This window comes from Campylobacter concisus, assembly GCF_902460665.1.
GTDB classification, from domain to species: domain Bacteria; phylum Campylobacterota; class Campylobacteria; order Campylobacterales; family Campylobacteraceae; genus Campylobacter_A; species Campylobacter_A concisus_AL.
This window is the reverse complement of record NZ_CABPUR010000002.1, coordinates 1-57671: the sequence shown is the minus strand read 5'-3', so window position 1 is coordinate 57671 and position 57671 is coordinate 1. Positions and strand designations below refer to the sequence as shown.

Annotated in this window: 58 protein-coding genes, 2 tRNA genes and 2 rRNA genes (1 of these 62 running past the window's edge); 27 read left to right on the top strand and 35 right to left on the bottom strand. The window is 38.2% G+C overall.

The features are described from left to right. From F3G66_RS03650 to F3G66_RS03610, 9 genes are all read right to left on the bottom strand, one after another. Positions 1-72 (bottom strand): 23S ribosomal RNA (locus tag F3G66_RS03650); it reaches 2832 nt to the left of the window's first position. 327 nt (positions 73-399) lie between these two features. Beyond that, positions 400-475: transfer RNA gene (locus tag F3G66_RS03645), tRNA-Ala, on the bottom strand. Positions 476-487: 12 nt separating this feature from the next. Then, positions 488-564, bottom strand: a tRNA-Ile gene (locus F3G66_RS03640). A 94-nt stretch (positions 565-658) separates the two neighbouring features. Next, positions 659-2169 (bottom strand): 16S ribosomal RNA (locus F3G66_RS03635). Together the 16S and 23S rRNA genes with 2 tRNA genes alongside form the textbook arrangement of a ribosomal RNA operon. Positions 2170-2433: 264 nt before the next feature. Continuing rightward, positions 2434-3774, bottom strand: coding sequence for a DUF945 family protein (locus F3G66_RS03630; RefSeq protein WP_149707182.1), 1341 nt, complete (start codon positions 3772-3774; stop codon positions 2434-2436). Next, complete coding sequence (locus tag F3G66_RS03625) at positions 3771-4337, bottom strand: DedA family protein (RefSeq protein ID WP_149707181.1); 567 nt, start codon at positions 4335-4337, stop codon at positions 3771-3773. The genes F3G66_RS03630 and F3G66_RS03625 overlap by 4 nt, the downstream gene beginning before the upstream one ends. Beyond that, positions 4337-4933, bottom strand: coding sequence for a lipid-binding SYLF domain-containing protein (locus F3G66_RS03620; protein WP_149707180.1), 597 nt, complete (start codon positions 4931-4933; stop codon positions 4337-4339). The genes F3G66_RS03625 and F3G66_RS03620 overlap by 1 nt, the downstream gene beginning before the upstream one ends. 9 nt (positions 4934-4942) lie before the next feature. Then, a complete protein-coding gene (rny, locus tag F3G66_RS03615) occupies positions 4943-6496 on the bottom strand; it encodes a ribonuclease Y (protein WP_072594345.1) in 1554 nt (517 codons plus the stop codon). Next, positions 6417-7061 (bottom strand): 5-formyltetrahydrofolate cyclo-ligase, encoded by a 645-nt coding sequence (locus tag F3G66_RS03610; RefSeq protein ID WP_149707179.1) that lies wholly within the window; start codon positions 7059-7061, stop codon positions 6417-6419. Before F3G66_RS03610 ends, rny begins: the two co-directional genes overlap by 80 nt. A 49-nt stretch (positions 7062-7110) precedes the next feature. On the opposite strand from F3G66_RS03610, the gene F3G66_RS03605 reads away from it, so the two are divergent. The 4 genes from F3G66_RS03605 to radA are packed head-to-tail and all read left to right on the top strand — an operon-like array spanning position 7111 to position 10279. After that, positions 7111-7743, top strand: coding sequence for a TlpA family protein disulfide reductase (locus tag F3G66_RS03605; protein WP_149707178.1), 633 nt, complete (start codon positions 7111-7113; stop codon positions 7741-7743). Beyond that, positions 7743-8609, top strand: a complete 867-nt coding sequence (ftsY, locus tag F3G66_RS03600) for a signal recognition particle-docking protein FtsY (RefSeq protein WP_149707177.1) — start codon at positions 7743-7745, stop codon at positions 8607-8609. The genes F3G66_RS03605 and ftsY overlap by 1 nt, the downstream gene beginning before the upstream one ends. Further along, positions 8602-8964: a VanZ family protein gene (locus F3G66_RS03595; RefSeq protein WP_149707176.1), complete on the top strand. Its 363-nt coding sequence runs from the start codon at positions 8602-8604 to the stop codon at positions 8962-8964. The genes ftsY and F3G66_RS03595 overlap by 8 nt, the downstream gene beginning before the upstream one ends. Then, on the top strand, positions 8939-10279 hold the full coding sequence (gene radA / locus F3G66_RS03590; RefSeq protein WP_103641323.1) for a DNA repair protein RadA: 1341 nt from the start codon (positions 8939-8941) through the stop codon (positions 10277-10279). Before F3G66_RS03595 ends, radA begins: the two co-directional genes overlap by 26 nt. Positions 10280-10424: 145 nt before the next feature. Here the strand turns inward: radA and F3G66_RS09595 are convergent, their stop codons facing one another. The 3 genes from F3G66_RS09595 to fliL all read right to left on the bottom strand — a co-directional run bounded on the left by F3G66_RS09595 (position 10425) and on the right by fliL (position 12274). Continuing rightward, positions 10425-11252 carry a polyribonucleotide nucleotidyltransferase gene (locus F3G66_RS09595; protein ID WP_149707175.1) on the bottom strand — a complete coding sequence of 276 codons (828 nt, stop codon included), beginning with the start codon at positions 11250-11252 and terminating at the stop codon, positions 10425-10427. 144 nt (positions 11253-11396) lie between these two features. After that, positions 11397-11741, bottom strand: a complete 345-nt coding sequence (acpS, locus tag F3G66_RS03580; protein ID WP_149707174.1) for a holo-ACP synthase — start codon at positions 11739-11741, stop codon at positions 11397-11399. Beyond that, a complete protein-coding gene (gene fliL, locus F3G66_RS03575) occupies positions 11738-12274 on the bottom strand; it encodes a flagellar basal body-associated protein FliL (RefSeq protein ID WP_149707173.1) in 537 nt (178 codons plus the stop codon). The genes acpS and fliL overlap by 4 nt, the downstream gene beginning before the upstream one ends. 58 nt (positions 12275-12332) lie before the next feature. Here fliL and ybaK point away from each other — a divergent pair, with 58 nt between their 5' ends. Continuing rightward, on the top strand, positions 12333-12815 hold the full coding sequence (gene ybaK / locus F3G66_RS03570; protein WP_149707172.1) for a Cys-tRNA(Pro) deacylase: 483 nt from the start codon (positions 12333-12335) through the stop codon (positions 12813-12815). Here ybaK and F3G66_RS03565 read toward each other — a convergent pair. Both F3G66_RS03565 and F3G66_RS03560 read right to left on the bottom strand, forming a co-directional pair. Then, a complete protein-coding gene (locus F3G66_RS03565) occupies positions 12804-13790 on the bottom strand; it encodes an SAM-dependent methyltransferase (RefSeq protein WP_149707171.1) in 987 nt (328 codons plus the stop codon). The two genes, ybaK and F3G66_RS03565, sit on opposite strands and share 12 nt — an antisense overlap. Further along, positions 13787-14395 carry a trimeric intracellular cation channel family protein gene (locus F3G66_RS03560; RefSeq protein ID WP_149707170.1) on the bottom strand — a complete coding sequence of 203 codons (609 nt, stop codon included), beginning with the start codon at positions 14393-14395 and terminating at the stop codon, positions 13787-13789. Before F3G66_RS03560 ends, F3G66_RS03565 begins: the two co-directional genes overlap by 4 nt. Positions 14396-14512: 117 nt before the next feature. On the opposite strand from F3G66_RS03560, the gene F3G66_RS03555 reads away from it, so the two are divergent. Then, positions 14513-15175: a lipid-binding SYLF domain-containing protein gene (locus F3G66_RS03555; RefSeq protein ID WP_149707169.1), complete on the top strand. Its 663-nt coding sequence runs from the start codon at positions 14513-14515 to the stop codon at positions 15173-15175. Positions 15176-15266: 91 nt separating this feature from the next. Here the strand turns inward: F3G66_RS03555 and F3G66_RS03550 are convergent, their stop codons facing one another. Next, positions 15267-15476: a hypothetical protein gene (locus F3G66_RS03550; RefSeq protein ID WP_002942234.1), complete on the bottom strand. Its 210-nt coding sequence runs from the start codon at positions 15474-15476 to the stop codon at positions 15267-15269. A gap of 150 nt (positions 15477-15626) precedes the next feature. On the opposite strand from F3G66_RS03550, the gene F3G66_RS03545 reads away from it, so the two are divergent. The 10 genes from F3G66_RS03545 to modD all read left to right on the top strand — a co-directional run bounded on the left by F3G66_RS03545 (position 15627) and on the right by modD (position 22773). Further along, a complete protein-coding gene (locus F3G66_RS03545) occupies positions 15627-16073 on the top strand; it encodes a Fur family transcriptional regulator (protein ID WP_054196789.1) in 447 nt (148 codons plus the stop codon). 101 nt (positions 16074-16174) lie between these two features. Further along, positions 16175-16498, top strand: a complete 324-nt coding sequence (locus F3G66_RS03540; RefSeq protein ID WP_021091233.1) for an HMA2 domain-containing protein — start codon at positions 16175-16177, stop codon at positions 16496-16498. After that, complete coding sequence (locus tag F3G66_RS03535; RefSeq protein WP_149707168.1) at positions 16491-17141, top strand: ferritin-like domain-containing protein; 651 nt, start codon at positions 16491-16493, stop codon at positions 17139-17141. Before F3G66_RS03540 ends, F3G66_RS03535 begins: the two co-directional genes overlap by 8 nt. A 31-nt stretch (positions 17142-17172) precedes the next feature. Continuing rightward, positions 17173-17484 (top strand): hypothetical protein, encoded by a 312-nt coding sequence (locus tag F3G66_RS03530; protein WP_051288446.1) that lies wholly within the window; start codon positions 17173-17175, stop codon positions 17482-17484. Between the two features lie 9 nt (positions 17485-17493). Beyond that, the gene (locus tag F3G66_RS03525) at positions 17494-17808 is read left to right on the top strand and encodes a hypothetical protein (protein ID WP_021091246.1); all 315 of its coding nucleotides are present in this window, start codon (positions 17494-17496) and stop codon (positions 17806-17808) included. Further along, positions 17808-18131: an oxidoreductase gene (locus F3G66_RS03520; protein ID WP_085658618.1), complete on the top strand. Its 324-nt coding sequence runs from the start codon at positions 17808-17810 to the stop codon at positions 18129-18131. The genes F3G66_RS03525 and F3G66_RS03520 overlap by 1 nt, the downstream gene beginning before the upstream one ends. Then, a complete protein-coding gene (locus F3G66_RS03515; protein ID WP_085658619.1) occupies positions 18115-20190 on the top strand; it encodes a heavy metal translocating P-type ATPase in 2076 nt (691 codons plus the stop codon). The genes F3G66_RS03520 and F3G66_RS03515 overlap by 17 nt, the downstream gene beginning before the upstream one ends. 14 nt (positions 20191-20204) lie before the next feature. Then, the gene (locus F3G66_RS03510) at positions 20205-21668 is read left to right on the top strand and encodes an alanine/glycine:cation symporter family protein (protein ID WP_223154211.1); all 1464 of its coding nucleotides are present in this window, start codon (positions 20205-20207) and stop codon (positions 21666-21668) included. A 12-nt stretch (positions 21669-21680) separates the two neighbouring features. After that, positions 21681-21938: a helicase gene (locus F3G66_RS03505; RefSeq protein ID WP_103625175.1), complete on the top strand. Its 258-nt coding sequence runs from the start codon at positions 21681-21683 to the stop codon at positions 21936-21938. Between the two features lies 1 nt (position 21939). After that, positions 21940-22773 (top strand): ModD protein, encoded by an 834-nt coding sequence (gene modD / locus F3G66_RS03500; protein WP_149707166.1) that lies wholly within the window; start codon positions 21940-21942, stop codon positions 22771-22773. Positions 22774-23125: 352 nt separating this feature from the next. Here modD and F3G66_RS03495 read toward each other — a convergent pair whose 3' ends face one another. The 5 genes from F3G66_RS03495 to abc-f all read right to left on the bottom strand — a co-directional run bounded on the left by F3G66_RS03495 (position 23126) and on the right by abc-f (position 30591). Further along, a complete protein-coding gene (locus F3G66_RS03495; RefSeq protein ID WP_149707165.1) occupies positions 23126-25066 on the bottom strand; it encodes a BCCT family transporter in 1941 nt (646 codons plus the stop codon). Positions 25067-25192: 126 nt separating this feature from the next. After that, positions 25193-26638 (bottom strand): DKNYY domain-containing protein, encoded by a 1446-nt coding sequence (locus F3G66_RS03490; RefSeq protein ID WP_149707164.1) that lies wholly within the window; start codon positions 26636-26638, stop codon positions 25193-25195. Beyond that, on the bottom strand, positions 26638-28149 hold the full coding sequence (locus F3G66_RS03485; protein ID WP_149707163.1) for a DKNYY domain-containing protein: 1512 nt from the start codon (positions 28147-28149) through the stop codon (positions 26638-26640). The genes F3G66_RS03490 and F3G66_RS03485 overlap by 1 nt, the downstream gene beginning before the upstream one ends. 74 nt (positions 28150-28223) lie before the next feature. After that, positions 28224-28658 carry a hypothetical protein gene (locus F3G66_RS03480; RefSeq protein WP_149707162.1) on the bottom strand — a complete coding sequence of 145 codons (435 nt, stop codon included), beginning with the start codon at positions 28656-28658 and terminating at the stop codon, positions 28224-28226. A 1-nt stretch (position 28659) separates the two neighbouring features. Continuing rightward, positions 28660-30591 carry a ribosomal protection-like ABC-F family protein gene (gene abc-f, locus F3G66_RS03475; RefSeq protein ID WP_149707161.1) on the bottom strand — a complete coding sequence of 644 codons (1932 nt, stop codon included), beginning with the start codon at positions 30589-30591 and terminating at the stop codon, positions 28660-28662. Positions 30592-30693: 102 nt separating this feature from the next. Between abc-f and F3G66_RS03470 the strand changes: the two genes are divergently transcribed. The 3 genes from F3G66_RS03470 to F3G66_RS03460 all read left to right on the top strand — a co-directional run bounded on the left by F3G66_RS03470 (position 30694) and on the right by F3G66_RS03460 (position 33207). Then, a complete protein-coding gene (locus tag F3G66_RS03470) occupies positions 30694-32013 on the top strand; it encodes an MATE family efflux transporter (RefSeq protein ID WP_149707160.1) in 1320 nt (439 codons plus the stop codon). Continuing rightward, positions 31989-32651: a M48 family metallopeptidase gene (locus tag F3G66_RS03465; protein ID WP_188115824.1), complete on the top strand. Its 663-nt coding sequence runs from the start codon at positions 31989-31991 to the stop codon at positions 32649-32651. The genes F3G66_RS03470 and F3G66_RS03465 overlap by 25 nt, the downstream gene beginning before the upstream one ends. Positions 32652-32721: 70 nt before the next feature. Next, positions 32722-33207, top strand: coding sequence for a tetratricopeptide repeat protein (locus tag F3G66_RS03460; RefSeq protein ID WP_149707159.1), 486 nt, complete (start codon positions 32722-32724; stop codon positions 33205-33207). A gap of 168 nt (positions 33208-33375) precedes the next feature. Here F3G66_RS03460 and F3G66_RS03455 read toward each other — a convergent pair whose 3' ends face one another. Next, entirely contained in the window at positions 33376-35442 is a 2067-nt protein-coding gene (locus F3G66_RS03455; RefSeq protein WP_107812341.1) for a TRAP transporter permease, read from the bottom strand. A gap of 86 nt (positions 35443-35528) precedes the next feature. Then, positions 35529-36470: a TAXI family TRAP transporter solute-binding subunit gene (locus F3G66_RS03450; protein ID WP_072594373.1), complete on the bottom strand. Its 942-nt coding sequence runs from the start codon at positions 36468-36470 to the stop codon at positions 35529-35531. Positions 36471-36791: 321 nt separating this feature from the next. Here F3G66_RS03450 and F3G66_RS03445 point away from each other — a divergent pair, with 321 nt between their 5' ends. Genes F3G66_RS03445 through F3G66_RS03430 form a run of 4 tightly spaced genes read left to right on the top strand, consistent with a single transcriptional unit; the run spans position 36792 to position 40004 of the window. Beyond that, positions 36792-37664, top strand: coding sequence for a phosphate ABC transporter substrate-binding protein (locus F3G66_RS03445; RefSeq protein ID WP_054196805.1), 873 nt, complete (start codon positions 36792-36794; stop codon positions 37662-37664). Positions 37665-37668: 4 nt separating this feature from the next. Continuing rightward, the gene (gene pstC / locus F3G66_RS03440) at positions 37669-38526 is read left to right on the top strand and encodes a phosphate ABC transporter permease subunit PstC (RefSeq protein ID WP_149707158.1); all 858 of its coding nucleotides are present in this window, start codon (positions 37669-37671) and stop codon (positions 38524-38526) included. Next, entirely contained in the window at positions 38513-39370 is an 858-nt protein-coding gene (locus tag F3G66_RS03435) for a PstA family ABC transporter permease (protein ID WP_149707157.1), read from the top strand. The genes pstC and F3G66_RS03435 overlap by 14 nt, the downstream gene beginning before the upstream one ends. Beyond that, on the top strand, positions 39339-40004 hold the full coding sequence (locus tag F3G66_RS03430; RefSeq protein ID WP_149707156.1) for a phosphate ABC transporter ATP-binding protein: 666 nt from the start codon (positions 39339-39341) through the stop codon (positions 40002-40004). Before F3G66_RS03435 ends, F3G66_RS03430 begins: the two co-directional genes overlap by 32 nt. Positions 40005-40030: 26 nt before the next feature. Here the strand turns inward: F3G66_RS03430 and F3G66_RS03425 are convergent, their stop codons facing one another. From F3G66_RS03425 to F3G66_RS03410, 4 genes are read right to left on the bottom strand one after another with little or no spacing between them, the layout of a single operon-like run. Further along, a complete protein-coding gene (locus F3G66_RS03425; RefSeq protein WP_149707155.1) occupies positions 40031-40903 on the bottom strand; it encodes a carbon-nitrogen hydrolase in 873 nt (290 codons plus the stop codon). After that, positions 40872-41831: a cation diffusion facilitator family transporter gene (locus tag F3G66_RS03420; RefSeq protein ID WP_149707154.1), complete on the bottom strand. Its 960-nt coding sequence runs from the start codon at positions 41829-41831 to the stop codon at positions 40872-40874. The genes F3G66_RS03425 and F3G66_RS03420 overlap by 32 nt, the downstream gene beginning before the upstream one ends. Positions 41832-41833: 2 nt before the next feature. Beyond that, positions 41834-42802 (bottom strand): agmatine deiminase family protein, encoded by a 969-nt coding sequence (locus F3G66_RS03415; protein WP_149707153.1) that lies wholly within the window; start codon positions 42800-42802, stop codon positions 41834-41836. Beyond that, positions 42799-43044: a CBU_0592 family membrane protein gene (locus tag F3G66_RS03410; RefSeq protein WP_087579327.1), complete on the bottom strand. Its 246-nt coding sequence runs from the start codon at positions 43042-43044 to the stop codon at positions 42799-42801. Before F3G66_RS03410 ends, F3G66_RS03415 begins: the two co-directional genes overlap by 4 nt. Positions 43045-43154: 110 nt before the next feature. Between F3G66_RS03410 and F3G66_RS03405 the strand changes: the two genes are divergently transcribed. The 4 genes from F3G66_RS03405 (at position 43155) to F3G66_RS03390 (ending at position 46156) form a co-directional block, all read left to right on the top strand. Continuing rightward, positions 43155-43808, top strand: coding sequence for an amino acid ABC transporter permease (locus F3G66_RS03405; protein ID WP_087586623.1), 654 nt, complete (start codon positions 43155-43157; stop codon positions 43806-43808). Further along, entirely contained in the window at positions 43795-44463 is a 669-nt protein-coding gene (locus F3G66_RS03400; protein ID WP_103600410.1) for an amino acid ABC transporter permease, read from the top strand. The genes F3G66_RS03405 and F3G66_RS03400 overlap by 14 nt, the downstream gene beginning before the upstream one ends. 1 nt (position 44464) lies before the next feature. Continuing rightward, entirely contained in the window at positions 44465-45202 is a 738-nt protein-coding gene (locus F3G66_RS03395; RefSeq protein ID WP_149707152.1) for an amino acid ABC transporter ATP-binding protein, read from the top strand. Positions 45203-45295: 93 nt separating this feature from the next. Continuing rightward, complete coding sequence (locus tag F3G66_RS03390; protein WP_149707151.1) at positions 45296-46156, top strand: cysteine ABC transporter substrate-binding protein; 861 nt, start codon at positions 45296-45298, stop codon at positions 46154-46156. Between the two features lie 15 nt (positions 46157-46171). Here F3G66_RS03390 and F3G66_RS03385 read toward each other — a convergent pair whose 3' ends face one another. From F3G66_RS03385 to F3G66_RS03345, 9 genes are all read right to left on the bottom strand, one after another. Beyond that, positions 46172-47401, bottom strand: coding sequence for a Wzz/FepE/Etk N-terminal domain-containing protein (locus F3G66_RS03385; RefSeq protein WP_149707150.1), 1230 nt, complete (start codon positions 47399-47401; stop codon positions 46172-46174). Between the two features lie 20 nt (positions 47402-47421). After that, on the bottom strand, positions 47422-48390 hold the full coding sequence (locus F3G66_RS03380) for a sugar transferase (protein ID WP_223154210.1): 969 nt from the start codon (positions 48388-48390) through the stop codon (positions 47422-47424). Positions 48391-48718: 328 nt separating this feature from the next. Continuing rightward, positions 48719-50083 (bottom strand): mannose-1-phosphate guanylyltransferase/mannose-6-phosphate isomerase, encoded by a 1365-nt coding sequence (locus tag F3G66_RS03375; protein ID WP_149707148.1) that lies wholly within the window; start codon positions 50081-50083, stop codon positions 48719-48721. Next, complete coding sequence (locus tag F3G66_RS03370; protein WP_149707147.1) at positions 50076-51200, bottom strand: glycosyltransferase family 4 protein; 1125 nt, start codon at positions 51198-51200, stop codon at positions 50076-50078. The genes F3G66_RS03375 and F3G66_RS03370 overlap by 8 nt, the downstream gene beginning before the upstream one ends. Further along, positions 51200-52282 (bottom strand): glycosyltransferase family 4 protein, encoded by a 1083-nt coding sequence (locus F3G66_RS03365; RefSeq protein ID WP_223154209.1) that lies wholly within the window; start codon positions 52280-52282, stop codon positions 51200-51202. The genes F3G66_RS03370 and F3G66_RS03365 overlap by 1 nt, the downstream gene beginning before the upstream one ends. Beyond that, the gene (locus tag F3G66_RS03360) at positions 52263-53477 is read right to left on the bottom strand and encodes an O-antigen ligase family protein (protein ID WP_149707146.1); all 1215 of its coding nucleotides are present in this window, start codon (positions 53475-53477) and stop codon (positions 52263-52265) included. Before F3G66_RS03360 ends, F3G66_RS03365 begins: the two co-directional genes overlap by 20 nt. Beyond that, on the bottom strand, positions 53429-54571 hold the full coding sequence (locus tag F3G66_RS03355; protein ID WP_149707145.1) for a GumK N-terminal domain-containing glycosyltransferase: 1143 nt from the start codon (positions 54569-54571) through the stop codon (positions 53429-53431). Before F3G66_RS03355 ends, F3G66_RS03360 begins: the two co-directional genes overlap by 49 nt. 547 nt (positions 54572-55118) lie before the next feature. After that, the gene (locus tag F3G66_RS09590; RefSeq protein WP_223154208.1) at positions 55119-55595 is read right to left on the bottom strand and encodes an acyltransferase family protein; all 477 of its coding nucleotides are present in this window, start codon (positions 55593-55595) and stop codon (positions 55119-55121) included. Continuing rightward, positions 55595-57454 (bottom strand): alginate lyase family protein, encoded by a 1860-nt coding sequence (locus tag F3G66_RS03345; RefSeq protein ID WP_223154207.1) that lies wholly within the window; start codon positions 57452-57454, stop codon positions 55595-55597. The genes F3G66_RS09590 and F3G66_RS03345 overlap by 1 nt, the downstream gene beginning before the upstream one ends. Positions 57455-57671 lie beyond the last annotated feature (217 nt).

Below are 57671 nucleotides of genomic sequence, written 5' to 3'. Positions count from 1 at the left end.
ATCGCAGCCTGGCACGTCTTTCATCGCCTCTACTAGCCAAGGCATCCACCACTTGCTCTTTGTAGCTTACCTTTTCTATATTAGATTATTCTAATTCGCATCACTTCCTTGTTAAAGATAACTTTATGTTACTATATTTAAATTCTAGCTCTCAAGACGGAAAGCATTGACTACTATTTAGATAAGTTTTAAATCCTAAATAGATTGTGATGTCAAACTTTTGCATTAAATGCAAAGAGAATAGAAATTTAAATCTTTAACAAGTCCTGTAAAATTGTTTTTAAAACTTGCTTGTGACTATTAACAATATTAATTAAAAGAACATTTAGACAAAAGTCTAATTAGAAAGTTTAAATTTTTAAGCTCTCTAATTAGACTTAATATAGTTAAACTATTTTATGGTGGAGAATAGCGGGATCGAACCGCTGACCTCCTGCGTGCAAAGCAGGCGCTCTCCCAGCTGAGCTAATTCCCCAATTAAATTCTCTGGTGGGCCTAACAAGACTTGAACTTGTGACCTCACCCTTATCAGGGGTGCACTCTAACCAGCTGAGCTATAGGCCCCTATAGGTCTATCAATCTTTCAAAACTAAACAAGGATGATTGAGAATATCTTTCTTATAGATATCTTGTGAGAGAATATCTATATGTACTCTAGAAAGGAGGTGATCCAACCGCAGGTTCTCCTACGGTTACCTTGTTACGACTTCACCCCAGTCGCTGATTCCACTGTGGACGGTAACTAATTTAGTATTCCGGCTTCGAGTGAAATCAACTCCCATGGTGTGACGGGCGGTGAGTACAAGACCCGGGAACGTATTCACCGTAGCATGGCTGATCTACGATTACTAGCGATTCCGGCTTCATGGAGTCGAGTTGCAGACTCCAATCCGAACTGGGACATATTTTATAGATTTGCTCCATCTCGCGATATTGCTTCTCATTGTATATGCCATTGTAGCACGTGTGTCGCCCCGGACATAAGGGCCATGATGACTTGACGTCGTCCACACCTTCCTCCTCCTTACGAAGGCAGTCTCATTAGAGTGCTCAGCCGAACTGTTAGCAACTAATGACGTGGGTTGCGCTCGTTGCGGGACTTAACCCAACATCTCACGACACGAGCTGACGACAGCCGTGCAGCACCTGTCTTAACATTTCTGCAAGCAGACACTCTTCTATCTCTAGATGATTTGTTAGATATCAAGTCCGGGTAAGGTTCTTCGCGTATCTTCGAATTAAACCACATGCTCCACCGCTTGTGCGGGTCCCCGTCTATTCCTTTGAGTTTTAATCTTGCGACCGTACTCCCCAGGCGGTATACTTAATCCGTTAGGTGCATTACTGCCAAGACTAGCTTAGCAACAACTAGTATACATCGTTTAGGGCGTGGACTACCAGGGTATCTAATCCTGTTTGCTCCCCACGCTTTCACGCATTAGCGTCAGTTGAGTTCCAGCAGATCGCCTTCGCAATGGGTATTCCTGGTGATCTCTACGGATTTTACCCCTACACCACCAATTCCATCTGCCTCTCCCTCACTCTAGATTACCAGTTTCCCAAGCAGTTCTATGGTTAAGCCATAGGATTTCACAAGAGACTTGATAATCCGCCTACGCGTCCTTTACGCCCAGTGATTCCGAGTAACGCTTGCACCCTCCGTATTACCGCGGCTGCTGGCACGGAGTTAGCCGGTGCTTATTCGTTAGGTACCGTCATTGTTCTTCCCTAACAAAAGGAGTTTACGCTCCGAAAAGTGTCATCCTCCACGCGGCGTTGCTGCTTCAGGGTTTCCCCCATTGAGCAATATTCCCTACTGCTGCCTCCCGTAGGAGTCTGGACCGTGTCTCAGTTCCAGTGTGACTGATCATCCTCTCAGACCAGTTATGCGTCATAGCCTTGGTGAGCCATTACCTCACCAACTAGCTGATACAATATAGCCTCATCCTACACCGAAAAACTTTCCCTATCCAACTTATGTAAGACAGGAGTATAGAGTATTAGCAGCCGTTTCCAACTGTTGTCCTCTAGTGTAGGGCAGATTAGCTATACATTACTCACCCGTGCGCCACTAACTCATAAGAGCAAGCTCTTACTTGTCCGTTCGACTTGCATGTATTAGGCACGCCGCCAGCGTTCACTCTGAGCCAGGATCAAACTCTCCATATTAATTACCTAGCAAAATTTATTTGATAGGATTTTATTATGAAGTTTTTAATCAAAAAAACTTTTAGTTTTATTTATTAGTTTGTCTAATCTATTATAAATTATAAAATAATAGACTGGCTCAATCGATCACTTGTTTAGATTTCAAAGATTGACTAATAGTTTAACAATTGTAAGTTAAAAGAACTTTCTGCTCTGCGTTTTGCAAAACAGAAAGTGAAGTATATAGAAGTGATGCTTAAATACAGATAAAAATCAGGCTAATTTTTAAAAACCCATAAAGAAATTTTGAAGTCCAACTTTTCCATTAAATATAATATCTTTTTTGTTTGGATCATATTTAAATTCACTTATTACTTTTTTGTCTTCTTCTTTAAAATATCCAGCAGATATCAAAGTAGGCTCAACAAAAGCTACTTCTGGTACTAATGTATCAAAAAAATTCGTCAGACTTTCATCGACACTTATTTTTCCACCAAGAGATAATTTATCAAAAATTTCTGACTGATTTGTTCCCTTTTTAAAGCCATTTACTGCTGCATCCAAATTTAGCTTTAAAGCCTTATCTCCTTTTTTAAAGCTTAATGTATCTATTTTTATACTTGGATTCTTTTCTAAGATTTGATCTATTATCTCATCAAAATTTAATCCAGCTAAAACATTATAATTTTCTTCATTATTTAAATTATTAAGCTTGTCTAATACATTATTTAATGCAGGCACATTGATATTTGCGATTTTGCTATCAAAGACAAAATCTGTATATTTTACTTTATCAACTGCTACTATACCTATTTTTATAACATCGTCTGATCTTCCAAGATCATTTGAGATTTCAAATTTTGAGTCATACTTAAAGTCATCTATCAAAATATTACTTACATCATTAGATGCGAAAGACACCCTTTTAAATTTAACTTTTGCTAGATAAGGTACAAGCTGACTCTCTAAAATTTTTGAAATCTTAACTGGCTCTTTATAACTTGAGTCAACATAAAATCCTTCGATATTTAGATCAATTTTGTTGTATTCACTAACATCTTTCAAAGCGATCTTGTCCGCTTCAACCTTTAAGCTGTTTATACTATCTTTTGAATCAAGCGTCATACCAATCTTTATATCTTTTGTGTTAACGGCAGTTTTTTGCTTATCGTTAAATTCAATATTGCTAAATTTGATATCTACATCTTTATCGCCAGTTAAACTAACTTTTGTTTTAGTTGTTGCAATAACATTTGAACCCATGAATGTTGCGATAATGTTTTTAATCATATCGTTTTGAATAGAAATTTTTGAGTCTATTTCAAAGCCATCTATAAAAGCAAGCGCTGTATGAGAAATTTCATTTTCTACTTTAAAAACCAAATCCTCATTTACATTTTTACCAAATATATTTTCCAAAAGATCTTTTGAAACACTAAAATCAAATGATCCTTTTGAGCCAAAAAAACCTTTTTTGTAATTGTTATTAGAAATTTTAAAGCCCTTAATATTGTTTAGATCATTCACTATCCTTTGATAGTTTTTCTCCACCTCATTTGAAGCAAAATAAACCGCTCCAATGGCCACCATGATAACTACGATTAAAGCAGATATAACCTTTTTCATGCTTTTCTCCTTTTTGTAATATGTTGTAAAAAGAACCAAATTCCAAGCAACAAACAAACCATAGCAAGAGGCATAATATATCCATGCTCACCAAGATAGTCACTTGCACCTACAAAATAATCACCCGCTTTAAAGCTGGCAAATCCGATAATGACCGCCCAAAGTACTGACGAGATCAAATTTATAATGCTAAATTTATAAAATGAATACTTCGTAAGTCCAAGCGCGATAGGGACCAAAGTTTTAACTCCGTAGATAAATTTTTTGATAAATATTATCTTATCGCCATGTTTTTTGGCCAAAATTCCTGTATAAGCAAGCTTTCTTTTATGATTTTTGATATAAGGCATAAGTGAATTTTTATTAAATCTTGCGACATAAAAAATTAGCGTGTCGCCGATTGTATTTGCCACAGCAGCGACAATTATACTAAGAGTGATATCCATCTTGCCAGCAAAACTTAAAATTCCAGCGGCAATTAATGCAACCATACCGCCACCCAAACTATAAAAAAACAATACAATATAGCCATATGTTGATACTGAGTTTATGATATCTTGCATTAATCTCCTAAAAGTTTAGATGCAGAGGCTATTAGCTGTTCATAGGCATAGCCACTTTGCTTTAAAATTTCTTCTCTTGCACTAATGACTGCTCCGCCAAAGCTAGCTCCCGCAAAAAAACCATCATTTGCAGCGTAAGCATAAATATCACTTGAAAATTTAAAATCGCTTACTTTACTGTAATTGCGTCCAATATCGCCAAAAGCTACTGATAGCTTTGTATCAAGCGTAATCTTGGCATCTTTAATATCGTGGATAATGCTATCTTTAAATATAAAAAGCACAAGCGAGCTATCCTCATAACCAAGCTGTATACCGATGCTGCCGCCACTTATGCTAACTGGCAAAATTTCACTTGGCGAGTTAATATTACCGACAACCATGATGCCATCTCCGCCCATGCCACCAACGACAAAACCGACCTTTTTAACACTTGGAAAGATGATCGTTGCTTTTGACTGCTCGATTAGCTCTTTTATAGGAGCGTTTCTAGCGCCTCTCATAGTTGTTATAAACGAGTTTGCCGAGTCTAGCACGAGCTCCTCACTGGCAAAGCCAAGTGATAAAAATAATAAAATTGGAAAAAGAAATTTCATATTTTGCCGTTATTTTGCAAAATCAACAGCACGAGTCTCTCTGATGACGCTTACTTTTATCTCACCAGGATACTGCACCTTGCTCTCGATCTCTTGAGCTATCTCTTTTGCTACAAGCACTGCCTCGTCGTCGTTTATGAGTTTAGCATTTGCGATGACACGAATTTCACGGCCTGCATTTATCGCATAAGCTTGTTTGATGCCATCTTTACTTTTTGCGATATTTTCGATCTCTTCGACACGCTTTAGGAAGCTCTCAAGCACCTCACGCCTTGCACCTGGACGAGCCGCACTTAGTGCGTCAGCTGCGCAAACAGCCGCACTTTCTATACTTGTTGCCTCTTCGTGGCCGTGGTGAGCGTAGATAGCGTTGATAACTACTGGATGCTCTTTGTAGCGTTTGCAAATTTCAGCTCCAAGATCAACGTGGCTACCCTCATACTCGTGAGTTAGCGCCTTACCGATATCGTGAAGTATGCCAGCTCTTTTTGCAAGTTTCTCATCTCCGCCACACTCAGCTGCGATGATACCAGCAAGGTGAGCCACTTCAAGGCTGTGCGCAAGGGCATTTTGTCCGTAGCTTGCTCTAAATTTAAGCTTACCTATCAGTTTTACAATCTCTGGATGAATTTTATTTAAACCAAGATCCATGACGATGTTTTCGCCCTCTTCTTGTATACTTTGCTCAAATTCTTCAGTCACTTTTTTGTGAAGGTCTTCTATCCTTGCTGGCTGAATTCTTCCATCCTCTACCAAAAGCTCAATCACTCTTGTTGCGATCGCACGTCTGTAAAGATTGAAGCTACTTAGTATGATTGCATGTGGTGTGTCATCGATGATAATATCAACGCCAAGCACCATTTCAAGGGTCTTGATGTTACGTCCTTCTTTACCAATGATCCTACCTTTTAGCTCATCGTTTTTAATATTTACGACATTTATCAGACGCTCAGCCGCAAATTCTCCAGCAAATCTTGACGTAGCCTGCGCCAAGATGTAATTAACCCTCTTTTTAGCCTCTCTTTTTGCTTCTTCTTCGTATTTTCTAACGATATGAGCGATATCCGCACGAGACTTCTCCTCGACCTTTTTAAGCACAACCTCTTTTGCTTCTTCTTCTGTTAAGCCAGCAGCGTGCTCAAGCACTCTTATTGCTTCTTCTACTTTATTTTGGTAAGTCGCTTTTAAATTTAAACCCTCTTCGTAAGTTATCTTTGCATCTTGCTTATCTTTTTCAAAAAGCTCTTTACTTTCGTTTAAAAGCTCTTGTTCATTTAGCAAAATTTTCTCTTTTTTGGCTAGTTCATCAAATTTACTTGCATACTCTTTTTGAAGCTTTGTAGTCTTATCGTCGTATCTTTTTTTAGCCTCAAATTCAGCCTCTTGTACTGAAATTTTAGAATTTTTGAGTGTTAGTTCAGCTTCGTATTCTATTGCTTTTGCCTTTGCTTTTGCTTGTTCTAAGAAGATGTTGTAGTTTGCATCATTTATCTTTTTGGCGTATAGATACCCTGCTCCAACGCCTGCCACACCGGCTCCTAAGCCTATTAAAACCTCTATCATTTATTCCTCTTTTTATATAATTTTTATTTGGGGTTATATAAAAGTCTGCTACCGCGTCTTGTGCATTTGAAAGCACATCTTTGGTGTAAAAGTCTTTTATCTCGAGAAAAACTATCCGTTTTGGCTTAATAGGCAAAGAGTCAAAAAATCTATCATAAAATCCTTTTCCATGCCCTATCCTAGCCATAGCTCCATCAACCCCAATCGCTGGAACTACTGCCATATCAAGTCTAACATTATCCATTTTTTTGCCAGATGGCTGTCTGACGTTAAATTTATAAGTTATAAATGGCAGTCGCAATCTTACCACCTTTAAGCTAAGACCTACCATAAAAGGGGCAAAAATTTCACATTTATGTGATAAATTTCGCCTTATTTTAAGCACATCGACTTCATAGTTAAGTGGCAAATAAAACAGTACTTTCTTAGAATTTGTAAAATTTATCAAATTTAAAAGCGTTTTCGTAGCTTTATAGTGCGAGCATTTGGCCTTAAATTTAGTAAGTTTTATCAAATTTGCTCTTGCATTTTTTCTAAATTCATTTTTTTCTAAATTAACGCTCATTTTATGCTCTTTCTTGTATAATCCTGAAATCTTATTCAAAAGGAAATTTATGACATTAAAACGAGCAATTATAACATCACTTTGCATTTTTGCATTTTTTGGATGCGGCGACGAGAACAAGCAAAAAAACGAGCAAAATACAAGCGAACAAACGCAGGGCAAAATTTTAGATAAAAATGCCAGCAAAGATGAAAATTTAAGCAAAGACTCACTCACTCCAAAAATGAGTGAAAGTGCCCAAGAAAACGAGATAAAAGAGATAAATCTAAAGCTACTAAATGGCACAACTATGCAGATTACAAAAAGAAGTAATGGCTTTGATGTAAAAGATGGTAAAAAAGCAACTCTTTACGTATTTTTCGCCACTTGGTGCCCTCCGTGCAAGGCTGAGATCCCACACTTAAACAACCTAAGCGAGAAATTTAAAAACGAACTAGATATCGTTGGTGTGCTACTTGAAGACAAAAGTGAAGATGAAGTAAAAGATTTTGCTCAAAAATATAAAATAAAATACGAAGTAGCGGTTGGCGAGGGGAATTTTTTATTTGAAAAAGCGATGGGCGGCATAAAAGGTTTGCCTGCGTCAGCACTTTTTAAAGCAAATGGTGACTACGTTCAAGGCTACATCGGTCTTGTACCTGAAGAGATGCTTGAAAATGACATAAATAGGGCAACAAAATAATGCTTGATTTTCTAAAAAAAGGCTTTGAGAAGACTTTTGGAGCGATAAGCTCAGCGAAGAAGTCAAAAAAGATAGACAAAGAGAGCTTAGAAGAAATTTTACTTGAAGCTGACGTATCCTATGAGATCGTGGAAGAAATTTTATACTACTTACCGCCACAAGATGAAGTAAGTAGAGCCGATCTAAGGCGCGTTATGAGCAGCTATTTTATCTACGAAAACGAACGTGTGATCGAGCCTGATAAGCCATTTGTCGATCTCATCCTTGGCGTAAATGGCGCTGGCAAGACGACAACCATTGCAAAGCTTGCAAATTTATATAAAAACAACGGCAAAAGCGTTATTTTAGGCGCTTGCGATACATTTAGAGCTGGAGCGATCGAGCAGCTCCACCAGTGGTCAATTAGACTAAATATGCCAATAGTCGCAACACAGCAAGGGCATGATCCTTCGGCTGTTGCTTACGATACGATTAGCTCAGCCCTTGCAAAAGATATCGACCGAGTCATCCTTGACACAGCCGGCAGACTTCAAAACCAGACAAATTTAGCAAACGAGCTAGAAAAGATTGTTCGTATTAGCAAAAAAGCTTATGAAAAAGCGCCACACCGTAAAATTTTGATTCTTGATGGTACGCAAGGTAACGCCGGAGTTGCGCAAGCAAAGGCATTTAACGATATCGTCTCGCTTGATGGTGTCATCATAACAAAGCTTGATGGCACCGCAAAGGGTGGAGCACTATTTGGCGTGGCAAGAGAGCTTGAACTACCTATATTTTATATAGGCGTTGGCGAGAGCATGGATGATATCATCAAATTTAACCCAGACGAATTTTTAGACGAGCTGATGGACGCTATTTTTGAGTAGAGTAAAAATTCTAAGCCGTTTTTGTTTTTTTTTCGCTCTTTTGGCGATCGATTTTCTTGCATTTGCTCCAAAATCTCTTACTATCATCGAAAATTTGTGGGACAAAGCAAACCATTTTTTAGCTTTTTGCGTCCTATACATCCTGCTCTATCTTGGCTATGAGTTTAAAATTTTTAAAAATTTAGCCCTACTTTTAGCCTTCGGAGTGCAAATAGAGCTCGTTCAAGCATTTTTACCAAATAGGAGCTTTAGCTTGCTTGAAGTCGTGGCTGACATGATCGGAGCGGCTTTTGGAGTGATAGTAGTTGAAATTTTAAAAAGGATATATTATGGCAAAAGCAAAGCCAGTTTTTGAGTGTCAAGCCTGCGGTAATCAACAGGCAAAGTGGCTGGGCAAATGCCCACAATGTGGGGCTTGGGATAGCTTTGTCGAGCTTAGCCAGCAAGAGATAAAGATAAGTAAAGAGATAGCAAAAAGCGCTAGCGCACCTAGCAAAGCCATAAGCATAGACGAAGTTAAAATTCAAAATTTCACGAGATTTAGCACCAAAGATAGCGAGCTAGATCTTGTTCTTGGTGGCGGCGTTGTCGAAGGCTCACTCGTTTTAATAGGTGGCAGCCCGGGAATTGGCAAATCAACCCTGCTTCTAAAAATCGGCTCAAATTTAGCAAAAGACGGCAAAAAAACGCTCTATGTAAGCGGCGAAGAGAGCCAAAGCCAGATAAAAATGAGAGCTGATAGGCTAAATGCGGTGGATAAAAATTTATACCTGCTAACTGAAATTTGCCTAGAAGATATCCTGCTAGAGGTGCAAAAGAGCGACTATAAAGTGCTAGTAATCGACTCTATTCAAACGCTTTATAGCCAAAATATAACCTCCGCCCCAGGCTCGATCACGCAGGTTCGTGAGATCACATTTGAGCTAATGAGACTTGCAAAAAACCAAAATATCTGCGTCTTCATTATCGGACACATCACCAAAGAGGGCTCGATCGCAGGGCCAAGAGTGCTTGAACACATGGTCGATGTGGTGCTTTATTTTGAGGGTGACGCGAGCAGAGAGCTGAGAATTTTGCGTGGGTTTAAAAACCGCTTTGGCTCGACGAGTGAGGTTGGTATATTTGAGATGAGCCAGCACGGACTGGTGAGTGCAAATGAGGTATCGAGTAAATTTTTCACACGTGGCGGAGCGATGAGTGGCAGTGCGATCACCATCATAATGGAGGGCTCAAGGGCGCTTAGCATCGAAATTCAGGCACTTGTTTGCGAAAGCGCCTATCCAAAGCGAAGCTCGACTGGCTTTGAGAGAAACCGCCTAGATATGCTGCTAGCACTTCTTGAGCGAAAGCTAGAAATTCCACTTGGGCACTACGACGTCTTTATAAATGTTTCAGGTGGCGTTAAGATAAACGAAACTGCGGCCGATCTAGCCGTCATCGCAGCGATAATCAGCAGCTTCAAAAATCGCCCTATCAGCAAGGATAGTGTTTTTATAGGTGAGCTAAGCTTAAACGGCGAGATAAGAGAAATTTTCAACCTCGATCAACGCTTAAAAGAGGCAAAAACGCAGAAATTTAAAAATGCGATCATCCCAAACAAACCACTTGACACGCAAGGGCTAAAATGCTTTTACGCAAAAGATATCACACAAGTGCTTGAGTGGATGTAAATTTATCTTGCCAGCAACTTAATATCAATACTTTGCTGGCTAAGCCATGTTTTTTGAAATTTATCTTTTACACAAATCTGTGAGCATCTATGCTTTTTCTTTGAAATTTAAATTATAAAAATTCCATTCTTTGCTTATAAAATACCTATGCCTTCTTATCCACTTTAAGCTTTGCCACTTTTTCTAAAATTTCAAACATGCTCTTGCCACTATCAAATTCACTCTTTATAAATTTATAAAGCTCTTTAAATCTCTCATCGGCTTCAAGCTTATAGGTGTGAGATTTTTTAGTAACTTGTATAGGTGTAAATTTCTTCTCTTTGGCGTTGTCTTCTTTTTCAAGATTATCTATATTCTGAACACCTTTTTCGTTTAGCTCTTTTAATATATTAACAGCATTTTTAGCATCTTCGCCAGATAGAGTTAGATCAAATCGCTCTTTTAATACATATTTAGCCCACTCCTCTTTAAACTCATCGATGCTCATATCGCTATCAAGCAGATCAATAGTCCTTGAGTTTTGCACAAATAGCAAATCGCTATTGCCGCGATATTCATTTAAAAATTCATTTACAGTGTATGGGGTATCTCTTAAAATTTTTGGCTTATCATTGTCTGGTTTTGCTTGCTGACCTTGTATATACTCTACAAACAAGCCCTTGCTTTCATTTATGAAATTTTTAAGATCTGATAGCTGCTCGCTTGTAAAGTTAGGATCATAACCTCTAAGCTTTCCTATGATAGTGACTTTTGCTTCATCGCCTTTTGTAAAGCCAGATAGTGGATATATGTGTCTATCGTAAGCCGCAGCTTGAGATTTTCTATCAAGCCCTGCGTATTTAGGAAAGCTCATACCATATCCCATATCGTTATTAAGTATCTCGTTTATATCGTTAAATTTAAAGCCCATCTCTCTTGCTATGTTCTCTCTTGAGAGGTAGTTAGTAGTTGGGAGGTTATTAGAAATTTGCATTTTACTATCCTTAGTTTCTTTAGCTCCATTAAATCTTGATTAAAGATATCGTCTTTTCTTTAAAAAATTTTATAAAAATACGTTTTTTAAATTTATCAGAAGTAGTTAAAAGATATTAAAAAGCTTTGTAAAAATGCATAAATTTTAGACAATCATCACTGCAGCTACGGCAAATCCGCCGTCGTGAGTTATGCTAATGCTTGCTTCTTTGATATTAAAATTTGTATAAATTCTTGGACTAAATTTTATATTTGGTGCGTTTCTTGCGTCTTTGCTGAGCATAATGTCTAAAAAGCCACACTCTTTGCTGATACCCACACCAAGAGCTTTGCTGGCTGCTTCTTTGGCCGCCCAAAATCCAGCCAAAGTCGCATCATTTTTTGCCAGCGTGATCTCGTCATCACTAAGAAATTTTTTTAAAAAAAGCTCGCCATAACGAGCTTTAAGTCTAGAAATTCTATCTATCTTAACGATATCAATGCCTATCATTGCACCACAAAATCAGTAAAAAATATGTTTTTGATGTAGCCATCATTTAGCACTTCATTTAGCTTGCCTACGATCTCGTCTTTTAGCCTATCTTTGCCCTTTGTGGTGCTTACTTCTTCGTAAGTTTTTGACGAAAGTGTCCTGATGATAATGTCTCTTAAAAGTGCTTTTTTCTTATCGAGCTCAGGAGTTAGCAACTCATCGCTTTGTTCCATATCGATCTTGGTTTTAAGAAATCTTGAGCCATTTTCGCTAAGTAAATTTACAATGAACTGATCAAGCGGATATATCGGTCCCATATTTGAATAGTCGTTGCTACTGTGCTTTGCTTTATTTTGAGCTGGCATGGACTGCGTTTGAGTCTGAGCTGGTGCTTGCATCATGTTTGCCTCTTTTGGCTCGTCAGAACTAAGCATCAAAAACGCGACTAGCCCTCCAATAACTAGCAGCAAAACAAATATCGCAATGATAATTATCATTAATGCACCATTGCCACCTTTTTTTGCCTTTTTCTCTTCAACTTCTTCAGCCATCTTTCCTCCTTTAAGTTTTGGCTATAATTATACAAAAAATTCGCAAAAATGAGAAAAAATGATACATAAGACAAATGCTGCCAGAGCTTTAGATAAGCTAAAAATTAATTATGAAATTTTAGAGTATGAAGTTGATTTAAACGATCTTTCAGCCCTCCACGTAGCAGCTAGCACCAAGCAAGATATAAAGCAAATTTATAAAACTATCGTTTGTGAGTGTGAGCCTAAAAATTTCGTTGTTGCTTGCGTACAAGGAGATCTAGAGCTTGACCTAAAGGCGCTTGCTCACGCATGCGGAGCAAAACGCTGCGAGCTTATAAATTTAAAGGATCTAGAAAAAATAACTGGCTATATTAGAGGTGGCTGCTCGCCACTTGCTATGAAAAAGCATTTTGACACATTTATCGACGAGCGAGCAAAAGAGCAAGAGTACGTGCTAGTAAGCGCTGGAGTAAGAGGCAAGCAGATAAAGATAGCTCCAAACGACCTTTTAAAGGCTTGCGAAGCGGGTTACGCTGATATCGCCAGGCTAGCTCTTTAAAAACTCTATAAATTTAAACTTCTCACCTAAAAACTCGGGCGAGAGTAGAAATTTCGCCTGTTTAGCTGCATTTTCATAGGCTTGCTTGCTACCTTTTTCAAGCACTAAAGATAAAATTTCATCCACACCAAGATCGCAAACTAAAGCTTCGTTTTGTTTTTTAAATTTAAGCATCTTAAAGCCAGCCTCACTAAAAACCTCTTTTACTTGCTTAAAGCAAAGGCTATATGTTAGATCCGATCTTTTAAAATATGGCTCAAGGTCTGAAATTTCAAATAAAGAAAAAACTTGATGATCTTTAAAAACTCTTAGGCTAAACTCATTTTTTGGCTCAAATTCACCATAGTCAAAGCTTAAAAATCTAACCTTTTTTGCTGCACTTGCAAGTTGGAGCGCAAATTTAGCGTAGCTAGTTGATATCTCGCCCTTTTTTATGTCAAATTTCTTTGCAAGAGCTATCAAATTTTGATCTGCCTTTTGCCAGTGAAATTTTAGTTCATCATCCACAAAAAGCATATTTTGTCCGTCTATTACTTCACAGCTAAATGCGTCAAGTAGCTCATTTGATATGACAAAAATTTCATCAAACGAGCACTCGCCTAAATTTTCATAGTGTTTTATTTTGATATCATTACCAAAGCGTTTTGCAAAAGTCTCAAGCTGTTTTTTACGCAAAATTTCATGAGGTTCGATAATTATAAACTCTAAATTTGGCAAAATTTCTGGGTTAAGCGTAAAAATCCCTTGCGCAAAATCAGCCAGCATATCGCCAGAGTTTGCGCCAATCTCCACGACCTTACAAGAGCTAGAAATTTCGCCATTTTTAAGCAGCTTTATAAAGTAGTTTGCAAGGCAAGCACCAAAAAGATAGCCAACGCTTACATTTGTATAAAAATCGCCCTTTTTGCCGATATCTACGCCAAATTTATAGTAGTTTTCATTGACCCAGATATCAAAAAACTCGCTAAATTTCATAGATCAGGTAGCTTCCAGCCTCTATAAAATGCAAACATCCTAACTGTAATGCCAGCAGCAAGCAAGAGCATAGTAAAAAATATATTGGTAAGACCTAGATGATATAGCACAAAGTAAGCAAGCCCCACGCCAAGGCTTATCGTGCCGTAAAGTCCGGTGCGTAAAAACCATGGAATTTCATTTAGCAAGATATCTCTTAAGATACCGCCGCCAACTCCGTTAAAAAAGGCGATCATCATGACGCCAAAGATATTGTAGTTGTACTCAATGGCAACCATCGCACCAACAATAGAAAAGCAGATAACATCGATCGCATCGGCGAAGATGAATACAAATTTTCGCTCCAATCCTTCTCTTTTTATGTGTAAATTTGCCACTCTTGAAACAATCAAAATAAAAATGACAACGCTTACTGGCATGTAGTGAGTGAATGAATAAACTGCCCTACCAACAAGCATATCACGCATGATACCGCCACCAAGTGCAGTCAAAAATGCAGACAAAAAGACTCCAAGCCAGTCGCACTCCTTTTTTACTGCAAATAAAAACCCGCTAAGTGCAGCTGATGCGATACCGACGTATTCGACAAAAATTATTAAACTCATATTTTTCCCTTAAAAGGTCGCATTTTATAATGAACTCTCATAAAAAATCATTAATAATATTTTTACCATTAGTTTATTTTAGGCTATAATAACGAAAAATTTAAGGAAGGAATTTTAATGAAAAGACTATTGATCATATTTCTTGCTGGTTTATTTTTCACGCCATACTTAAATGCTGATGTGATCCAAAATCAAAAGCTAAAAAATGCAATAAATATTTTAAACACTTTTGGTGCAAGAAATTTAAAGCCAAACACTAAATTTGAAGGCATAAAAGCGATCGCCATAATCCCTGATGTAACAAAAGCAGGCGCTATCGTTACTGGCTCAACAGGTAAAGGCGTATTTATCGCTAAAAACGATGATGGTGAATGGTCAAGTCCATTTTTTGTAAATTACACATCTGGAAGCATAGGCTTACAGCTTGGTTACAGCTCAGCTGATATGATCATTTTATTTAAAAATTCAGAAGCTTATGCAAATTTATTTAATGCAAAAGATACGATCAGCCTAAAAGCAGAAGCAACTGGTGGCGTTGGTAATGAGGTAGCGATCACAAGTGATTTACCTGAAATTTCAGCATTTGCTGAGGAGCGCGGCAAAACAAGTGGTGCTTTTGTAGGCGTTAGTCTAGATGTGGCAAGGCTAAAAATAAATAGACAAGACACAAATGATTACTATGAGCGAATGTATGATTTTGAAAATATCTACAACAATAGCCCAAAAGCTAGTAAGTACACTCTGAAATTTAAAGAAATAATCTCAAAATACTTCTTATAGCTCAAATTTCTTGGCTCATTAAGTGGGTCAAGAGCTCTTTTTATTTTTACTTTTTTGATTAATTTTATAGAAGTTATGGCTTAGCTTTTTGCTAAACCATAAATAGTGAAACAAAGCGTTTTTTAGGGATTGGAGAAAATTGAGTCATATACTCAAACGCTTCTTCGTAATCGCCATCTGTATATTGTGCAACTTGTTCGATAAGCTCGTAAAGCTCCTCATCGTCCATAGAATCAAAACTGCCTCTATTTTCTAAAACCTCTAACAAAACGGCGTCTAATTCAAGCTCGTCGTAAGTCATTTTATTCCTTAATTTTGATTTAAAAAATGCGACACTATACCAAAACAATCTTATAAAATACTTTACTTGAAATTCGTAAGAAATTTTATGCTTTTTTTATAAGTAAAGTTGTAAAATCCTTATATTCATTATCATTTTAGTTAGGTTTTTGTGGATAATTTTGAACTATTTTATAAGCATTTTAAAGAGTTTTTAGAAGCCTTTGGGCAAAAAAGCTCAGAGCTAAAAGAACAAATTTTGCATGTACTTTTTATTAGCAACTCTCATCTAAGCGCTCAAGAAATTTCTTCAGAAATTTACAAAATACACAAGAATGAAATTTCAATGACATCAATTTATTCTTTTTTAAATTTTCTCGAAATGCATCATCTTGCAAACTGCTTTGAAGAAAATGGAGTAAAGAAATTTGAGCTAAATTTAAAATCCTCGCACGATCATTTGATATGTGAAATTTGTGAAAAGATAGTTGATTTTGAAGATGAGATGATAGAGCAAAGGCAAGAGCAAATTTGCAAAGAAAAAAATTTTAGCGAGCAGTCGCATACGATGATACTTTATGGCATTTGCAGTGATTGCCAAGAGAAAAATGGAAATTAAATTTTATCATTTCATTTTACTTTTTGATAATGAAAAACAAAAAAATTTCAGATTTATTTAAGCTGTGAAATAGATAATACACAATTAAAAAAAGGATGAAAATGGATATAAAAACACAAACTTTAGCACAAGTTGCAAGCTATTTTTCAATGATAGCTCATACAAACGGTAGACTAAGAGTAAGAGTTAGTCCAAAGATAAAAGAGCTAAGTAGTAGCGTAAATTTAGCTAGCCTAGATGATGTGATAGCTCAGATAAATGGTATAAAAAATGTAAAATTTAACAAGCTAATCGGCTCTGTAACGATCGAATACGATCATGAAATTTTTCCAAAAAATCTTTGGGAGGATCTTTTAAAAGGGCAAAATTTGGAAGAGATTTCAACTAGAGTAAATGAAGTTGCAAAAGAAGTGAAATATGCTTAATGAACTTTTAAATGCATCATATACCAGCGAAAAAAACGCACTTAGCTTATATGAAAATTTAGCTTCATTTGGTGATGTCTTTAACGAGATCGCAAATATCAGAAAAAATGCGATCATCTTGATAGAAAAATTTGCGAGCACACATGATTATGAGCTTGCTTGCGAAAATGAAGCTATATTTTTGCCGGCAAAAAATAAAGAAGATGCGCTGATACAAGCTTTAAACTATGAGTTAGAGCTAAATAAAATGTATGAAAAATTTTGTGAAAGCTCAGATGACGAGGAGCTAAAAGATCTATTTTTTAGACTTTGGGCTACTTCAAATAACGAATATATCGCCTCTTTAAAGCAACGCTTAAAAGAAATTTATAGTGGCTGTGAAATAAAAAATGAGCTAAATTTAAATGAAATTTCACAAAATTTTGAGCAAAATGGCATAACAAATATTTTAGAAAACTATCAAAATGACTTTAATGAGATAACTAAAAGCTTGCAAAATATCGCAAGTGGCAAGGCTGATAAAAGCGAGTTAGCAAAGATAACCAACAATCCAAATTTCTCATTTTTTAGCGGACTTGCGCTTGGGGCATTAGGCATTTCAGTAGTTAGTAAAAATTTTAATAAGGATGAAGAAAATGAATAATTTACAAAATCAAACAAAGAAAGGATTTAAAATGGCATTACCATTTTTAGCAGGTTTAGCAGTAGGCGGTTTAGCAATAGCTGCTTGGAATAAAAGAGATAAGATCAAAGAGTACGCCCAAGATGGCTTTGATAAAGGCAAAGAGGCCGCAAAAGATCTTTACAAAAAAGGTAAAAGTGTTGCAAAAGATGCAAAAGACTTTATAGTAAAAGAAGAGAAAAAAGCAAAACGTGGTGCTAAAAAAGTAGAAAAAGAGGCTGAAAAAGTGGTAAAGAAAACAAGAAAACCACGCGCTAAAAAGCCAGCCGCTCCAAAAGCTATCACACCAAACGATATAGCATAAGGATAGAGAATGCAAGAAAATAGTCTTTTTACACTTTCAAGCACAAGGCTTCCATTTGATCACTTCATCAGCGGAGCTTTAATCGCTGGCATGGGTGCAGCTGCACTTGGCTTTAGTGACTATCTAAATAATAGAGCAACTAAAAAAGATGTCGCTAAAAAGATAGCGAAATACGCTGTAACAGGTGGTTTTGTAGGTGCTGTTGGCATTCATGCTTCAAATTTAATAGCACAAAAAAAATATCTAAATGCAGCAGCTTTTACAGCAGCTGGTATCGGCGGTCTTTTGATAGCAGAAAAACTAATAAAATTGGAGAGTAAATAATGAATAACCCTTACATCAACGAAGAAAACGTAGCAAGTGAAACTGCAGCTAACAATGTAGCAGCTACTCAGCCAAGCGCAATCGATAATGCAATAAACAATGCAGCTCAAAATTTACCATTTGTACCTGAAAATTTTAATGCTGCTGGCTTTGTAAAAGGTCTAGTTTTAGGCGGTATCGCAGCTTATGTACTGACTAATCCAAAAGCGCAAGAGTGCGTATTTAAAGCGATTATCAAAGGTGGCGAGCTTATAAATGCTGGCATAGAAGAACTAAAAGAGCGTTTTGAAGATGTCAAAGCAGAACTTGACTCACAAAAATAAGATCACTCTAGCTCACAAGAGTAAAAATAGAGCGAGGTTTATTTGCGAGAGCCTAAACGCTAGAAGCGACGTCAGCGCTATCGAGGCTGCAATCTCAGAGCGAACTGATGCACTAAGTGTTCGTGTAAATAAATACGCAAAAAGCATTATCGTTGAATACGATAAAAACTACGATAAAATTTTAAACTTTATCAAGAGCTATGAATTTCCAACAAAGGCAAAAGATCCAAATTTGCCAAGCAAGGCAAATATCTATAAGGCTGCTGCTGCACTTGGCATAACGCCATTTATGAGTAACAAAACTCTAAAATCAGCCGTGACTCTTTACGCCACAGCTCCAAATCTAATAGAAGGTGCAAAAGAGCTAAGGCATGAGGGTATCACTTCAAAAGTGCTTGAGGCAACTGCCATTGGTACTAGCCTAGCAATGGGCGATCATTTAGCAGCAAATAGCACAAATTTGATGATAAATATCGGCGAATATATGGAAGAAAGTGCTAGCCACAGAAGTGATGATCTCATCAAAGAGCTAGCAAAACCAAATATTGAAGAAGTCTGGGTCGAGAGAAATTTAAATGGTGAAAAGACGCTTGAAAAGGTAAAAACCGAAAATTTAAAAAAGGGCGATATCGTAGTAGTCGGAGCTGGTGAGACGATAGGCGTTGACGGTTATATCGTTGAAGGTAACGCCGATGTAAATCAAGTCTCAATGACCGGAGAGGCTGAACCTATACCAAAAGCTAGAGGCGACCGTGTTATAAGCGGCACTGTTGTCGATGAAGGTAGGATAAAAATTTGGGCTGAAAATGTAGGTAGCGACACAGCGACAGCTAGGATCAAAGAGTACATACAAACTTCGCTCAATGAAAAATCAGCCATTGGTGTAAAAGCGTTAAAACTAGCTGATAAACTTGTGCCTGTTACGCTCTCGCTTGCTGGACTTTCATACATTATAAATAAAAATATGAATAGTGTTGCTAGCGTACTTCAAGCGGACTACTCTTGCGCATTAAAGCTTGCTACACCAGTTGCTTTTAAATCAAGCATCTCAAAAGCAGGCAGAAATGGCATTCTTGTAAAAGGCGCAAAGGCGATTGAGGCTTTAAGCTCAGTTGATACTTTTGTATTTGACAAGACCGGCACTCTGACACACGGACGCCTAAGCGTAGTTGAAATTTACTCATTTAAAGAAGGCTTTTCTCAAAATGATATATTAAATTTAACTGCAAGTGCCGAGGAGCACTACTTTCATCCAGTGGCCGAAGCAATAGTTGAAGCTGCAAACAAGCGTGGTTTTCACCATATTCATCACGATGAAGTTGAATTTATCGTAGCTCACGGCGTAAAAACTGCGATGCACGGCAAAGAGGTGGTTATAGGCAGTAGACACTTTTTAGAAGATGACGAGATGATAAGCTTTAAGGCTCATGAAGCTTTAATAAGCAAAGCATTAAATAGCGGCTTAACCTTACTCTACGTAGGATATGATAAAGAGCTAGTCGGCGTCATCGCTATGAAAGATGATATGAGAGAAAACGCAAAAGATATGGTTAAAAAGCTAAGAAGCCTTGGCGTAAAAGAGGTCGTCATGCTAAGCGGCGACATCAAAAGCAAGGCTGAAGAAGTAGCACGCGAGCTTGGACTTGATAGAGTCTATGCAGAGTGCTTACCAACAGATAAAGCAGCTATCATCGAAGAGCTAAAGAGTGAGGGCAAAAAAGTAGCCTTTGTGGGAGATGGCATAAATGATGCTCCAAGCCTAACTAAGGCAAATGTGGGTATAAGTATGCACAAAGGTGCTGATATAGCTAAAGCGACGGCTGATATAAGTCTTTTAAAAGACGACATCATGAGCGTAGCTCTTGTAAAAGAGCTAGCAAATAAAACAATGGATTTAATTAGCTCAAATTTCCGCTCAACCGTTGGTGTAAACACAGCTATACTCAGTGCTGCAACACTTGGTATGTTAAATCCAATAGCAACTGCCATGCTTCATAATGGCACAACGATTTGGCTTTTATTAAATTCAATGAAGGGCGTAAAATTCAAATCAAAATAAATTTGAAAGGGTAGATGGTGCTTGATAGTTTCTTAAATTTTTTAAACGGCAAAATGGACGTAGCCAACGACTTTTTATATGGATATTTTTTAGTCATTATTCTTGTGGCTACGGGAATTTATTTTAGTTATTTGACTCGTTTTGTGCAGTTTAGGATGTTTTTTGAGGCTTGCAGAGTCTTAGTAGAAAAAAAGGACAAGTATAATAAGCACCATTTAACGCCATTTCAAGCACTTATGATCTCGACTGCTTCGCGCGTTGGTATAGGCAATATCGCTGGAATTTCAGCTGCCATCGTCGCGGGCGGTCCGGGTGCTCTTTTTTGGATGTGTTTGATGGCTTTTTTAGGATCAGCTTCAGCTTTTATAGAGAGTACGTTAGCGCAAATTTATAAGACAAAAGACGTTTTTGGATTTAAAGGCGGTCCAGCTTATTACATCAAAAATGGCCTTGGCATAAAGTGGCTAGCTTCACTTTTTGCGGTGATTCTCATCATCACCTACGCGTACGGCTTTAACGGCCTTCAAAGCTACACCATGACATCGGCCTTTGAAATTTACTACGACAAAGCTGGTAGCAACGTTAGCTTTGCACAAAGCGGCCTACCTGTTGGCATCGGCCTTATTCTTACGGCATTTGCGGCGGTAATGTTTTTTAGCAAAAGCCACATCATCGGCAAAGTAAGCTCATACATCGTGCCTTTCATGGCACTTGCCTACATCTCGCTAGCACTTATCGCTATTGTTTTAAATTTCAAAGAAATTCCTGATGTTGTTAAGATGATTTTAGAAAATGCCTTTGATTTTAAAGCGATATTTGGCGGATTTGCCGGCAGCGTGATCGTAATAGGCATCAAAAGAGGCCTTTTCTCAAACGAAGCTGGCATGGGCTCAGCTCCAAACGCAGCAGCCGCAGCACATACTAGCCACCCAGTAAAACAAGGCCTAGTTCAAGCAATGGCAGTCTTTATAGACATGACTATATGTATCGCTTCTGGTATGATCGTGCTATTTTCACAGGCATATCTTACGAAGCAAACTGGCTCAAGTGGCGAGGTGCTAACAGCACTTCCTCTCGTTCAAGCTGCAATGAAAGAGTATTTTGGTGAATTTGGAGTTCATTTTACCACTCTTGCAGTCGTACTTTTTGCCATCACTTCGCTTATTGGCAACTACTACTACGCTCAGGCAAATATGAAATTTTTAACCAAAAACCACAAGCTTACGTTGCTATTTAAGATAACGGCTGTCGTTATGATATTTATTGGTGCTCAAATGAATTTAAAGCTCGCTTGGAATATCGCTGATATCACAATGGCTGCGATGGCAACTATTAACATCATCGCTATATTCTTACTTTCAAAAGTAGTGATAATAGCAGTCAAAGACTACGAAGCTCAAAGAAAAGCTGGGATAAATCCAGAATTTGACCCAGAAAGTCTTGGCATCAAAAATACAAGTTGCTGGAATAAAAACTAAATGGAGAAGAATTTGAAAAACGATACAAAAATAAGTGGCAAACTACTTGACATAAATACTCACAGAAAGGTAGCAAAGGTCGGTATGGGCGTTACTTTAGCGACAGTTTGCTTAACGGCACTTTGCATGAATGGCAGAGGTATGAAAAAATTACACACAGTTTCAGGCATTGCATTTACTTGCTTTGCTCTTTATCATGCTGGGCTTTATGACAATGGAATCTTTAAAAAAATGATAATAAAAGCAAAAAATGAGGCAAAAAAGGCATAAAATGATACTTAGCGACGCAGAAATTCTAAGCTATATAAACGAAGATATACCTTACTTTGATCTTACTACGTCGCTTCAAAATATCGATAAAAAAGCCTCACTTGAAATTTATTCACGCGATGAAATTTGTGTTAGCTGCGTTGATGTGGCCGCAAGTGTTGCAAGGCTACTTGGGTGTGAGAGTGAAATTTTTCTGCAAAATTCTCAAATTTGCAAGGCTGGCGATGTGATCATAAAAATTTATGGCAGCTACGAAGATGTGCATAAAGCTTGGAAGCTAGCTCAAGTCGCACTAGAATATGCTAGCGCCATCGCAACTTATACAAACAAAATGGTAAATGCCACAAAGTGCGTCAATAAAAAATGTGAAATTTTAGCAACCAGAAAGAGCTTTCCATTTGCTAAGAAATTTTGCGTAAAAGCAGTACTTGAAGGTGGCGGTGGCATCCATAGGCTTGGGCTTAGCGATAGTATTTTATTTTTTAAAAACCACATGAAAGCCTACGGTAGCTTTGATAAATTTTTATCGCATTTGCCAGAGTTTAAAGCAAAAATGGCTGAGCGAAAAGTATGCGTTGAAGCTGAAAATTTAGACGAAGTAAGCAAGCTTTTAAAAGCAAAGTGCGACGTTGTGCAATGCGATAAATTTAGTCCAGAGCTCATCGAAAATGTACTCTCTTTAAGAGATGAGATTTCACCAAATACCATTATCCTAGCAGCTGGTGGTATAAATTTATCAAATGCAAAAGATTACGCAAATGCTGATGCGATAGTAACGTCAGCGATGTATTCAAAAGGCGTTGCTGATATCAGCACCAGACTTGAGATTTTGTAAATTTTTACAACGACGATACAGCAAAACATCTATCAAAGTTTAAATTTTATAGAAAATGCATTTTGGCTCTGGAATTTGAACGATACGCAATAAAAAATAGCATTTTTTTATTTCAAATTTATCTCATAGCTACAAGCAAAAATACAAACTAATAAAGTTAAATTTTCTAATTTGTTTTCTCTAAAAAATAAGGACACTTATGTCTTGCTTCACACCACGTGTATAAAACTCAATTAAATTTTAAAATTTATAAGCAAATCACGATTTTAAATTCAGTAACAAACGATAACGAGTGAGTAAAATTTAGAATTTGCCTAGAAATTTTCAAATTCCAGGCAAATTTCAGTCAAGTCTACCTTCTAACGACATGCAAGAACTGCATATGTTTGCGGTATTGCTCGATGACGTCGTTTATCAGCGTGGCCTCGCTCCAGCCAAGCACGTCGTAGTCTTGACCGCCCTCTTTTAGATATACCTCGGCTCTGTAATAAAGATCGTCGCCCTCAAGCTCTCTAGTGTAGTCCGGGCTCTGGCTTTTGGTGAGATATATGCCGTATCTAAAGTCCATCTCGTCGCCAAGCCCGACATTTAAATTTACAAAATTTTCAGCTTTTGTTACATTTGCCTCAAGGCCGTTTTTGGCAAATTCATCTTTTAGCTCGTTAAAAGCTTTTAGCACGACTTCGTTTAAAAATTTCTTGCCATCTTTCTTGCCTGGAAGCGTGATGATCGCACTTAGGCGCTCTTGCCATGGCTTTGAAAGATCGCTAAGAGGCATGTTGCTAAAGTTATTTGTCTCTTTTTTGGTTAGATCCACACGTAGCGCCTTAAATAGCCCGTAAATAGCGCCAAGTAGCACGATCGCAAATGGCAGTGCTGTGGTGATAGTAAGCGCTTGAAGCGAGGCAAGTCCGCCAGCTAGCATCAAAAATGCCGCTACGATGCCCACTGCAACGCCCCAAAAGACCTTTTGCCAAACTGGCGTATCGTCTTTGCCGTTTGAACAAAGCATGTTCATAACGATCGCTGCAGAGTCAGCAGAAGTTACGAAAAATATGACGATCATAAAGACTGCGATCACGCTTAGCACGCCTGAGAAGCTAAATTTCTCTAAAAACATAAATAGCGCTGAGGCTGAGTCAGAATTTACCGTGGTTGCTAGCTGGCTAAAGCCATTTTGCACGAGCGAGATCGCTGAGTTACCAAAGAAGCTCATCCAAGCAAAAGTAAAGCCAGTTGGCACTAAAAGCACGCCTATGACAAATTCTCTTATCGTTCTGCCTTTTGAAATTTTAGCGATAAAAAGCCCCACAAACGGCGACCAAGAGAGCCACCAAGACCAGTATAGCAGCGTCCAGCCGCCAAGCCAGCTATCATTTTGCTTCTCGTAGGCGTAGAGGTTAAATGTGTTTGAAATGAGCGTAGAGACGTAGTCGCCGCTGTTTTGCACAAATGACTTTAAAAGCTGCGTCGTATCGCCCAAAAATAGTATCAAAAACATAAAACATATAGCTAGCGCGATGTTTGCGTTTGATAAGATTTTGATGCCCTTATCCACGCCACTTGCCGCTGAGATGGTTGCAGCTAGGCAAAGCACTATTAAAAGCGTGATGTGCATGGTGGGCAGCCCAAAAACGTGCGTAAGACCCGCATTTACCTGAAGTACGCCATATCCCAGCGAGGTCGCCACGCCAAAAAGCGTCGCCACAACGGCAAATGTATCGATAGCATTGCCGATCTTGCCGTAAATTTTATCGCCGATGATCGGATAAAACGCCGATCTAAGCGTGAGTGGCAAGCCGTGTCTATACGAGAAAAAAGCAAGTATTAGCGCCACGATAGCATAGACCGACCATGCGCCCATGCCCCAGTGAAAGAATGTGATATTCATCGCAAGCTTTGCTGCAGCGACGCTTTGCGGGTCACCAACTGGTGGGTTTAGATAGTGCATAAGCGGCTCAGCCACACCAAAAAATACTAGACCTATGCCCATGCCAGCGGCAAAAAGCATAGAAAACCACGAGATATTTTTGTGCTCTGGCTTTACGTGATCGGCTCCTAGCTTGATCTCGCCAAGCTTGCTAAAGCCAAGGATGATGACGCTAAGAAGTATGACGGCTACGGCTAGGATGTAAAACCAGCCAAATTTTGCCGAGATATAATCTTGCATACCCTTAAAAAATTCATTTGAGAAATTTGGAAATATCGCTGCAAATGCTGTTATTAAAACTATAACAACAAGCGATGGGATAAATACTGAATTGTTAAATTTTGATCTTTGAAATTTGATCATTTTTCCTCCTTTTTGTAATGTCAGCTTCTTTTCAAACTAACAAAAAAGAGTAAATAGGTCAAATTTTATCTTTAAATTTTTTATGAAATTTTAAGCTTCAGCCACCAAAAATAGCCACTTTGAAATTTATCTCAAGTCTCTTTCATCTCTCTTTGGTTTTGCAAGAGTTGTTAGCACTATGACGAAAAAAGCGATGCCAAATGTGATATACAAGATAATCTTTGGCGAGTCAAACTCTATCCTCGACCTTGCGACCTCTTCGCCGCTTGCCTCCACTAGCTCGCCGCGTTTTATCATATCGCTGATATCTTTTGCGCTAAGCTCTTTAGACAGCCTTGTTAAAATTTCTATGACGCTAAGATCTGCCACCTCATAAACGCTATGTCTAATGCCATAAAATGGCTTTATACTGCTAAAAAAATAGACCTTATCGCCGTTTGCATAGACCGCGCCATACTCTCCATCTTTTACCAGTCCTATCTCACGCCAAGATGAGCTTGGGGCAAATTTATATAAAGAGACGGTTTGCGCCACCAAGTGTCTGCCGTGCTTTGAGCGCTGCCACTCTTCGCCTTGTTGTAAAAAATATGCTGAGCTATCATCTACAAAAACGTCAGCATATAGCCTTTTTAGCTCGCCTTTTAGCTGGTAGTCTGAAATTTTAGCCTGCTCATTTTTACTGCCATCCCAAAAGTAAATTCCATCTTTGCTGGCAAAAAGAGGCCAAAACGAATGCACATTATCCACGCTATAAATGGCGCTATAAGGCATATTTTGAGCGCTAAATTTATGCTCATTTGCAAACACCGCCCCACTTTTTGGCTCAAAAAGATATTCTATGTCGTGTTTTGGGTCATAGCATATCCGGCGCGTCTCATCTGAGTAGCTTGCATCAAGCCTATAAAAGCCCATAAACAAGCTTTTGCTATCTGTGTAATATCCGCTAGCAGCACCATTTTCTGTCGTGATGTATCTTAGCTCGCTAGGATCTGCGTCAAGCTTTTCGCCCTTGTAGTAAAGCGTAGCTCCGTCTCTTGCAAAGCCAGCGTCAAAGATAGGCTCTAAATTTGTGCTTTCAACTCGCTTTGTCCTGTAAAAATAAGAGCTTTCATCGTAGCTTTTTATAAAGGCGTGAGCGACACTTTTCATAATGGCACTAAATTCGCTAAATCCTGGCTCTTTCTCGCTTCTAGTAGCGCAATAATAGCTTATCTTGCCATCACTTATATAGCCATTACCAAGCACTTTGGCACTTTTTGGATCAAGTCCTGGCAAAATTTCTCTAGCGCAATAGACATGATTTTTATCAGCCGCCACGTTTGAGTAGTCGTATGCGTGTTTTAGCTTTAAGACCCTAAAACTAGCCTCATCGACGCCTTTTAGTTCGTACTTGCCACTGCCTGAAATTTGAACGTAAATTTTACCATCTGGCGAGCGGTAAAACTCGCTATTATCAATGTTTGCAAAGCTTCTTTGATACTCGCCCTCATGCCATAGATAAAGCATCGCCAAAACAAAAAATAGCGTCAAGATGACTAAAAAATAAACAAACCTAATAGTAATTTTTCTCATTATCTATAATCATCCGCCCTTTTTTTAAGCCCACTTTTTTGCTTTTTGTTTTTAAAAATAGCGCCAACCACCGAGACTATAAATGCAATGGCTAAAAATATCCAGTAAGCATATTTTTGCGAGTAATCATCAAAGTCGCTTATCGCATCGATCACCACCTCGCCCTCAGCTGGCACCATAGCGCCTTGATCTACCATTTTTACTATCTCATCTAGTTTTAAATTCTCAACATTTGGGCCATAAGGACGAGTGAGAATTTCAACCACGCCAAGGTCGTTTATATCATAAACGCTGCTGTTAAAATGCCAGCCGTAGCCGACGTTATCAAAATAATAGGTCTTATCGCCGTTTGCATAGACCGCTCCGTAGCCATCATTTCTTACAAGGCCTATCTTTCGCCACTGCTCTTTTGTATCAAGCCTTACGATGCAAGTGTGGCGTGAGCTTAGGCTGTGGTCATTTTTTGTGTTGTGCCAAATTTCATAGGTTTTTAAAAAATATGTCTTGCCATCACTTATCATCACGTCGCCATATAGCGGCGTTATCTCGCCTTTAAACGGATCATCGCCGTCCCTTACAAACTCGCCATCGTCTATGCTGTTATACCACTGCCACTTTCGCTCCCAGTGATAGATACCGCCTTTACCGCGAAAAAGAGCGTGATAGGCGTGCTCATCTTTTAGGTCAAAAAGCGGCTCGTATGGGGCAAATTTGGGGTCAAATTCATGGTTGTTTGCATAGACCATGCCAGAATTTGGCTCATAAAGATAGTGAATGCGCCATATCTCGCCGATATCACGCATTTGCGGGCTAAATTTGATCCCTAGTTTTGTGCTGTCATAATAGACATTTTCCCCATCAGTCGTAAAATGCACGCTCTTTCTGCCAGATACCTGCTCGATATAACGCATTTTGCTGGCATTTGCGCCATCTAGCTCTTTGCCCTCATGATAGACCTTTACTCCGTCACTTGCGTAGCCAAAGCCCAAGATCGCTGCTAAATTTACGTTATCAACCTCTCTAAATTTATAGATATGAGTTTGCACTTTTGGGGTTTTAAACATTTTATGTGAGAGGATGTCCCAAAACTCTTTAAGTGCGGATATTTCGAAGTTTGTCTCGCTTACGCTATCGCAAAAATATGTTACATTGCCATCGCCAAAGTAGCCATTACCAAGCACTCTAACGCCATTTGAATCAAGCCCGCTCATCACGAGGTTACCGCAATATACCGCCTCATCGCTAGCGCCAACGTTTCTGTTGTCGTATTTGCCAGTGTCGATGTATCTAAATTTGCTGGCCCTCACGCCTATTAGCTCAAATTTACCGCCGCTTGGTACCATGGCATAGACCTTGTCATCTTTGACGTAAAAAAAGCTATTATTTAACTCTTTACTATCGCCAATGTCGTCATCTAAAACAGAAACTAACCCAAAGATAAAAAAGTAGGTAGCAAAAAATATCACAACAATGGCGATCACTACAGAGATTAGCGGATGTTTTTTTAACATTTTAGCTCCGTTTCAAACAAATTTAGCGACCTCATCATGCCGCAAACCTTTCATGTATTTAAATTTCAAAACACCTATCCAAATATAAAATATCTAAAAATCAAAAACTGATAATATACTACTCTAACTACTGTATTTAATAGCCAAACAACATATAATGCCAAAATAGCTCCAATAATACTAAATTTCTTCAAAACCCCATAATAAATCACCATCAACAAAAAAAGAGAAAAGCAAAAAAACATAATCATATAAAATAAATTTTTCAACCTTTCATATAAGTCCGAATTTTCTCTATTTGTCGCGATTAGCCTAATGCTATCTATCTTATTTAAAAACCCAACTCTTTTATATTTTATCTGGACTAGATCGCCTACTTCATATTTTTCTATCTCTGGTGAAAACACCCCACTAAATCTCTCTTTACCTATCAAAAGGCTCATGCTTGTGGCTAAATTTTGTCTAACAACTCTCGTATTTAGCGCGCTTATCCTACCGATCTTTTTCAAGCTACTCTAGCTCCTCAGCGATCTCTAAAACTTCAAAATACTCATTTTCTAGGCTTTCAAGCTGGGCTTTTGCCTTTTCAAGCTCTTCATAAAGCTTAGTAAGGCCTACTTCTTGATAAATTTTTGGATCGCTTAAACCTTCATTTAGCTCAGAAATTTTTGCTTCAAGGGCCGAAATTTTATCTGGATATGTATTTAAAATTTGCGTTTGTTTGTAGCTTAGCTTTATGCCGGTTTTGCTCTTTTGTTTAGCTTCGTTTTGTTTATTTGCAAGCTCTTTTTCAAATTTATCAAGCTCTTTTAGCTCATCTTCAAGCTCCAAATAGACGCTATACTCTTCATGCAAGACATTTATCTTTGTGCCCTCAAATGCCCAAAGCTTGTTTGCCATCTTATCGACAAAATATCTATCGTGACTTACTAGTAAGATCGCACCCTCAAAGCTTTGCAAGTAGTCTTCTAAGATATTGATAGTTGCGATATCAAGGTCATTTGTCGGCTCGTCAAGTACCAGCACATCGTAAGTTTTAGTAAAAAGTAGTGCAAGTGCGACGCGGTTTTTCTCGCCGCCACTTAAAACGCCTATCTTTTTATCTAAAAATTCCTTTGGGAAGAGAAAATTTTTAAGATAACCATATACGTGCATATTTCGACCACGAACTAACACGTGATCACCGCCATTTGGGCAAAATGTCTCTATTAGACTCTTATCATCATCAAGGACATTTCTAGCTTGATCAAAGTAGCCAATACTTACCTCGCCTCTTTTTATCTCACCACTACTTGGCTTTTCAAGTCCTAGCAAAATTTTAAGTAGCGTGCTTTTGCCGCTACCATTTCGCCCCACTATGGCAATCCTCTCGCCCTGCAAGACCCTTGCGTCAAATTTTTCAAAAAGCACCTTGCCGTCTATACTTTTGCTTAAATTTTTAAACTCAAAGAGCATTTTTTTGCGGTTTTGGCTCTGCGTTTGGTTGAAATTTTTACTCGCACGCTCTAGCTCAAGTCTCACACGCCTTATCACACCTGGATTTTTCTTAGCCTCTTCACGCATAGCGAGCACCCGCTCTTTTCTGCCCTCGTTTCGCTTTAGCCTAGCTTTTACGCCTCTTCTTAGCCACTCCTCTTCAGCCTTTAGCTGTTTTAGCAGCGTCTCATGCGACTTTGCAAGGCTTGCTAAAATTTCCTCTTTTTTGGTTAGATAGTTTGCATATCCGCCTTCGAAATTTTTTAAGCCCGCATCCTCGACCTCAACGCAACTGGTTGCCAGCGCATCGATAAAATATCTATCGTGGCTTATGAAAACTATACTTTGATTTGAGCTCTTTAGCATATCTTCAAGAAATTTGACCATGTAAACATCAAGGTGGTTTGTCGGCTCATCAAGTAGCAGCACATCTGGCTTTTTAAGGATGAGCGCACCCAGTGCCACGCGTCTGATCTCGCCGCCACTTAGCGAGCAAATGGGTCTATTTTCATACTCTTTTAGCTTAAATTCTTGCAAAATTCGCTCGATCTTATGCTCGATATTCCAGCCATCTTTTGCCTCTATAAACTTTAAAAGTCTCTCTTGCTCTTTTAAAATTTCTTTGTTTTCAGGATCATTTGCTAACAAAATGCCACTTTTTTCGTACTCGCTTATCGCGTCAAATATCTCTTTTAGCTCGTTATTTAGTGCCTGCCTTACGGTAAAAGTTGCGTTAAAATTTGGAGTTTGTGCCAGCATATCGACGCTTATTAAACTCTGCACTATGCGTCTGCCACTATCAGCTGCCATCTCGCCAGAGATGATCTTCATAAGCGTGCTTTTACCGCTGCCATTTTTACCGATGATCGCTATTTTTTCATTTTCATTTACACTAAAATTTACAGCGTTTAAAATCTCATTTGCGCCAAATTTTTTACTTACGTCTATCAGGTCGATTAATGCCATTTTTCTCTCAAATTTTAAATTTCTCGCGATTATATCAAAAGGGAGCTAAAACCTAATTTTGGCTATAATCGCCAAAATTTTAAAATAATTAAGGAAAATTTAATGAACTTATCTATGAGAAAACTCGTAGTTCCGATATTTTTGGATATGTTTTTACACTTCATTACGCTCATCATCAACACCTACATGGTGACAAAAGTGAGTGTGCATCTAGTTGGTGCCATGGGTGCTGGCAATCAAGTGATGGATCTTTTTATGACCATTTTTAACTTTCTAAGCATTGGCTGTTCAGTCGTCGTCGCCCAAGCACTGGGAGCTAAAAAGAACGATCTTGCATCAAACGTCATACACGCAAGTATCACGTCAAATACACTCTTTGGTATCTTCTCAGCTATCATTATCTACGTCTTTGGCTACAACATCTTAAATTTACTAAACGTGCCAAAAGAGCTTATAAATGATAGCTTCTCATATCTTCACATCCTTGGCTTTGCCCTACTTTTTGACGGCATCGGTATGGTACTAGCTGCAGTACTTCGTGTTTATAACCTAGCAACTGCTGTAATGCTAACCTCGGTTTTAATGAACGTAATTACGATTTTAGGCAATGCTATCTCCCTTTTTGGCTGGTTTAATCTGCCAAATTTAGGCTTACAAGGAGTCGCTCTCTCGACACTTGTTGGCAGACTGGTAGGCATTTTTGTGCTAGCTTATATGCTAAGTCAAAAGGCGAAAGTTAAAATTTACTTTAAAAAGCTACTTGTCGTGCCATTTGAAATTTTAAAGAAAATCCTCTCAATCGGCCTTCCAAGCGCAGGCGAAAATTTACTCTGGATGGCGCAATACATGGTCGCTTTTGGCTTTGTGGCAAGCATGGGCGAGGCTAGTCTTAGCGTGCAGACCATTTACTTTCAGATCACGCTTCTTATTTTGCTTTGTGGAGCGAGTATCAGCGTGGCAAACGAGGTCATTGTAGGACATTTAGTTGGAGCAAGCGAGTTTAACGAGGCTTATACAAGGACATTTAGGGCGCTAAGACTTGGAGTTTTTATAACGCTTGTAGTCGTGCTTATAGCTTATGCGCTAAAGCATCAAATCATGGACGCACTAAATTTAAACGAAAATTTACGTGCGATCATGCTGCCACTTTTTACACTTTCGATATTTCTTGAAGCTGGCAGAACCTTTAATATCGTCATCGTAAATGCCCTTCGTGCAAGCGGTGATGCAAAATTTCCTCTTGCGACTGGCCTTATCTTCATGTGGGGGCTTTCACTGCCACTTGGATATTTTTTAGGCATCTATCTTGGCTGGGGAATTGTCGGCGTTTGGATAGGATTTTGTGCTGATGAGTGGCTAAGAGGCCTTGCAAATACGTGGCGTTGGAGAAGCAAAAAATGGCAAGAAAAACGCCTAGTTTAAAGCAAAAGAGCATAAATTTAGACTTTTATGGGCTAAGCGTTTTAATAAATTTTAAAACAAATGTAAAATCCATGCGTCTAAGAGTTGGCAAGGATGCTAAGATCACGCTATCTATGCCATTTTACAGCACACAAAAGATGGCTCTTAGCTTTCTTGAGATGCACAGAATTTGGCTTGAAAATACATACAAAAAAGCTCTTTTGAATTTACCAAAAGATGATGAGATGAAATTTCTTGGACAAATTTATAAGATAAAATTTGATGAAAATTTTAAAGAGCCATTTTTTGATGGCGAGATTGTCTTTACTCCAAATTTAAAAAGCCTTGAGTGTTTTAAAAAAACAAGAGCAAAAGAGCTATTTTTAGAGCTTGTGAGCCATTTTCAGCCTTTTATAAACAAACCAATCAAGCGCATCGTCATACGAAATAGCAAAACTCGCTGGGGCAGCTGCAATCACAAAAAAGGCTACATAAACTTAAGCCTAAGACTCATAGAAAAGCCACTCTCAGCCGTGCGCTACGTCGTTCTTCACGAGCTAACACACCTACTCTATCCGCATCATCAAAAAAGCTTTTACGATTTTATAGAAAAAATCATACCTGATTATAGAAAGCAAGAGCAAATTTTAAAAGCGTAATTATTTTTCATCAAGTAAGTGTAAATTTAATATGATAAAATTGCGAGAAATTTTACAAAAGGAAATTTAAATGAAAAAAATGATTCTTGTTTCGCTTTTAGCTGCTTGTGCTTTCGCAGGCAATTTTGAAGATGGCTTAAAAGCGTATGCTGGTTCAAATTTTAAAGAAGCTTTGGCTAAATTTGAAGCAGGATGTTTGGCAAATGACGTAAAATCTTGCGTAAAAGTTGGAGCGATTTACCAACTAGGAAAAACAGCCCTACCTAATCCAAGCAAGGCCTTGGAGTACTATAACAAAGCTTGCGAAGCTGGTGAGGTTGAAGGTTGCTCGGCAGCTGGTGGACTTTATCTAAATACTGAGCCACAAAAAGCAAGAGAGCTTTTTAATAAAGCTTGTGAGAAGAATGATGGATATTCTTGCGAGATGGTAGGTTCTATCTTGATAGAAGCTAAAGAATTTAAAAAAGCTTATGAATTTTTAGTAAAAGGCTGCGAATTAGGCGATAAGATGTCTTGCGAATTTGCAGGCGATCTAAGACGCTCAAAACAACTATAATTTTTAGGCTTACGAGCCTAAAAATTTCTTAATTTAATTTATTACACCAATATCCTTAAACAAAAAAATCCTAAAAAAACACTTATTTTAAATAGAAATTACTCAAAGTATAAAGGTAGTCTAAAAAATTTATATTAGAAATTTAGGCAAGAGCATTCTTGCCTAAGATTAGATTATTTTTATTTGATCAAGTGGTTTGTCTTTAATGCCCCATTGAGTCATAAAAACAAATCCATAAAGTACAGCAGCTACGATATAAGCAGTGTATTCGTTTGGTATAAGATTAAATTTCACACATATATTTGGCACAAGAGCTAGTGGCACAACTGGAATCAAAAGAATACGTTCCCAAATTCTAAGCTTTGTGACATAGTAACCTTGAAGTAAGCTTGAAAATGCAAACATTCCCACGATCGCCATACCAAAGACAAGTAAAATTTCAAGTGGATTGCTCATCCAGACTATTCCTTTTGAATCAAGCGGGTCGCCCTCATTTACGCTTTCTATTAGCATAAGTTTATTGTTAAAGAAAAAGGCAAATGGCAAGATCGCCGTTCTTAGATCATAAAAGAATCCTTGAACACCAACTGTTATAGGATTTGCTTTGGCGATACCAGCTGCTGCATAAGCTGCGATACCAACTGGTGGCGTATCATCAGCTAAAATTCCAAAGTAAAAGACAAAAAGATGCACAGCAATGGCTGGGATCAAAAAGCCATTTTTGTGCGCTAAAAATAAAATAACAGGTGCCACAAGGCTTGAAACTACGATGTAGTTTGCCGTCGTTGGAAGGCCCATTCCTAGTATAAGTGACATCATCGCAGTAAGAAGCAATATCATAACTATATTATCACCAGCAAGTAACTCAACTAAATCTGAAAGTACTTGGCCAAGGCCAGTTAAAGAGATAGAGCCCACGATAATACCTGCAAGTGCGGTTGCTATAGCGATCGTTGTCATACTTTTTGCGGCTGCAACCATCGCCCAAAATATATCTTCAAAGCCTATTAACACATCATTTATTCCAACTTTTTCGCCACTTGCTAGTTTTTTAACTGGCTCTTGAAAGATCATTATTAAAAATAAAAATCCAATCGCATTAAATGCTGCAGCAATGGCTGACTCTTTTGCGATTAATAGTGTATAAAGCAAAATCAAAATCGGAGTTATATAGTGAAGTCCGCTCACAAAAATTTTAAATCTTGAGTGAAATTCGCTTTGATTTATACCTTTTAAGCCAAGCTTCACACTCTCTAAATGAACGATAAAAAATAGTGACAAATAGCAAGCAAAAGCCGGAATTACCGCCGCCATCATGACATTTGTATATGTCATGCCTAAAAACTCAGCGATGATAAAGGCAGCTGCGCCCATGATCGGAGGCATAAGCTGACCATTTACACCAGCTGCAACCTCGATGGCTCCAGCTTTTGTGCGTGAAAGACCGGCTTTTTTCATAAGTGGTATGGTAAATGTGCCAACTGTTACAACATTTGCTGTGGAGCTGCCTGAAACCATGCCTGTTAGGCCACTTGCGATGACTGAAGCCTTAGCTGGACCGCCTCTATATTTGCCAAGAAGAGAGAAAGCTAAATTTATGAAATATTGCCCAGCTCCTGCCCTCTCAAGCAACGAGCCAAAAAGTACAAAGAGATAGATAAAACTAACGCTAACTCCGATAGGCACACCAAAGATGCCCTCAGTTGTCAAAAACATATGACCTGCGATCTTTTCAAAGCTGGCACCTTGATGAGCAATGATGTCTGGCATATAAGGGCCAAAGTGATCATATATCAAAAATAATATACAAATAATTGGAAGTGCTGGCCCCATTACGCGCCTGCCAGCCTCAAGCAAGACAATGATCGCTAAAAACGATATGACGATATCTTGCGTGATGTAGTCCCCTGTCCTATCAGCTAGTTCATAAAAATAAACCGCCGGATAAAGCACAGCAACAACGCCTACCACACAAAAGACTAGATCGTAAAAAGGCAAACTAGAATGTGCTTTTTTATGAAAAGTGACTGGATAAAGCAAAAATACAAGACCAACCGCAAAGGCTAAGTGTATCGAGCGCGAAATGTTGGTATTTAGTGGAAAATAAGCTATATAAAGCTGAAAAACTGACCAAGAAAAGCATACGATCGCAATGAAATAGTTGTAAAAATTGCTATTTATCTCCCTTGTTTTTACTTCGACAAATTGTTCTTCGTTGTCTTTGACTTCGTTCATCTCTCTCCTTTAAAATTTAAATATATAAATTTACAAGAATTTGTATATTTAAATTTTATCCAGAGGCAAAAGCCCCTGGAAATGGATTATTTTAAGATACCAGCCTCTTTAAATGCAGCCTCTGCAGCTGGGTGAAGCGGAGCTGAAAGACCTTGAACAAGATCTTCTTTGTTTACTGATTTTAGCGCTGGGTGAAGAGTTTTGTACTCATCAAAGTTGTCTAAAATAGCTTTTATCACAGCTTTTACAGCCTCATCTTTTGTATCTTTATTAGTTACCAAAACAGCTTTTACACCGATAGTATTTACATCGTGATCAACGCCGTCATATGAGCCTTTTGGGATCACACCTTTTGCAAAGTATGGCTTCTCTTTAAGAAGATTATCAATCTCGCTACCTTCGATATTTAGGATATCGATCGGCAAAGATGTCGCAGCATCAGTAATATTTGCAGTTGGGTGACCGACGACAAAGCTATATCCGTCTATCTTTTTATCTTTTAGTGCGTGTGGGCATTCACCAACTGTTAAAACGCCACGGTAGCCTAGTTTTGAAACGTCAAAGCCTTTTGCTTTAAAGACTTCAAGCGTGCTCACTTCGTTGCCACTGCCTGGGTTTCCGACGTTATATTTTTTACCTGCAAATGAAGCAAGATCACTTGTAAGACCGCTATCTTTTGCTACAACAAATGCAAGAAGTTCTGGATAGATAGCAACTACTGAGCGTAAATTTTCATCTTTTGCTCCGTCAAATTTGCCAGTGCCGTTAAATTTATCATAGACAACGTCACTTTGAACGAAGCCAAATGTAAGCTCTTTTTTGAGGACGTTATTCACGTTATAGACTGAGCCGCCAGTTGATTGGACTGAGCATTTTACATTAGTATTTTTGTTTGCTAAACGGCAAATCGCTCCACCTATCGGATAATAAGTACCTGTCATGCCGCCAGTACCGATACTGATAAATTCTTTTGCCGAAAGAGTTGTTGCTAAAAGCAAGCCAGCAAGTGCCAAAGAAGTAGTTTTCATCTAAGATCCTTTCAAGAAATTTAAGGCTATTTTATTCTATAAATTTAGCTTTTTGCCTTATTTAATATGATATTTTCATGCCGTTTTAGTAAAGTTGCAACCATTCTACACAATCAAGACTTAAAAAAATATTTTCTTAAGATTAAATTTATATTTCTTTATCAGCCAAAATAAATTTGATAAACCGGCTATTTAAATATCATTTTTTATTGTATAATCCACCGCAGTTCTAAGTTTTAGAAAAACTGTTGCAAATTTACAACTAATCAATAGCTTTTATAAATGTTAATAACAATCAAAAATTTATTTATGGAGGAATTCATGAAAAAATCACTTATGTTGGCCGCTTCAATGCTGCTTTTATCTCTAAATTTCGCTTCTGGTGCGGACGAAAAAACGCAAGTTAGCTTTAGTGGCTCATCTACTCTGGCCCCAGTCATTGCTAAAATTTCAACCGACTTTATTGAAAAATACGAGACTTGGGACAAAGTTGATAGCTCTTTGCCAAACAAAAATATCACCATCTTTGTCTCAGCTGGTGGCTCTGGCGCTGGTGTAAAAGCCGTGCTTGATCATGTCGCTGACTTTGGCATGCTAGCTCGCGACATAAAAGATAGTGAAAAAGCAAAGATCAAAGATATGAAAGCCTATACACTTGGCATAGACGCACTTTGTGTGGCTGTAAACCCAGAAAATGAGGTGATAAAGCTAAAAGGCGGAAATTTAAACAAAGATGAGATCATCAAAATTTTCTCAGGCGAGTACAAAAAGTGGAGCGACCTTGACAAGTCCCTACCAAATGACGAAATAGTCGTAGTTACAAGAGATCTTGGTGGCGGTGCTCACGAGGTATTTCAAAAAAAGATCATGAAAGATGTCAAAGTTAGTAAAAACGTCATCCAATCACCTTCCATGGGCGCACTTGTCTCAAAAATCATCGAAAATAAAAATGCTATTGGCTACGCATCTTTTGGTATCACAAACCAAAACAAAGGCAAGCTAATACCGCTAAACGTTGACGGTGTGGAGCCAACCGTTAAAAACATAGTTGATGGCAAATACTACATCTCTCGTCCGCTCATCATCGTAAAAAGTGGCGATCTAAGCAAGAGCGAGCAAATTTTTGTTGACGTGCTAAATTCAGCCGAAGGTCAAAAGACTATCGAAAAAATGGGATTTATACCAGTAAAATAGTCTAATGACAGGGCAAATTTTTAAAGGCGCGATATATCTTTTTACACTTTTATCCGCCATGCTTTTGCTTTTACTCGTGGGATTTTTACTGCTAAATTCCACGAGTTTTTTTGCAAAAGTAAGCATTTTTGACTTCTTACTAAATGGCGACTGGGACGTTAGCGCAGAGCCTTTTAGCTTTGGACTATTTAATATCCTAGTCGCAAATTTTGCAGTTGCGTTTTTAGCTTGCATATTTTCATTTTTTATCTCACTTGGCGTTACTATTTTTATCTGCTTTTTTGCGAGCGCATGGCTTAGGCATGTGCTAGACTGGATGATACGGATACTAGCTGGCATACCCTCTATCATATATGGATTTTTCGCACTTTACACAGTTGTAAAAATTTTAGAGTCAGGGCTAAAAATGTCCGCTGGCGAGTCAGTTTTGGCGGCTAGCCTCATACTTAGCGTCATGATACTGCCCCTTTTTACTTCGCACTTGCTCCAAAGTGTTGATCTGCTAAAGCAAAATTTCAAAACAAACTCAGACGCGCTTGGCGTAAGCACTGGATATTTTATAAGAAAAATAATTTTAAGAAAATCTATAAAAGCTAGTATTTCAGGCTTTATACTCGCATTTTCAAGGGCTGCTGGAGAGACGATGGCTGTGATGATGGTCATAGGCAACACACCGCTTTTTCCGCACCTACTCTCAAAAGCTCAGACCATACCATCTCTAATAGCCCTTGAAATGGGCATGAGTGAAGCTGGCAGTCTGCACTATCACGCTCTTATTGCAAGTGGATTTATCCTGCTTGTTTTTATCTTTATGCTAAATATTTTTATATTTAAATTTGAGAAAAACAATGAACGCTTTTAAAGATCATCTAGTCAAATTTTACGCTTATCTTTGCGTTTTTATCGTTATTGCAGTGATATTTTGGATATTTTATTTTATATTTGCAAATGGCATCTCTCAGATAAATTTAGACTTTCTAACTAAAAACCCGCAAGGTTTAAATTTAGGTGAGAGTGGTGGCATAAGAGACGCTATCATAGGCTCATTTTTGCTAATGATACTCTCGATGATATTTTCAGCGCTTCTTGGCGTTAGCTGCGCCATTTATAGGCAAATTTACTGCACTTCTAGCACAATCAAACTTGGGCTTAAATTTATCATCCAAACGATGGCCTCCATACCCTCTATATTGCTTGGGATGTTTGTTTATGGGCTTTTTATCGTTAGTCTTGATATCCCTAAAAGCCTGCTAACAGCTAGCATTACGCTTGCTTTGATGGTCTTTCCATTTGTTGAAGTAAGCGTTGAAAAGGTGATCTCGCAGATCGATGAAAAGATATTAAGAGATAGCTTCGCGCTTGGTGTTGATAAAAATTTCATGGCTAGAAAGCTAGTTTTGCCAACTATTAGGAAAAATATAATATCTATTTTAATACTTGCTGGTAGCTACGCCATAGGAGCCACCGCGCCGCTACTTTTAACTGGAGTCGTTTTCATGGCAAAGGCAGAAGGCCTGCTCTCGCCAGTTATGGCACTGCCTTTTCACCTGCACATGCTACTAAGCCAGTCAGTCGCAACACAAAATGCCTACGCCACGGCACTTGTGCTCATTTTTATACTGATCATTTTGCACCTGCTTTCAGCCGTAGTTTTATTTGATATAGGAGAGAAAATTGCCAGATATTTTAAACATAAAAGATCTTAGTATCTTTTACCAAGAGAATGAAATTTTAAAAGATCTAAATTTAAGCGTCGCCGAAAACGAGATCATCTGCCTAATGGGTAGCTCAGGATGTGGTAAATCGACATTTCTTTCAGCGCTAAATGGCTTTTTAGAGCAAAAAGGCGGCAGATATAGCGGAGAGATCCTATTTAAAGGCGAAAATATCAAAGATAAGGGCGAAATTTGGCTAAGACGAAAGCTAGCCATACTCTTTCAAGACTCCACCCTCTTTCCTTTTAGTGTAGAAAGAAATTTGACCTATGCAATGGAATTTTATGAAGGCAGCATAAAAGACAAACAAAAAAGAGTAGAGGAGCTGCTTAAAAGCGTAAATTTGCTAGATGAGATAAGTAACCTAGATATGCCAGCTAGCAAACTTTCCGGAGGTCAAAAGCAAAGACTTTGCATCGCAAGGATGCTAACTACAAAGCCTGAAGTGCTCATGCTTGATGAGCCTTGCTCGTCGCTTGATATGAAAAATGTCTTGATTATAGAGGAGCTTTTAAAAAGCTTGTCGCAAAGATATACGATCATCATCACCACACACAACGAAGAGCAGGCAAAAAGGCTTGGCGGCAGGATAGTCCGCATAGTGGATAAGAAATTTACATTTTAAAAGAGCTAGAAATTCTAGCTCTAAATTTAGTCGATAAATCTCTTTGTGATATTTGCGTAGGCATCTATCCTGCGGTCTCTTAAAAATGGCCAAATTCTACGTACTTCTTCGCTTCTTTTCATGTCTATCTCAACGATCTTGCACTGCTCACTATGGCTATCTGCGCGGAAAAGCTGCTCGCCTTGTGGCCCAAAAACAAAACTATTTCCCCAAAACTTAATCCCATCCATCACGCCACTATCATCTTTTTCAAAACCCACGCGATTTACTGCGACCACTGGCAGGCCATTTGCCACGCTGTGGCCTCTTTGCACTGCCACCCACGCTTCAAGCTGTCTTGATTTTTCATCCTCGATATCGCCCTCAAACCAGCCAATGGCCGTTGGATAGATGAGAATTTTTGCCCCTTTTAGCGCCATTAGCCTTGCTGCCTCTGGATACCACTGATCCCAGCAGACCAAAACGCCAAGCTTACCAAGGCTAGTTTCAATAGGCTCAAAGCCGATATCGCCAGGCGTGAAGTAAAATTTCTCGTAAAATCCAGGGTCATCAGGGATGTGCATTTTTCGGTATTTGCCAGCGACACTTCCATCACGCTCAAAGACAAAAGCGGTGTTGTGATAAAGTCCGTCAGCCCTCTTTTCAAAGAGAGAAGTGACTAAAACTACGCCATTTTCTTTTGCTACCTTGCCCCAAAAAGCAACATCTTCTTGCCACTCATTTGCATGATCAAAGAAATTTGTATCCTCGCTTTGGCAAAAGTACTGCGTCTGGTGCAGCTCTTGGCAGACGACTAGATCAGCGCCTCCCTTTTTTGCCTCAGCGATTAGCTCAAGAGTCTTTGCGATGGTTGCCTCTTTTGTGCCTTTAAATTCTTGTTGAAGTAGTGCTACTTTCATCTCTTTTTCCTTCTTTGTCGTTGTATGGGTCTAAATGCGTGGTTATCTGCCACGAAAATTCCCTAAATTTCTCCCTTATCTCGGCTTCAAGTGAGTCGGCCACCTCGTGCGCATCGTAAAGTGAGATATCTTTGTCAAAAACTAAATGCAGCGTTAAAAATATGGTATTTGCGCTCTGTCTTGTGTTTAGATAGTGAAAGTCTGAAATTCTCTGCTTTGCCTTTATCATCTTGATGATCTCATCTGTGACCTCAGGGCTTGCTGCGTGATCTAGCAAGATACCAAAGGCGTCTTTACCTAAATTTATCGCACTTTGAGCGATGTAGCCGCTTATAACGATACCAAAGATCGCATCTATCATAACAAATCCGCTAAATTTAATGATAAGTAGTGAGATGATGACTGCAAGGTTACTAAAAAGATCAATCTTATAGTGTAGCGCGTCTGCTTTTATGATAAGATTGCCACTTTTTTTAGAAATTTGGTTTAAAAATAACACCAAGCATAGCGTCACAACTACCGAAAATACCATCACACCAAGGCTCAAGCCAAGGTCTATCTCTAAATTTGGCTCGCTAAATTTCTTAACGCTCTCATAAAATATATATCCAGCAGCCACGACGATGATGACGCACTCAAATAGCGCTGCTAACGCCTCTAGCTTTGTATAGCCAAAGTTAAATCTCTCATCAGCTTGCTTTCTTGACTTTCTAAGCGCAAATAAATTTAAAAGCGAGACAATAAAATCAAGCATCGAGTCAATCGCCGAGCCAAGCACAGCGACCGAACCACTAAAAAGCCCCGCTGTAAATTTCACAAGTGCGAGTAAAAAAGCGCAAGCTCCAGCTGCGATAACAGCCTTATTTTCGCCCTGCGTGCACTCCTGCTTATTTATACGGTTAAACTCATAATCAAACGGACTTGACAAGACTAAGACCTTTTGTATCTATTTTGGCTTGAGCAGTGAAGCGAGCCATTTTGACGGACAGAAACTAACGAATTTACACCGATGATCTTTCTATCTGGAAGCGCACGGGCTAGTAAATTTAGCACCTTTTCATCGTTTTCGTCGTTATATGTTGGCACGATTAGCGCACCATTTATAAAGATAAAGTTTGCATAGGTGCAGCCAAGCCTTTTGCCATCATAAAATTTAGGCTTAGGAAGCGGCAGAGCAAGCAGCTTAAAGCCAGTTTTTTTAAGCTCATCCTCCATCCTTTTTAGCTCATCAAAGTGTTCATCACTCTTGTCATCGCAAGCTGCGTAAGCGATAGTATCAGGCGTGATAAAGCGCGCTAAAGTGTCGATGTGACTATCTGTGTCATCGCCTCTTATAAAGCCATTTTCAAGCCAGATGATACGTTTTAAGCCAAATAAATTTTTTAGTTTTTCTTCGATCTGCTCTTTGCTAAGTGCTTTGTTTCTATTTTCATTTAGCAAGCATTTTGAGGTGGTTAAAAGCACGCCATCTCCATTAAACTCGACACTTCCACCCTCTAGTATCATATCAACTGGCTCAAGCTTGGTCTTGTAAATTTTAGCTAGCTCCAAATTTATTGCATCATCTTTTGAGCTCTTAAATTTACCACCCCAAGCGTTAAATTTAAAGTCATAGCTCTTTACGCCAGAGCCATCGCAAACGTCGATCATGCCGTAGTCTCTGATCCAAGTATCGTCAGTATCAAGCTTAACAAACTCTACATTTTTAAATTTCTTAAATCTATCAAAATTTGCCTCATCAGGGCAAATGAGCACCACCTTTTCAAAGGGCGTAATAGCAGCCACTAGCTCCTCATAGCTCGCCAAAATCTCCTCTAAATAAGGTTCCCAGTCGCTCTTACTATGTGGCAGCGATAAAAACAAAAGCTCCTGCTCTTCCCACTCTGCGTAAGCTCTCACGCTCTCTCCTTATAAATTTTATAAATTCCATAAATCGTAATGAATATCCAAAAAACCTCTATCAAAAATGAGCCAAGGTTAAAGTGCACAAAAAGCGAGATGATAAGTAGCACCGCACCTACTAAATTTATTATCTGATAGGCTAGATCGCGGCTATTTAGGCGGCCGATCTGAAGTAAAAAGTAGCCCATCACGATGCAAATCATCCCTAAAAAGCCGATGATCTGAAAAAGATCGATCAAATTTTATCCTTTTTGCAAGCTTAAATTTAAAGCAAGATCATATCTAATTAGTTTTAAATTTATGATTATAAGATAAAATAACTCCATTTTTCAGATTGGATTAAAGTTTTATGGATTTTGAGTTTATTGAGAAATTTTATCCGCTTTATGTTAAGGCCGGAGTGCTTACCTGTGAGATTGCCTTTTTAGGGATCATTTTTTCTATTTTGATCGGTATTTTTTGTATGGCTATGAAATTTTACAAGCTAAAATTTCTATCAAAAGTGATTGACTGCTACGTCGAGCTCTCAAGAAATACGCCGCTTCTTATACAGCTTTTCTTTTTATATTATGGCTTGCCAAAGCTTGGAGTGTCGATGAGCGGCTTTGCCTGTGCGGTCGCTGGTCTTAGCTTTCTTGGCGGTAGTTACATGAGTGAGAGTTTTAGACTTGGTTTTGAGGCGGTTAGAAAGTCGCAAATAGAAGCAGGTCTTAGCATCGCACTTAGTAAAAATCAGCTGTTAAGATATGTTATCTTGCCTCAAGCATTTAGCGTAGCGGTGCCAAGCATTAGTGCAAATATTATCTTTTTACTAAAAGAAACAAGCATCGTTAGTATCGTAGCTCTTGCTGATCTAGTTTACGTCGCAAAGGATCTCATTGGGCTTTATTACAAAACAGACGAAGCGCTTTTTATGCTGGTTATTAGCTATCTCATCATCATTTTGCCAGTCTCGCTGGTGCTTAGCTATGTCGAAAAAAGGGTGAGAAATGCAAGGAGTTAGTATTTTATTTGACACGCAAAATTTACTAAGGCTCTTTGAAGGTCTAGTCGTTAGCACAGAAATTTCATTTATCTCTATTTTTATCTCTATAATCGGTGGTTTAGTGTTTGGCGTACTTATGAGCATGAAAAATAAATTTATCTATTTTATTTTAAAAATTTGCCTAGAAATCGTCCGTATAATGCCTCAGATCGTTTGGCTATTTTTATTTTATTTTGGTGTCAGCAAGGCGTTTGATATTCACATTTCAGCATTTACAGCCTCACTCATCGTCTTTAGCTTGTGGGGAATTTTTGAGATGATGGACATCGTGCGTGGCGCAATAACATCAATACCAAAACATCAATTTGAATCAGCCGCCTCACTTGGGCTTAGTAAATTTCAAATTTACTCTCACGTCATCATCCCACTAGCCACGAGAAGGCTAGTGCCTGGGGCTGTAAATTTACTAAGCCGTATGATAAAAACGACCTCTATAGTCGTGCTAATTGGCGTTGTAGAGGTAGTCAAGGTCGGTCAGCAGATCATCGAGCGAAATGTATTTACAAATCCTATGGCGCCATTTTGGATATACACGCTCATATTCTTTTTATATTTTGTGATCTGTTATCCAGTCTCAAAACTATCAAAAAAACTAGAAGAAAAATGGAGTTAAAATGAGCGAAAACATCTTGGAACTTAAAAAAATAAATAAATTTTATGGAGAGCTTCACGCCTTAAAGGATATAAATTTAGAGGTAAAAAGCGGTGAAGTGGTCGTGCTTCTTGGCCCATCAGGCTGTGGCAAAAGCACAACTCTTAGGTGCATAAACGGCCTTGAGAGTATCGCAAGCGGTGAGATAATAATCGATGGCGAAGTAATTGATGCTAAATTTAATGATTGGCAAAGGATCCGCCAAAAAGTCGGCATGGTCTTTCAAAGTTATGAGCTATTTGATCATATGAACGTCATAGACAACGTCCTTCTTGGACCTTTGAAGGTGCAAAAAAGAGATAGGGTCGAGGCTGAAAAAACCGCTGATATGTGGTTAAACAAAGTTGGACTACTTGATAAGAAATTTGCCTACCCAAAGGAGTTAAGTGGCGGTCAAAAGCAGCGTATAGCAATAGTAAGAAGCCTTTGTTTAAACCCTGAAATTATGCTATTTGACGAGGTTACGGCTGCGCTTGATCCAGAGATCGTTAGAGAAGTGCTTGATGTGATACTAAATTTAGCCAAAGATGGCATGACGATGCTAATAGTCACCCATGAAATGAGCTTTGCAAGAGCGGTTGCAAACAAGATCGTATTTATGGACGCTGGAGCGATCGTGGAGATCAGCGAACCAGAGGAATTTTTTACCAACCCAAAGAGCGATCGCGCGAAGAAATTTCTAAATTTATTCTCGTTTTAGAAAAAATAAGAGATAATTTGCCGTTTTTTCAAAATGCGTTTAGAGCGAAATTTTAACGCTCTTATTTATTTAACTTTTTTACAAGGAGAAAGAGTGAGAAAATTTAAATTTTTCTTATTAGCATTAATCGCTACCGTCTTTCTAACGGGTTGTGGTAATGACAAAGGTGCCGACACGGCAAAAGCTGCTTCAAACGAAGCTGATGCGATCGCAAAGATCAAAGAGCGCGGATTTGTAAGAATTGGCGTTTTCAGCGACAAACCACCATTTGGCTATGTCGATAAAGACGGCAAAAACCAAGGCTATGATATTTACTTTGCAAAACGTATCGCAAAAGACCTACTAGGCGATGAGAGCAAGGTAAAATTTGAGCTAGTCGAGGCTGCTGGCAGAGTTGAAGTTTTAGTAGCTGATAAAGTAGATATCACGCTTGCAAATTTTACAAAAACACCTGAGCGTGCACAAGTTGTTGATTTTGCGCTTCCATACATGAAGGTTTCGCTTGGCATCGTAAGCCCTGAAGCTGCGGTGATAAAGAGCATTGATGAGCTAAAAGACAAAACCCTAATCGTAAATAAGGGCACAACCGCAGACGCGTTTTTTACAAAAAATTATCCTGACATTAAGCTTGCAAAATACGACCAAAATACTGAAACATTTGCGGCTTTGGTTGATAAAAGAGGTGCTGCACTAGCACATGATAACGCACTACTTTTTGCCTGGGCGAAAGAGACTCCTGGCTTTGTTGTAGGCGTTGAGGCACTTGGTGATGTGGATGTGATAGCACCAGCTGTTAAAAAAGGCAACAAAGTTTTACTTGACTGGCTAAACAATGAGATCATTGAGTTAGGCAAAGAAAATTTCTTCCACAAAGACTATAATGCTACACTAAAACCAATCTATGGTGATAGCGTCAATCCAGAGTCACTTGTCGTTGAAGGCGGCAAACTATAAAAATTTGGAGGGTACTTAACCCTCCCGTTTATCTTTATTAATTCTATTTTTTATTGAATCGTAAACCAAAACCCCGAATACGGACAGCATCAAACTAGACAAAAATGCGATCGCAATTATGATCGCCTTTTTAGGTTTAACGGGCTTATTTGAGATAACTATATCGGAAACTATCTGCGTATTTTGGTAATTATATGGCTTTAATGCAAGCTCTACGAGAGATCTTTGATCTAAAAGCTTATTTAATTCCTCGGTTTGTAAATTTACTAATTCTCTTTGCAAAGACGGCAATTTATCATTAACTAAGGTATCCTTTTCCGCTTGCATATTTTCTAGCTCAACATTCGTTAGTCTATCAAGTCTATCTTGAGAATCCGGCTTGGTTTTTGTTACCAATACTTCTTTTTGCTGTTCAAGAGATATTATGCTCTGCTCCAAATTCGAAATTTGATTATAAAGACCTTGTTCCATCATTTGGCGAAGTATAATATTTTCAGACGCACCCATATTTTTGTTGGTGCGAAGTTTTTCTAGCTCTGCTTCATATTTTTTTAATCTTTGCGTATTTAACTCTATATTCTTTCGCACCGACGGAATACTTATATCGTCTATTGCCGATATTTCGCGCCGTGCAACAGGTATGGTAGCGTCTTTCATATATGCTATTTGTCTATCCATACGAGGTATCTGCGTTGATTTTATATATTCTATCTGCTGTTGCTTTTCCACTATGACGTTGTTTTTTAAGAAATTTATCTGACGTTCTATGTTTGCAAGCTGAACCTTTTTAAATTCGATATATGCGTTTATAGCATTTTGATGCTCGCTAGCCAAATCTTCTACCATTTTATTTATCTGTTTTACGGCCGTATCGTTACTCTTTGCGACGACCTCTATGTCAAAAAACTTTTTATTATTTTTTACCTCCGATATATTTTCTACTTTATAGTCAAGTCCTTCGACGCCTTTTAGTAGGTCGATATACTTTATTGTTAACTTTTGTACATTATCGGCGGTATTTGCTATTAATATTTCTTCGCCGTTATCATTCTTGTAGTAACCAGTCTCAACTAAAGCCGTAGCCTTATATAGCGGCATAGCTACGAAAGCGTACAATCCGGCCGCCAACGAAGCCGCACCGGTAGTTAAAAAGATATATTTTTTATACCCCCACGCTTTTTTGCCTAGTTCAAATAGATCTATCTCATCATCTTGACAAATTATTTGATTATTCCGTTCTGACATTTTTTTCCTTTTTAATGAAATTAGCTTGCGCCTTTACGCATTAAAACAACCTTAAAGGTCTTTATGATTATCACGATATCGTTCCAGATGCACCAGTTTTTCATATACCACGCATCCATCTGTGTCCTTGTGGCAAAATCCACATCGCTGCGTCCGCTTACTTGCCATATACCGGTGATACCAGGCTTAACAGCCAAAACAAGATCTATTTGATCTTTAAAATCAACTGCCTCATAAGGAAGATAAGGTCTTGGTCCTACTATACTCATTTCTCCCCTTAAAACATTCAAAATCTGCGGCAACTCATCAAGTGAAGTTTTTCTTAAAATTCTACCTATTTGCGTTATTCTAGGATCATTTTTATACTTTTTAAATATCCTATAATATTTCTCTTCGTCAGGATTATTCTTTAACCATTCCACCATAAAGTCCTGATTTACACACATTGAACGAAATTTATAACACCTAAATTCATTGCCGTTAAGCCCAAGTCTAGATTGCGAAAAGAATATACTGCCTCTTGGCTCATCTATTTTCATAATAAGCATAATTATACCAAATACAACAATCAAAAAAGGAGAAGCGAGAAGTATCAGCGATATATCTAACGCCCTTTTTAGCATTACATTAAATTTATTTTGAAGCGAGTTTTGTATGGCAAATAAATTTGTACGAGAGTTAAACATGTTATATATATGAGCTTGCGTAAAATCGTAACCTCTAAGAACGGGCGTGAATAAAATCTCTTTATTTTCCTTGATATTTTGCTCTATGAGTTCGTTTAAGTTTTTAACGCTTAGCCTGCTACCGCCTATAAAAAGCGTATCGTAATCTTTTCCTTTTGCGCGAACGTATCCCAAATATCTATTATTAAGTATCTCTAATTCAAATTCGTCGGTTTCGCCTAAAATTTTAGCCTTTTTATTCCAAATCCCAAATTTAAATAATATTTTTTTTATAAAGAATTTTAAGACCGGTAACAGAAACATTAAAAAAATAAATGCCAAAACAATACTTACTTGCAAGAAATCATGATTTGTTTTTATAAGCACCAATATAGACAAATTAAGTAAAAGCCCGAAAAAGCAGCTTTTTACTATTATAGCGGTCTCATGCCAAAAATCATACCTCCTAGTATAAATCCCGTGATAAAAAAATAAAAAAATCATTATAACGCAAGAAGGCATAAAATTTTGATACTTAAATACTTCTAGCGATATTAAATCACCACAAAAAAATGCCGCCATACCGAAAGAAAACCATATTGCCAAAATATCAACGGTTAAAAGAATTACGGTGCAAATCTGTTTTTTCATCCTAACTCCTATTAAAATCATCTTCCAGGCGCACGATATCATCCTCGCCGGTATAACTGCCGACTTGAGCTTCGATTAGCACGACGGGGATTTTACCTTCATTTGCGAGGCGATGAACTTCGCCCATCCTAATGAACGTAGATTCATTCTCGCGCAGCAAGAAATTTCGCTCGCCCACAGTCACGGTTGCAGTGCCGCTAACGACGATCCAATGCTCGTTGCGATGGTAGTGCTTCTGCAGCGATAGCCGCTTGCCGGGCTTAACGACGATACGCTTGATCTTATAGCCGCGCTCATCTTCGAGCACCGTGTAGCTGCCCCATGGGCGGTGCGTCGTTACATGCACGCGCGCCAGATCGCTATCTTTCAGCCGCTCCACCACCTGCTTTACCTTTTGGGTAGAGCCTTTTTTGCATACGAGCAGGGCATCTTTGGTATCGACGATAGCGAGATCCTCGACGTCTATGGCGGCTATAGTGCGGTCCGAGCCGATGATGAGATTGTTTTTGGAATTTAGAGCGATATTTTGCTCGCTTGCGGTGTTGCCATTCGCGTCTTTGGGCAGCTCAGCATCTAAGCTATCAAAGCTTCCCAGATCGCTCCAGCCGATGTCTGCGGGTACGACCTTAGCAAGGCTCGTGCTCTCCATAACCGCGTAATCGATGCTATCTGCGGGGATCTCTTGCATATCGTCTAGTTTAATTCTAATCGGATTTTCCGCATTAGAATTTTTGTGCGCACAAACGCAGGCTTCGTAAATTTCAGGACTTTGCGCTTTTAGCTCGCCTAAAAATACGCCCGCCTTAAACATAAACATGCCGCTGTTCCAGTAAAAATTCCCCGCCGCTATGTAGCTTTGCGCTGCCGCAAGCTCAGGCTTTTCGTGAAATTTTAACACATCCTCGCCGTTTGCTTCGATATAGCCGTAGCCCGTATTTGCATCCGCAGGCTTGATACCAAACGTCACTAAAAACCCCTGCTTCGCAAGCTCGTGCGCATGCAAGACGCTGTTTTTATACGCCGCCTCATCTCTAATTAGATGATCGCTCGGCGTTACGAAAACGATCTCCTCTGCCTTTAGGTTCAAACAAGCAAGCGCGATCGCAGGAGCCGTATTCCTGCCGATGGGCTCGAGCAAAAATTTTACGCCGCGCGCGCCTAAAACCTCAAGCTGATCGAGCGCCAAAAAATACTGCTGCTCATTCGAGACGACGAGCGTGCGCTCGCATAGCGGGGAGTTTCGCTCGTAGCTCATCATGAAAAGCGAGCGATCGTCAAAGAGGCGCACGAACTGCTTTGGCATAAGCGTGCGGCTGATGGGCCACAGCCTCGTGCCGCTGCCGCCGCTTAGTATTATATTAGTCATTTAGGCCGTCCTTAAATTCCTCATATTTTTTCTCGACGTAGCTTTTAATCTCGGCTTCAAAGCGCGCGCGCGAAAATTTTAAAGAATTTTCTCTAATTTTTATAGGCTCAAATTTATCATAATTTTGCTCAAATTTAGCTACGGCGGCGAGCAGCTCCTTTATGTTTTGCTCCATAAAATACAGTCCGCTCTCGCCATCAAGCACTGTCTCGCGAGCGCCGCCGCGCCCAAAGCAGATCACCGGCGTGCCGCATGCCTGCGCTTCTACCGGCGTGATGCCGAAGTCCTCCTCGGCGGCAAAAACGAACGCCTTAGCCAGCCCCATGAGATCCGCCATCGTCTCATCGCTCGCAAAGCCCAAAAGCTCGACATTTTTGCCCGCTTTTGACTTAATCTTAGCCATGTCAGGTCCATCACCAATAACTACTAATTTTTTATTAGTTTTGGAAAATGCTTCAACTATCAAATCTATTTTTTTATATGGCACCATGCGCGAGGCAGTGAGGTAAAACTCCTCTTTGGCTTCGCGCAGCGTAAATTTATCGACATCCACGGGCGGATAGATCACGTCGCTGGGCTTGCCGTATGTTTTTTTGATACGGCGCGCGATGTAGCGGCTATTTGCGACGTAGTGATCCACGCGGTTTGCGGTGCTTGCATCCCAAATGCGAATTTTATGTAAAAAATACTTCGCCAGCATGCCCTTTAGGCCGCCATCTAGCCCGCTTTCGCGCAAGTACTGATGGTACAGATCCCACGCGTAGCGGATCGGCGTATGTACATAAGCGATGTGAAGCTGATTTGAGTGCGTCAGCGCACCCTTTGCGACGGCATGCGAACTGGATAGCACGACGTCGTAGCCGCTTAGATCAAACTGCTCGATCGCAAGCGGAAATAGCGGCAGGTAGTTGCGGTATTTGTCCTTTACAAAGGGCAGCTTCTGGATAAAGCTCGTGTGGGCGCGCTTACCTTTTAAAATTTTACCTCGGTCGGCATCGCTTAAAAAGTCGATGAGGCTGTAAATTTCAACATCATCCCAAATATCGGTAAAACTCTCTACGCATTTCTCCGCGCCCGCATAGGTGATAAACCAGTCGTGAATAAGGGCTTTTTTCATTACAAATTCTCCATTATTTCGATAATCTGCTTAGCCGAGCGCTCCCAGCTAAATCTTTTTATATTTTCAAAACCTTTAGCGCGAAGCTCGTTTCGTAAATTTTCATCGCTTAAAACGATTTGAATTTTATTTCTCATATCTTCTACGTCATGCGGATCAAAATAAATAACGCTATCGCCGCACACTTCAGGCAAACTCGCAGCATTTGAGCAAACGACCGGACAACCGCACGCTTGCGCCTCAAGCGGAGGAATACCGAAACCCTCGTATAAAGACGGAAAGACGAACAATTTTGCTAGATTATAGATAGCGGCGATATCCGTATCTTTAACATAACCAGTAAAAAATATGCGATTGCTGAGATTTTTTGTCTGAATAATCTCAGAAATAACGCTATCGCCCGTTATGAAGCCGTCCTTTTTGCCCACTATAACTAAATTTAGATTCGTCTTTTCTAATGCAAATAATAAATTCTTTAAATTCTTATGCGGTTTGACGTTTCCCACAAATAGAACGAAGTCTTTCGGGAGACTGTAATCTCTCGCCACCGCTTCTAAGGTATTTGAATCGCAATACTGATTAAAGCGCCTCTCGTCTATCGCGTTTGGCACGACGAAAATATTTTTATCGGTTTTAGTATATTTTAATATCTCGCTCCGCGAAAAATTTGAAACGCTAAGAACTATATCGCTTCTGCTTAGTGCTTGATTTAAAATAGTTTTTGCATATATTTTCTGCATAAAATTTAGCGTATCATAGAAAGCCAAATGAAATGCATCATGGATAGTAACTACTCTAAATTTAGCCCTTATTGGTAGAATTGGAATATTGTAATGCGGAGACCAAAAGATATCGCATTTAGGAATTTTTAAAGGCAGCTCAAGCTGCTCCTTTATAGAATAAATTTTGGATTTACATTCTAAAATTTTAACGCTTTTACTCCACGCATAGTCCTGTATCTCGGCTCTACTACCAAGCAGAATAACATCAAATTTCTCCACCAAATAAGGCAGTAGCGATTTGATATATATACCTATGCCAGATGCTTTATGCATACGAAAATCAATTATTAATTTTTTCATTCAATCGCCCATACTTAAAGTTATATATCAATCCAGCAATCATCCAAAAAAACAGCTTCTCGGCATTTCCAAAAAAATGATCATTAAAAAAGCCAATAAAAACAAAAGCAAAAATATATGCTATAAAATATAAAAATATATTATCTTTCATTTTTATATATAACGACCAAGTCATCTTTATTATATGATATAAAAATACATAAAACAAACAAAAGCCAAGTATTCCAAATTCTATAAGTGTCTTTAGGTATTCAGAATGAGGTGTAATAATTTTTGAATCACCAAATACATATGAAGCCGATCCAAGACCATATCCAAAAGGATTAGCAGATAAAAGAGATATGGCGTTATCCCAAATCTCATATCTATCTATAACACTAGGCGTACCAAATGGAGTGTAGTGAAGCCAAGAGCCATATAAAGACCACACGCCTGAAAGATATGTAATTTTTGCAAAATAATATAATATACAAATATTTACAAGAAAATATATATGAAATAGCATAGGATTAAATTTAATTTTTAATAAAAATAACATAAAAATAAAAATAGCTACAAATACTAATGGATTTTTAGGAATATAGAAGCAAGATAGAGTTACAAGAGCCAACAAAAAAATATATTTATATTTATTTCTAAAAATAAAAGATAGCACGAGAATAGAAATGCCATATATGTATAAAGTCTGTTCCCCCACAAAAAATGATCTTGTTCTAATTTTTCCATCCGATTCGAATAAGTTACCCATCAAATTAAAAGCCTCCTTTTCGAAGTCAGCATAGCCAAATATCTCATTAAATATAGCATAAAAAACCGATAATATAAAAAAAGAACCCAGTCCAGAAATAATAAAATTAATTTGAGTTTTTGATCTAACACAATTTGAAAAGAAAAAGAAGGTTGCAATAACTGGTAAAAAATATGTTATAAAGGCAACAGCTCCGATTTTAATATCAAAAAACATATAAATAAATAATATGCAAATGAGAATATTCATATATATGGAAGTCCTTTTTCTAAAAGAAAAAACAGCTATAAATAACCATATTAAATAAATTAAAGCTTTATATATATACGCATACGAGCCAAAATAAAATAGGCTAAATCTATCAACAAAATTATTTAAGCAATACAAAGTAAAAGCTATTATATATAGAAAAGTAAATTCAATATTTTTTGTATTTTTGCGTTCCAATCATTATCCTTTGCAAATTTTACGATTTCGCCCACGCCTATTTGCCTTAGAGCTACGGCTTTTTTTAGACACGTCACAAAATCCTCTTTCGAACCAGCTAATAAAGCAGGGCTATTTAGCTGCTCTAACTCTCGCCATTTAGTCGCTACCGTATGGAGTCCAGCCGCAGAATACTCATATAGTTTTAGTGGACTTATAGAATGAACTAAATCCATATCTAACCTAAACGGGATTATGCCGACGTCTGAAAATTGCAAAAAAGAGGCAATCAAATCATTATTGACCTTGCCGTAAAACGTAATATTTTCTCTAGATTGTATTTGATCAAAATTATCGGGTTTAAATTTTACAGCTCCAATTATTAAAAAATGTACATCTTTTAGCTCGTCGGCGACATAATCTAGTAGGTCGAAGTCAAACCAGCTTTCTATAGCGCCTACATAAACGGCAACTGGTTTTGCAATCGTGCAAAAAAAATCCGGCTTATCGTATTTTTTTTGAAATTTATTAAAATCAACTCCATTTGGTACATAGAAGCAACTTTTATTAAATTTTTCTATGTAATTTTTAAGATTCGATGATGTATATATCACTTTATCTGCTTTTTTTATTAGATACTCCTCTGCCTTGATAGCTGCTGCCCCTACGCCAAAACCTTCAAGCCTATCGGTAACCCTAACAACCAACTTCTTATATTTTATAATGTTTATTAAAGGTATAAATACGAAATTATCTATCACCAAAGTATCTACGTTTAAGAAATCATAATTTTTAAGCATATTTTTAAAATTTGGCAAGGTAAAAATATGCCATATTTTTATAATCCAATAAAATTGGGACGGTAGCTTTTTAAATGGCGGAATAAGCGTAAATGGAGTATATATAAAATAATTCTCAAAAATTTTATGCACACCTTTCTTTGATTGAGCGAGTCTCGTCGCTTCGTTGATCTTATTATGAAATGGGGAAACGGGTGGTGCAATAAATAAAACCTTATTTCCCTCCTTAGCCAGTAATTCACTATAATAATTACAACCTACCTTGAATGGAGATCCATAATAAGAATTTCCGCACCATAGTATTTTTTTAGACATTTTTCATCCTACTACGATATAAGCTTTTACTTTTTAAGCTTAAACACTGTTTCTCTACAAAAAACCAGCTGATTATAGCGCAACATATAGACAAAATAGCAACATATACTACATAAATGCTGTCCCCTACCTATTTGGACAAAAATATTTACAAAAAACATATGGTATATGTAAATACCATATGTAAAATCATTTCCTCGCAAAAATTTATCGAGACCTTCGAAACTGAAAGCAAAAGAAAAAACCAGAAATGAGAATATAAAATAACTTACAAATATATCTAAAAAAATATTATTAAAATAATGGAAGCAAATTCTACCGATAACATAAGCAGCAAAATATATAAAGAATTTATTCTTTATATATTTATGAAATAAATCAAAATATATATAAAAATAAAAGCCAATTAAAAATACAAATAAATATGGGGCCAGAGATACATTAATAAGTTTATTGATAAATAAATTTCTATCGCTATTAGAATTATATATAAAAAATAGTATTGAGATCAGAAAAACGCAAAGTAATATTTTCTTAGTCTTTTTATTTATAAAAAAACGATGGGTAAAACAGCATAAAATACTAGCTCAATCGAGATCGTCCAAAGCGGCGCATTTATCTCGCCCGTACCAAAAGCCCTGCTGGCTTCAAGATTGTAAAATTGCAAAAAACTAATTTGAGTAAGAAGCCATTTAAAAAAATCAAAGTCAAAATTTAAATCTATAAAAACGCATAAGATTGCTACGCCGATAAAAATATTAACATAAAGCCCCGGATAAATTCTTAAAATTCTATTTTTAATATAAGTTTTTAAATCTTGATTTTTTGCATAAGACATACTTATTAGAAAACCACTAATTAGAAAAAATACGATTACACCGCTAAAATTTAATATTTTGGTTACATACCAAGATAAGTCGCTTCTATTTGCCAAATAACCGTTTGCATGAACAAACATAACCTGAAATGCAGCTATCAATCTTAATAAATTAAAATTATTATTTACTATAATGTTATTATTCATTATAACGCACCAATTTTCATCAACTTTCCATACCCATTTGAATAAAACCCAAATTTACTATAATAAAATTCCCTGTTTGCCATATCGGTAATCACCAATTTGTCCTCTTTTATCTCAAATTTCCTCATAATTTTTACGCATTTGTATTCTGCGGCGAGGCTTATAAAATTTTTTCCGAAATCCGCCACTTCGCATCTACACTCTGCAAACATTCCAAATAATCCGATAGCTTCCTCGCCCCAACTATTTTGTTCCAAATCGCCTATAATCGGCGCATTATGAGCCTTGACGCTTCTAAAATCATTTCTCCTATCTGGAAGCGGCGTATAAAGATAGGTGCCGGGATCTTTCGCTATATCCAGCCCGTCTATCCACAGTTCGTAGCCCAGCTTATCGTTGTGCGTATGTCCGCCGTGACCCTTTTGCCCAAGTGGCGTAGCGCAGATGGCGAGGTAAAATTTGCCGGATTTAAAGATAAAAATCCCGCTGTCCGGATAAAATATATTTTTGATCTCTTGCGAATTTGGAATTTTAAATTCCATGCTTTTTCGGTGCGGCAGTTCTCTAAATTTCGCAACTGAAACAATCGGGCGTCTGTATGTTTTATCGCTTGCTTCTAGCGTACATCCTGCGAGCGAGCGAACTAAGCTCCTCTCAAAGCACATATCGTTTTTAAATATCTCATCGTCAAAAATTCCGCCCATGCAGCTAATTAGCGTGGAGTGGTTTAAGATATTTTCGTCCCAAAACGGCTCGTCGCCGCCCTCAAAGCCGCTTAAATTTAGATATTTTCGCACGGCCTGTTCGTTACTCAAGAACTCGCCGTTTGGGCTAAATTTAAAAAACCTACCGCTGTCGTTATCGCCAAATTGCGGCACTTCGCCGTTTGGTTTTGTGATGTCTGCGGTAAATCTACCGACTTTATACAGTCTGTCCACAAACCACTGCGGCAGCACTATTTGTCCGTTTAAAATTTTAAATTCCTGCTCGTCCGGCGGCAAGAGCTTCGGCTTTTTGCGCAAAAGTTTTTCGTCGTAATTTTGCAAAGATGAAATTTTGTCGCTTTTTAGACCCAGTATCAAAGCCGCGGCATACGCCATTAGCTCGCCGCTTAGGCGGTGATAGCTCGTAGAACTCTCAAAATTTCCGCCGTCTTCGTAAAATTCCTTTTTCATTTCGCTAATTACTTCTTGTACGGCAAACGCCAGCCACGCGTCTATCTCGCCGCCGCCATCCAAATATGCGCACGCAAATAGCAAACCCACGATGTCGCTTAGATAGTGATTTGACGTAAGATGCGGCGAATATTCCAGATTATTTACGATATGAAGCGCATGCTCGTAGACGCTATTTGAAAAGGTCTGTTTAAAATCCGCATCTAAAATTCCGCCCTCATCCATCCGGCAAAACATATCGTAAGCTGCCAGCATATTAGCAACCCTGATGCCGACATCCATCGTGCATGTCCAATTTACGCCCATTCTAGGCGGATTGTTACAGATAAAATCTAAAATTTGGTTTTTAAATTCCTTTAAATTTCGCTCTTTTAAATTTGAATCCGCCATCGCAAAAATAGCAAGCTGCGGCAAGTGCTGAAGCCTCGCAAGCTCCCACGGCACCTTTATGTCGCTGCCGGGCTTATGAGCTATACGCTGATCTTTATACCATTTCTTCTCACTCCATCTAAAACCACTTTTAAAATCCTTCTGCCAATCTATCGGCTCATAGTTTTCAAATATATTTTCAGGTGCTTCAACATTCATATCATACTTGTAGCCTTCAAGACCTAATGCCACACTTTCATAACTATTTTTTACCCACCCACTACCGAGCAGATCAAATTTATGATCGATATACATTTTGGATAGATATCTTGCAATATTCGAATCGATATTTGACAGGTTAAGCTCTTTTGTGTTTATTAAGCTAATTTTTATTATGGGATAATTCAAAAGCATATATGTAGTTTGCCTAGATTTTAAAGATATATTTTTTTCTACAATATTTTTAATAATATTAAATATTTTATTTAATATTTTAACTAATATTTCCTTATATGACATGTATTGTATTTTT

Excerpts from the sequence above, each read along its gene's own strand:
- F3G66_RS03470 (WP_149707160.1), top strand. The coding sequence starts at position 30,694 with ATGAACTTATCTATGAGAAAACTCGTAGTTCCGATATTTTTGGATATG.
- F3G66_RS03435 (WP_149707157.1), top strand. The coding sequence starts at position 38,513 with ATGAACGCTTTTAAAGATCATCTAGTCAAATTTTACGCTTATCTTTGC.
- F3G66_RS09590 (WP_223154208.1), bottom strand. The coding sequence starts at position 55,595 with ATGAATAATAACATTATAGTAAATAATAATTTTAATTTATTAAGATTG.
- F3G66_RS03605 (WP_149707178.1), top strand. The coding sequence starts at position 7,111 with ATGACATTAAAACGAGCAATTATAACATCACTTTGCATTTTTGCATTT.
- F3G66_RS03540 (WP_021091233.1), top strand. The coding sequence starts at position 16,175 with ATGGATATAAAAACACAAACTTTAGCACAAGTTGCAAGCTATTTTTCA.
- F3G66_RS03405 (WP_087586623.1), top strand. The coding sequence starts at position 43,155 with ATGGATTTTGAGTTTATTGAGAAATTTTATCCGCTTTATGTTAAGGCC.
- F3G66_RS03530 (WP_051288446.1), top strand. The coding sequence starts at position 17,173 with ATGGCATTACCATTTTTAGCAGGTTTAGCAGTAGGCGGTTTAGCAATA.
- F3G66_RS03385 (WP_149707150.1), bottom strand. The coding sequence starts at position 47,401 with ATGTCAGAACGGAATAATCAAATAATTTGTCAAGATGATGAGATAGAT.
- F3G66_RS03465 (WP_188115824.1), top strand. The coding sequence starts at position 31,989 with ATGGCAAGAAAAACGCCTAGTTTAAAGCAAAAGAGCATAAATTTAGAC.
- F3G66_RS03620 (WP_149707180.1), bottom strand. The coding sequence starts at position 4,933 with ATGAAATTTCTTTTTCCAATTTTATTATTTTTATCACTTGGCTTTGCC.
- F3G66_RS03395 (WP_149707152.1), top strand. The coding sequence starts at position 44,465 with ATGAGCGAAAACATCTTGGAACTTAAAAAAATAAATAAATTTTATGGA.
- F3G66_RS03400 (WP_103600410.1), top strand. The coding sequence starts at position 43,795 with ATGCAAGGAGTTAGTATTTTATTTGACACGCAAAATTTACTAAGGCTC.
- abc-f (WP_149707161.1), bottom strand. The coding sequence starts at position 30,591 with ATGGCATTAATCGACCTGATAGACGTAAGTAAAAAATTTGGCGCAAAT.
- F3G66_RS03610 (WP_149707179.1), bottom strand. The coding sequence starts at position 7,061 with ATGAGCGTTAATTTAGAAAAAAATGAATTTAGAAAAAATGCAAGAGCA.
- F3G66_RS03450 (WP_072594373.1), bottom strand. The coding sequence starts at position 36,470 with ATGAAAACTACTTCTTTGGCACTTGCTGGCTTGCTTTTAGCAACAACT.
- F3G66_RS03355 (WP_149707145.1), bottom strand. The coding sequence starts at position 54,571 with ATGTCTAAAAAAATACTATGGTGCGGAAATTCTTATTATGGATCTCCA.
- F3G66_RS03565 (WP_149707171.1), bottom strand. The coding sequence starts at position 13,790 with ATGAAATTTAGCGAGTTTTTTGATATCTGGGTCAATGAAAACTACTAT.
- F3G66_RS03630 (WP_149707182.1), bottom strand. The coding sequence starts at position 3,774 with ATGAAAAAGGTTATATCTGCTTTAATCGTAGTTATCATGGTGGCCATT.
- F3G66_RS03375 (WP_149707148.1), bottom strand. The coding sequence starts at position 50,083 with ATGACTAATATAATACTAAGCGGCGGCAGCGGCACGAGGCTGTGGCCC.
- fliL (WP_149707173.1), bottom strand. The coding sequence starts at position 12,274 with ATGGCTGAAGAAGTTGAAGAGAAAAAGGCAAAAAAAGGTGGCAATGGT.
- F3G66_RS03525 (WP_021091246.1), top strand. The coding sequence starts at position 17,494 with ATGCAAGAAAATAGTCTTTTTACACTTTCAAGCACAAGGCTTCCATTT.
- ybaK (WP_149707172.1), top strand. The coding sequence starts at position 12,333 with ATGATACATAAGACAAATGCTGCCAGAGCTTTAGATAAGCTAAAAATT.
- rny (WP_072594345.1), bottom strand. The coding sequence starts at position 6,496 with ATGATAGAGGTTTTAATAGGCTTAGGAGCCGGTGTGGCAGGCGTTGGA.
- F3G66_RS03345 (WP_223154207.1), bottom strand. The coding sequence starts at position 57,454 with ATGTATATCGATCATAAATTTGATCTGCTCGGTAGTGGGTGGGTAAAA.
- modD (WP_149707166.1), top strand. The coding sequence starts at position 21,940 with ATGATACTTAGCGACGCAGAAATTCTAAGCTATATAAACGAAGATATA.
- F3G66_RS03455 (WP_107812341.1), bottom strand. The coding sequence starts at position 35,442 with ATGAACGAAGTCAAAGACAACGAAGAACAATTTGTCGAAGTAAAAACA.
- F3G66_RS03380 (WP_223154210.1), bottom strand. The coding sequence starts at position 48,390 with ATGTTTCTGTTACCGGTCTTAAAATTCTTTATAAAAAAAATATTATTT.
- F3G66_RS03555 (WP_149707169.1), top strand. The coding sequence starts at position 14,513 with ATGAAAAGACTATTGATCATATTTCTTGCTGGTTTATTTTTCACGCCA.
- F3G66_RS09595 (WP_149707175.1), bottom strand. The coding sequence starts at position 11,252 with ATGCAAATTTCTAATAACCTCCCAACTACTAACTACCTCTCAAGAGAG.
- F3G66_RS03445 (WP_054196805.1), top strand. The coding sequence starts at position 36,792 with ATGAAAAAATCACTTATGTTGGCCGCTTCAATGCTGCTTTTATCTCTA.
- pstC (WP_149707158.1), top strand. The coding sequence starts at position 37,669 with ATGACAGGGCAAATTTTTAAAGGCGCGATATATCTTTTTACACTTTTA.
- radA (WP_103641323.1), top strand. The coding sequence starts at position 8,939 with ATGGCAAAAGCAAAGCCAGTTTTTGAGTGTCAAGCCTGCGGTAATCAA.
- F3G66_RS03510 (WP_223154211.1), top strand. The coding sequence starts at position 20,205 with ATGGTGCTTGATAGTTTCTTAAATTTTTTAAACGGCAAAATGGACGTA.
- F3G66_RS03550 (WP_002942234.1), bottom strand. The coding sequence starts at position 15,476 with ATGACTTACGACGAGCTTGAATTAGACGCCGTTTTGTTAGAGGTTTTA.
- F3G66_RS03535 (WP_149707168.1), top strand. The coding sequence starts at position 16,491 with ATGCTTAATGAACTTTTAAATGCATCATATACCAGCGAAAAAAACGCA.
- F3G66_RS03490 (WP_149707164.1), bottom strand. The coding sequence starts at position 26,638 with ATGAGAAAAATTACTATTAGGTTTGTTTATTTTTTAGTCATCTTGACG.
- F3G66_RS03560 (WP_149707170.1), bottom strand. The coding sequence starts at position 14,395 with ATGAGTTTAATAATTTTTGTCGAATACGTCGGTATCGCATCAGCTGCA.
- F3G66_RS03370 (WP_149707147.1), bottom strand. The coding sequence starts at position 51,200 with ATGAAAAAAGCCCTTATTCACGACTGGTTTATCACCTATGCGGGCGCG.
- acpS (WP_149707174.1), bottom strand. The coding sequence starts at position 11,741 with ATGATAGGCATTGATATCGTTAAGATAGATAGAATTTCTAGACTTAAA.
- F3G66_RS03625 (WP_149707181.1), bottom strand. The coding sequence starts at position 4,337 with ATGCAAGATATCATAAACTCAGTATCAACATATGGCTATATTGTATTG.
- ftsY (WP_149707177.1), top strand. The coding sequence starts at position 7,743 with ATGCTTGATTTTCTAAAAAAAGGCTTTGAGAAGACTTTTGGAGCGATA.
- F3G66_RS03365 (WP_223154209.1), bottom strand. The coding sequence starts at position 52,282 with ATGAAAAAATTAATAATTGATTTTCGTATGCATAAAGCATCTGGCATA.
- F3G66_RS03460 (WP_149707159.1), top strand. The coding sequence starts at position 32,722 with ATGAAAAAAATGATTCTTGTTTCGCTTTTAGCTGCTTGTGCTTTCGCA.
- F3G66_RS03485 (WP_149707163.1), bottom strand. The coding sequence starts at position 28,149 with ATGTTAAAAAAACATCCGCTAATCTCTGTAGTGATCGCCATTGTTGTG.
- F3G66_RS03495 (WP_149707165.1), bottom strand. The coding sequence starts at position 25,066 with ATGATCAAATTTCAAAGATCAAAATTTAACAATTCAGTATTTATCCCA.
- F3G66_RS03520 (WP_085658618.1), top strand. The coding sequence starts at position 17,808 with ATGAATAACCCTTACATCAACGAAGAAAACGTAGCAAGTGAAACTGCA.
- F3G66_RS03425 (WP_149707155.1), bottom strand. The coding sequence starts at position 40,903 with ATGAAAGTAGCACTACTTCAACAAGAATTTAAAGGCACAAAAGAGGCA.